The sequence below is a fragment of the Pseudomonas taeanensis MS-3 genome, assembly GCF_000498575.2.
Classification (GTDB): domain Bacteria; phylum Pseudomonadota; class Gammaproteobacteria; order Pseudomonadales; family Pseudomonadaceae; genus Aquipseudomonas; species Aquipseudomonas taeanensis.
Genome location: NZ_AWSQ01000002.1, coordinates 803,469 through 861,139, shown reverse-complemented (window position 1 = coordinate 861,139; position 57,671 = coordinate 803,469). Strand labels below are relative to the sequence as shown.

Sequence of the window (57,671 nt, the reverse complement as noted above, 5' to 3'; positions counted from 1 at the left end):
TCTTGGACTTGCGTCCGTTGAACTCTTGCTTACGCTGGCAAAACCAACCAACCAGGCTGTTTCTACCTCATGCCAAGAATTAACCTGACATGGAAAATATGGCGCAGCGGACGGGACNNCCAACTGAACTACCGCTGCGCATTTATCGGACTTACGCCCGACTTCGTAAAGTAATGGTGGGTGATGACGGGATCGAACCGCCGACCCTCTGCTTGTAAGGCAGATGCTCTCCCAGCTGAGCTAATCACCCATTGCTTTGCGAAGGCGCGCAATTTACGTCGAGGCCTTACCTAAGTCAATACTCTGCTTAAGTTTTTTCTCAAAACAGAACAAATACCTGGATGCGCAACGAGCAACAATAAACAGACGCTTGCCTTACTCCATCAATCCCCTCAACACAGACATTGAGGGCAAGAGCAGCATTGCAAAAAACCAACTGGGCATTTCCAGGTTCGCCCAGTACTTGAGTCCTAGATTAAAACGCCACACGCAAGCTCAGGCGCGCCGCCACCCGACTCTCCTCGTCGCGGTCCAAGCCGGCTTCGACAATCTGCACACCCTGCTGCTCGAGCACGGCAAACCAACGTAACAACTGGGCGAAGGGCGCCGACTGCACGCTGACCTGCAACGAGCCATCGCTGTCGCTGTCCAGTCGCTCGATCGCCAAACCCTGCTCGGCTGCGCTAGCGGTGACCATGCCTTGTAAACGCGCAGGATCAAGACTGACCTGCGGTTTAGCCGCCAGACTACGGGCCAACGGTGCCTGCGCCTGCATATAGGTATACAAGGCACGCTGCTGCTCGAAGGCACTCCGTGCTGCTAACACTCCTTGTTGAGCCGGCTGCCAGAGCAAGATGTAGAGCACTACCAGCAGCAGAAACGCAGCCAGCAGGCTCAAGGCCAGCCGCTCGCGCAGCGCCAAGCCGCGCCAACGCTGCAACAAGACAGAGTTCTGCCACTGCGCCGCGAACGGATGCCCTGGTTCACTCAAACTGCTCATGCACCACCCCCGATCACTAAACGCGCACTCACCCCATCCGCTTCACGACTGGCCGACCCCAGCTGCACCGCTAAACCAGCCTCCTGCAGGCGTTCACGCAACCGCTCCAACTCGCTAAAACCCGGCGCCTGCACCTGCATCGACAAGTCGCCGCGAATGTCGCTGAAATCCAGTTGCTCAACCTGCACCGACGCACCCTCCGCCACCATCGCCTGACTCACCTGAGCGAGCATCCCGAGCAGACGACTCTGGCCACTGGCACCACTGGCCGCCAGGTGTTGGTCGAATTGGGCACGCAGATTGATCAGCTTGCGGTCATCAGGAAACAGTTCCTGATAGAGCGCCGTGCTGGCCTCTGCGTAGGTATCGGCCTGGCGCTGAAAATACCAGCCCTGAGCCAGATTGAAGCCCCACTGCAATATCAGCCACAAACCGATCAACCCCAGCAACGGCCGCCAGCGCTGCCAGTTGCCATTGGATTGACGCGAGGCGAATACGCCCTGAGCCAGATTATTCATGACGGTCTGCTGCGCCAGCCAGCGATGGGGATCGTCGATCGTTACGAACTCGCCCACCGGCTCCGGCGCGCTCCGCTGTTCCGTGCGGTAGGCGACATGCGGCGGCGGGCAAGCGCTGGCCAGGCTCGGCCACTCCTCCTCCCCCAGGGCTAGACGCGCTACCTGCGCGCCGCCGAGCAACCAGCGCGAGTCCAACCACAGCAGCTGGGTACCGCCCCGAGGCAATAAATCGGCATCCAGCGCAATCGTCTGTGGCGGGGTCGGGCACAGGGCCAGCCAACTGGCCAGCCACTCGCGGCGCATGGCGAACACCCTATGACGACCATCTGGCAGGCGTTCGCCCAATGCCAGATGCAACTGTTCGACATCTTCGGCCAGCAGCTCTTCCACCGCGAACGGCAGGGCCTGGCGCAACCAACGCGCCTTCTGCGTCGGCAGCTCCACCGCACAGGCCGTCACCGCCTCCACTGGCAAAACCAGGGTCCAGGCACCGCTCAATTCAGCGACCGCCTCGGCAAAAGGTAGGCATTGACTGTTTTCACCCTGCACACGCTGCACCGGTAAATCCGCAAAGGCACCGGCGCAGGCCGCTGGCGGCAGAAACACACATAACTGACTCATGGCTCGACTTCCTTGACGGGCGCTGGCGGTAAGCCGCTTTGCCCCAAATCACGGGCTAGAACATACACCTGACCATCGCTGGCGCGCTGCAAGGTGCTGCGTAAAATCTGACGTCGCTCACCCACGCTGACCTCGCTGATCACCTGAAAATACTGACTGCCGACTGCCAACCCTTGGCTCTCCACACTCAACCCTGGCAGTTGCGCGAGAAAACTGGGTACATCACGGTATCCCTGACTGCCTCGCGCCGCGACCAACCCCTGCGCAGTAGCCAGCGGCAATCCCTCGGCGAGGCTCGCCAACACCCAAGCGTTGGCGGTGTTGACGTTCAGCGTTGCATCCTCCGGCAAGGCACTGACAAACGGCAGCAGACGCTGGTAATCGGCCTCACTCATCTCCAGCAACAAACGCAATTCCGACACATCGGCCAAACCACGATTGGCCGCACGGTAGGCCGGCTGTGCCAGCAAGTATTGATTATCCTCGCCGCCGTAGCCGCCGCTTGGCTCCTGATCGGCATCCAGCCAGTCGAGCAAACGCTCGGCATAGGGCGTATCAATCTGCAAGCTGAGCAGTAAACGACGGAATTGGCCCAGCGCCACCTCATTCGCCTGCCCCTTACGCACCAGGCTGTTGAGATTGAAGCGCCCCGAGGGATCCTCGATGCGCACTCGCAATTCGCCCCCTTCATCCAAGGCAAAGGGGGACAACGGTCGTGCCCAAGGCTCATCCAGATGGTCCACCGGGGCGCGCGGATCGCCCTGCTGCAAATCCCGCCGCAGCACTGCCTTGGCCAGGGTTTCGCCACCCAGAGCGTAATGCCACGCCTGACGCACATGTAGCTGATTGGCACTGCTACGAATGGCCAGTTGTTGACGGGCAATCATGCCGGCGCTGACCACCGTCACTATGGCTACTACCAGCAGCACGGTGATCAGTGCCATGCCCCGTTGCGCACTCATTTGTCAGCGTCCGTCGCGGAGTCGGAGTCGGAGTCTGCAGCACTCTCGTCAACCTGATCAGGTTGAGCCACCTGCTGCACCCGCTCAGGCAGCACATCTGGCAATCGCAGCAGGCGGCGTAACTCGCCATAACGGCGATGCTCCACTATCAACTCGAGCGCGTACGGCAACTCCTCCAATGCGTCTGTGCCACTGGTACCGGGGGGCGGCCAACTGCCATGCCAAGAGCCAGCACCGTCCAGATAGCGCAAGCGCATCCGCGTCACTCCATCCAACGCCTGCTGCACCTGGGGTTGGCTGTCCTGGGCCTGATCCAGCACATTCCAGTAGCGTCGCTGCCACTGCTCGCCACTTAACTGCCAACGCACACGCTGCACACTGGCACGCACTCGCCCCAGCGGATTGCGCCAGCCGACCCGGGTCAGTTCCAGGGCCGCGTTATCGGCTTCCTCACCGAGCAACGCCGGACGCGGATCGCCGAAGGGGTCACGCACGGGTCGCACCACCACCTGTAACACATCGCGTTCGAACGCGGCGATGGCACGCACCAGCTCGCGCAACTGCTGCTCATGGGCACGCGTTGCACTGTCGGTGCGCAGCACGCTGTCGAGCATGCGGTAAGTCGCCAGACCGAGCAGGGCAAAGATCGCAATGGCGATAAGCAATTCCAGCAAGGTGAAACCGCGCGCGCGGTTCATCGCGGAGCCTCGAGAAAACCACTCAGACTGACCACCGCGCGTTCGCGCAGATCGCCGCTCGAACCACGCTCTGGTCGTGGCGCCACCCACAGGGTTACCCGACGCATGCTCGGTTCGCTGGTGGCCTGGATTTCACTCTGCCACTGCCAGCGCCGCCCGGCGAACTCCAATTCGCCCTGGTCGCGGCCCTCACTTGCCGATGTCTCGGCCAACTGCAACTCGGTCAAACGATTGTCGGCGATCCACATCGCCAGGGTCTTGTCCTCAAGCCGAGCCGCGGTTTGCAGGCTGCGCGCACTCGCAGTCAAAACACTGGCGGCGACCATGGCGAAGATAGCCAGAGCAACCAGCACTTCGAGCAAGGTAAAACCCATCGAGCGCTTCATCCGGCATGGGCCTTAGGACTGTCGACCTCGACTTTGGGCAGGCGAAAACCATCACTGGACAACTGCAAGCGCAAGCCGTCCTTGCGCCGTTCGCCCAAACGCAGACGGAATGGACTGAGTTCGCCGCTGGAGAGGATCAGCAACTGCGGCGTACGGTTCTTCCGAGTTTTTTCACTCCCGACCGGCAGCGGCAGTTCGAGCGCCTCGCCTTCCAGTTCGACACTCAGTTCGGCCCAGACCGGCAAGCGATGCGGCTTGTCCGACAAAGCTTGCCAACGAGCGGAAACGGGATCGTATTGCAGCACCTGATAGGCCTCTCGACTCAGCTGTAAGCCGTACTCGCGATTATCCAGCACCGCCTCCTCTGCCAGCACGCCAATCAACCCGGCCAAGCGCTCGGCTTCGTTGCGCAGCTCACGGGCTGGACCGGCCAGCCCCGTGCTGAGCACGGCCAAACCGATCAGGCTGCCGAGAATCACCAGGACCACCAGCAACTCGATCAGGGTAAAACCCCGCGCCTCACGCATGGCTGGCTACAAGTCCCAGTTACCGATATCGGCTTCCAGGTCGCTACCGCCCTGCTTGCCATCGGCGCCAAACGAATAGAGGTCGAACGCACCTTTTGTACCGGGTGACAGGTACTGATAGACATTGCCCCAGGGATCGACTGGCAGACGCTTGAGGTAACCGTCCTTGCTCCAATTCTTCGCCGGTGGATTACCTGAGGGTTTTTCCACCAGCGCTTCGAGACCCTGCTGGGTGCTCGGGTAGCTGTGGTTATCCAGTTTGTACATATCCAAGGCGGCTGATACCGCCTTGATATCGCCCTTGGCAACAGTGACCTTGGCCTGATCCGGCCGGCTCATCACCTGCGGCACCACCAAGGCGGCGAGAATTCCAAGAATCACCACGACCACCATGATTTCGATCAGCGTAAAACCTGCCTGACGCTTGTTCACCTACTTACCCCACCAATTGATTGAGAGACAGAATCGGCAGCAGGATGGCCAGCACTATGACCAGCACCACTGCACCCATAAAGACCAACATGAATGGCTCGAACAAGCCGACCAACAACGCGACCTGAGCACTCAGGTCGCTTTCCTGATTGCGCGCCGTACGCGCAAGCATCTGATCCAACTCGCCAGAGCGCTCACCACTGGCGATCATGTGCAGCATCATCGGAGGAAACTGCCCACTGGCCTCCAACGCGCGAGTCAGGCTGCCGCCCTCACGGACTTTCTGCGCAGCCACCACCACCTCGGCACGAATGACCCGGTTGGCGATCACTTCGGCGCCGATACCCAACGCCTCCACCAGCGGCACCCCGCTCTGCGTGAGAATGGCCAGGGTCGAGGCAAAGCGTGCGCAATCTGTGGCGCGAATCAAACGCCCCACCATCGGCAACTGCAGCAAGAAGCCATGCCAACGCACTTTGAGCGACTCTTCACGCAGCGCCCAGCGCAAACCAATGAACCCGAGCATCAGCACAATCAGCGCCAACCACCCCCAACCCTTGACCCAGTCGCTCAGAGCGATCAGACCCCGGGTCAAGGCGGGCAAGGCTTGCCCGGAATCGACGAACACCCGCACTACATCCGGAACCACGTAACCGAGCAGAAAGCCGACGATCAGCAACGAGGCGCACATCAGGATCAGCGGATAGAGTAAGGCCAGTTGAATCTTCTGCCGCGATTGCTGACGCTGCTCGGTGTAGTCGGCCAACTGTTCCAGGACCGGGCCCAAGTGCCCGGCGTGCTCACCCGCTGCAACTGTGGCTCGGTACAGATCGGGAAAGGCCGCGGGAAATTCCTTCAGGCTGCTGGCCAGGCTCTGGCCTTCCAGCACTCGAGCGCGCACCGCCAACAGCATGCCCTGGATCCGCGGCGTGCTGGCCTGAGCGGCTGCGGCGCGTAAAGCTTCTTCGATCGGCAACGCGGCTTGCACCAAGGTTGCCAGCTGACGGGTCAGCAAGGCCAGATCACGCGCCGAAATCCCCCGGGCAAAACTGAAATGCCCACCGGTATCAGCCAGCTCCCGAGTGCGCGTGGCCTTGACGTCCAACGGCGCCAGTTGCTGCTCGCGCAGCAGTTGGCGTACCTGGCGCGCGCTATCGGCCTCAAGTACACCTTTCTGTTGGCGACCTTTGCGATCGAGGGCGAGGTATTCGAAAGCCGCCATGCTCTAGTTCACTCTTCTCGGGTCACGCGGAGCACTTCTTCCAGGGTGGTCACCCCTTCCAACACCTTGCGCCGTCCATCCTCTCGAATACTCGGGCCGAGCGTGCGTGCGTGACGGGTCATGTCCTGCTCAGAAGCGGCGTTGTGGATCAGCGTGCGCAGGTGATCGTCGAACACCACCAGCTCGTAAATGCCGGTACGACCCCGGTAGCCCTGTTGGTGACAATCGCTGCAACCGCGGGCGTGATACAGGGTCGGCGCCGACTCGGCCGCCACGCCGAGCAGTGCGCACTCGGCAGCATCGGCCTGGTAGGCTTCCCGACAGTGCGGACAGAGCACCCGTACCAGGCGCTGAGCCAGTACACCGAGCAACGACGACGACAGCAGGAAGGGTTCAACCCCCATATCCACCAGTCGGGTGATGGCGCCGACTGCACTGTTAGTGTGTAGCGTCGACAACACCAGGTGGCCAGTCAGTGAAGCCTGCACCGCGACCTCGGCAGTTTCCTTGTCGCGAATCTCACCGACCATCACCACGTCCGGGTCCTGTCGCAGGATTGCCCGCAGGCCGCGCGCGAAGGTCATATCGACCTTGGTGTTGACTTGGGTCTGACCGATGCCCTCGAGGTGGTATTCGATCGGGTCCTCCACCGTGAGGATATTGCGCGTACGGTCATTCAGACTGACCAGGCTGGCGTACAACGTGGTGGTCTTACCCGACCCCGTTGGACCGGTGACCAGCAGGATGCCGTGGGGCTTGCGCACGGCATCCTCCATCAGCTGGCGATCTCGCGCGCACATCCCCAGGTGCTGCAACGACAGGCGCCCGGCCTGCTTATCGAGCAAACGCAGCACCACCCGCTCACCATTGGCCGAAGGCAGAGTGGAGACCCGCACATCGACCTCGCGCCCGCCGACCCGCAGGGAAATCCGCCCATCCTGCGGCACGCGCTTTTCGGCAATATCCAGCCGCGCCATCACCTTGATTCGCGACACCAAGAGCGCCGCCAGCTCACGCTTGGGCTCGAGCACCTCACGCAGGATACCGTCAACGCGAAAGCGCACAACCAGGCGTTTCTCGAAGGTTTCCAGGTGGATATCGGAGGCGTTTTCCTTGATCGCCTCGCCGAGAATGGCGTTGATCAAACGAATGATTGGCGCGTCGTCTTCCTGCTCGAGCAGGTCTTCGGTTTCCGGAACCTGATCGGCCAGGGCTGCCAGATCGAGGCTGCCGCCAAGGTCTTCGGCGAGCTGCATCGACGCCGAATCATGTTGATAGGCCTTACCCAGAGCCTGCTCAAAGGCCTCTGCGGAAAGCTTCCGCAGCGGCATCCGGCCGCCAACGAAGCGCTGAGCCTCAGCCAAGGCCACCAAATCAACTTCCGGCCGATGAGCCAGGCAAGGTGGGTCGACCTCGGTCAATACGACCACTCCGTGCCGTTTAGCGAAACTGAACGGTAAACGACGCAGTACAGTTTCAGTAAGCAAAGCGTTCATCCTGGGTCGCCTTAAAACGGTAACGTAACACGGGTATCAGAGCAGCTCAGGCCGATCCAAGCCGATAGCTCCGTCCGTTACTAATTATCGACATGCCACAATACTAGAGCCAGTGCACTGGACTATCTTTAGCACATCACAGAACGCGACACACCACCTTGATAGGGGGCTGCCAAACGCCAGCTAACTGTCTATGATCGGGGCGCGACTCACACCACATAACAAAAAACTTTCGGAGTGACACCTTGCCTTTTTCGGCAACTCGACACTGGGTGCAACAGCACGCGACCACACTGGTGGGCGTCGCCGTGACTCTGGCCATGAGTGTCAGCCTGGCCTGGCAAACGGTTGATTGGCTGCGTTTAATGCGCACACCAGGCGCAGTCGACTCACTGAACACGAGCAATACACCAGCACCCACGCCCGACCAACGCCTGGACCAACTGTTCGGTGCTAGCGGTACAGACAGCAAGGCGCCGCCACCGGCCACCAACCTGCGCCTGACCTTGCTTGGCAGTTTCGTCCACCCCGACCCCAAACGATCCACTGCAATCATTCGCCTGGAAAGCAGTCCAGCACAACTACACGCTATAGACAGCGAAGTGGCCAGCGGTGTACGTCTGCATGCGGTCTACGCCGATCGCGTAGAACTGATGCGTAAAGGTCGCCTGGAGACCCTGGCCTTCCCACACAGCCAATCGGCCGATGACAGCGCGAGCTATTCGTCCAGCACAAGAACCCCGGACACGCTGAATCAACTCGACGACCTGGAAGTCGACAACCTTACTCAGCTGCGCGAACGCATGGACGCTCTGCGCCAACAGATGGAAGCGGCCGGCACCTTGCCGCCGGATACCGAACCCACCGAACAGCCCACGGAAAGCGACTGAACCGATGCCCCAGACCTTCTCGCGATTCACCCTCGCCCTGCTGGCCGCCGGCTTTGCCGTCACTGCGCTGCCACTCAGCGCCGCCGTCAGCACAGCCGCTCCTACCGCCAACCAGCAAGAAGAAAGCTGGACCATCAACCTGAAAGGCGCCGACATTCGAGAGTTTATCGACCAGGTCGCGCAGATTACCGGGGAAACCTTCATCGTCGACCCGCGAGTCAAAGGCCAAGTCAGCGTGGTGTCGAACACCCAATTGAACCTGAGTGAGGTCTACCAACTGTTTCTCTCGGTGATGGCCACCCATGGCTTCAGTGTTATCACTCAGGGCGAACAGGCTCGTATCGTGCCGAATGCCGAAGCCAAATCCGACGCAGGAACGGGTCGCGCCGCGCCAGACCGCCTGGAAACTCGCCTGATTCAAGTACAGCACGGCTCGGCGACTGAACTCATTCCGCTTATTCGTCCACTGGTACCGCAGTACGGCCATTTAGCTGCAGTGACCTCAGCCAATGCCATCATCATCAGCGACCGCAGCGCCAATATCGCTCGTATCGAAGACTTGCTGCGTCAGCTCGATCAGAAAGGTGACCGTGACTACAGCGTTCTCGACCTGCAATACGCCTGGGTCATGGATATTGCAGAAGTGCTCAATAACACCCTGGTTCGCGGCCAGGCCAAAGGCACCTCCAACACCCAAGTGATAGCCGATGCACGGACCAATCGCCTGATACTCCTCGGCCCGCCGGCAGCGCGAAGCAAATTGATGGCACTGGCCAAATCGCTGGACACCCCGACCAGTCGCTCGGCCAATACCCGCGTGATTCGCTTGCGGCATAACGATGCCAAAGCCCTGGCGGAAACCCTCGGTGAAATCTCCGAAGGCCTGAAAGCCCAGGACGGCAGCGAGACGCCCGGCAAACCGCAGAACATCCTGATCCGCGCCGACGAGAGCCTAAACGCGCTGGTGCTGCTGGCCGAACCCGACATGGTTGCGACCCTTGAGGACATCGTGCGCCAGCTCGATGTGCCACGCGCACAGGTGCTGGTAGAGGCTGCCATCGTCGAGGTCTCGGGCGACATCAGCGACGCCCTCGGTGTGCAGTGGGCGCTGGATGCCCGCGGCGGCACAGGCGGCCTCGGCGGAACCAGTTTCAGCAATACTGGCCTGGCTGTTGGCACAGTGCTGCAGGCTATCCAGGATCAGCGCAATAATGTCGACAACCCGATCCTCAACAACCTCCCGGATGGCGCTATCGTCGGTCTCGGCACCCGTAACTTTGGCCTGCTGGTCACTGCACTATCGGCAAACACCAAGAGCAACCTGCTGTCCACCCCCAGCCTGCTGACCCTGGATAATCAGAAAGCGGAGATCCTGGTCGGACAGAACGTACCGTTCCAGACTGGCTCCTTCACCACCAGCGCATCCGGTGCAGACAATCCCTTCACCACCATCGAGCGGCAAGATATAGGGGTAACCCTGAAGGTCACGCCACACATCAACGAAGGCGCCAGCCTGCGCCTGGAGATCGAGCAAGAGATATCCTCAATCGCTCCCACCAGCCAAGGAGTCAATGCGGTCGACCTAATCACCAACAAGCGCTCGATCAAGAGCACCATCCTCGCCGAAGACGGCCAAGTCATCGTGCTCGGCGGCCTGATTCAGGATGACGTGACTCACTCCGACTCGAAAATACCCTTGCTCGGCGACATACCCATTCTCGGCCGACTGTTTCGCTCATCCAAGGACACCCACATCAAACGTAACCTGATGGTCTTTCTGCGCCCCACGGTGATTCGCAATGCGACGGGACTGGCTGCCCTCTCCGGGAAGAAATACGGTGACATCCGGATACTTGGCAACCTGCGCGACGACTACCGTCCAGGTATCCTGCCGCGCGATCCAGCGCAGCTGTTCGACCTAAATTCGCCGTCAGACGCCATCGACTTACGTAAATAGCGTCCGCGCAAAGCAAAAAGGCCTCGGTTCTCACCGAGGCCTTCTCATTTACTGCAACGCAGTCGCCGGCTACTGTGGCTGAAGCGGCACTCGCGCTGATCCCAGGACAACGTCAAACCGATCAAAGCACGGCGAGACCACGCGCCAGATCCGCCTTCAGATCGACCAAGTCTTCCAGCCCCACAGCCACGCGAATCAAGCTGTCGCTGATGCCGGCACTGGCACGCTCCTGCGGCGAAAGACGACCATGGGAGGTGGTTGCCGGGTGGGCGATGGTGGTTTTGGTATCGCCCAGATTGGTGGTGATGGAAATCATCCGAGTTGCGTCGATAAAACGCCACGCAGCCTCCTTGCCACCCTTGACCTCAAAACTGACCACGGCACCGAATGCACTCTGCTGACGCTTGGCCAAGTCGTGCTGCGGATGGCTTGGTAAACCCGCGTAGTAGACATGCTCGATGCCCGGCTGCTGCTCCAACCATTCGGCCAGTTGCTGCGCACTGGCGCAATGCGCCTGCATCCGGACGCGCAGAGTTTCCAGACCTTTGAGGAAAATCCACGCATTAAACGGGCTGAGGGTCGGGCCTGCAGTGCGCAGGAAGCCAACAACCTCCTTCATCAACGCCGCCTTGCCGGCAACCACCCCGCCCATGCCACGACCTTGACCATCGATGTACTTGGTCGCCGAGTGCATGATGATATCCGCACCGAGCTTGATCGGCTGCTGCAGCGCCGGGGTACAGAAACAGTTATCAACAGCCAACAGCGCACCTTTGCTATGCGCTATCTCGGCCAAGGCAGCAATATCGACCAACTCGGCCAACGGATTGGACGGCGACTCGACGAACAGCAGCTTGGTGTTGGGCAGACAGGCAGCTTCCCAGGCCTGCAGATCCGCCAGCGCGACATAGTCCACCTGCACACCGAAGCGCTTAAGGTATTTCTCAAACAGGCTAATGGTAGAGCCGAACACGCTGCGCGAGACCAGCACATGATCACCGGCGCTGCACAGGCTCATGACGATAGACAGGATCGCCGACATGCCGGAGGCCGTAGCCACCGCCTGCTCGGCGCCTTCCAGCGCAGCGATACGCTCCTCGAAGGTGCGCACCGTCGGGTTGGTGTAACGCGAATAAACATTACCTGGAACCTCACCAGCAAAACGCGCGGCGGCATCGGCGGCCGTGCGGAATACGTAGCTCGACGTCGGAAATATCGCCTCGCTGTGCTCACCTTCCGGCGTACGACGCTGTCCAGCACGCACCGCCAAGGTATCGAAGCCGACCCCTTGCAGGTCGCTGTCCAGGCGCCCAGCATCCCACTCTTGCGTCATATCCCTTACCTCGGATGACAGCTTTAACGGCGCCACTCGGGACGCCGCTTAACGCTTAATTGTTATACAGATCGATAATCGCGCTGACGGCCTGAGACTTAACCTTGGACATATCGTTACGCGCCTGCTCGATCTTGTTCAGGTAATTCTCATCGACATCGCCGGTGACATATTGACCATCGAACACTGCACAGTCGAAATGCTCGATTTTCACCTTGCCGCCACCCACAGCATCAATCAGGTCGCTGAGATCCTGATACAGCAACCAATCGGCACCGATCAATTCGGCGACTTCCTCGGTGCTGCGGTTGTGCGCAATCAGCTCATGGGCACTCGGCATGTCGATACCATAAACGTTCGGGTAGCGCACCGCCGGTGCCGCCGAGCAGAAATAGACGTTCTTCGCCCCGGCTTCGCGGGCCATCTGGATGATCTGCTTGCAGGTCGTGCCGCGCACGATGGAGTCGTCCACCAGCATTACGTTCTTGCCGCGGAACTCCAGCTCGATGGCATTGAGCTTCTGCCGCACGGATTTCTTCCGCGCCGCCTGCCCCGGCATGATGAAGGTACGGCCGATATAGCGGTTCTTGACGAAGCCTTCGCGGAACTTCACACCCAGGTGGTTGGCCAGTTCCAGCGCCGCGGTGCGGCTGGTGTCGGGAATCGGGATGACCACGTCGATGTCATGCTCGGGACGCTCGCGCAAAATCTTCTCGGCCAGCTTCTCGCCCATGCGCAGGCGCGCCTTGTACACCGAGATGCCATCCATGATCGAATCCGGACGCGCCAGGTAGACGTGCTCGAAGATACAGGGAGAGTAATGCGGACTGGTCGAACACTGGCGAGTGTGGAGCTTGCCATCTTCGGTGATGTACACCGCCTCGCCCGGCGCCAGATCGCGGATCAGGCTGAAGCCGAGCACATCCAGCGACACGCTCTCGGAGGCAATCATGTACTCCACGCCTTCGTCGGTGTGACGCTGGCCGAAGACGATCGGGCGAATCCCGTTGGGGTCCCGGAAACCGACAATACCGTAGCCGGTGATCATTGCCACCACAGCATAGCCGCCACGGCAACGCTGGTGCACTTCACTGACCGCGGCGAACACGTCTTCTTCGGACGGCTGCAACTTGCCGCGCTGGGCCAGTTCATGGGCGAAGACGTTGAGCAGCACCTCCGAATCGGAGTTGGTGTTCACATGACGCAGATCGGACTCGTAGATTTCCTTGGCCAATTGCTCGACGTTGGTCAAGTTGCCGTTGTGCGCCAGAGTGATGCCATAGGGTGAGTTGACGTAGAACGGCTGCGCCTCGGCCGAGCTGGAGCTACCGGCGGTCGGATAGCGCACATGGCCAATGCCCATGTGACCAACCAGGCGCTGCATATGGCGCTGTTGAAACACGTCACGAACCAGGCCGTTGTCCTTACGCAGGAACAGACGACCCTCATGACTGGTAACAATACCGGCAGCATCCTGGCCGCGGTGCTGGAGGACGGTGAGCCCGTCATACAGCGCCTGATTGACGTTCGATTTACCGACGATACCGACAATGCCGCACATGTGACGCAACCCCTACTGAATGGAACAGGCTAATACTGAACGCTCTTGCAGCAGTTTAGGCTGCAACAGCGCTTATTTGAATGGCAGCTCAACGGGTGCACTGATGCCGCTGGCCAGCCACTGACTGGACATCCCCAAGATGAGATTTTTCGACCAGTCCGCGACCAATAAAAAATGCGGCAATAGCGTCGACTGTTGCCACCACGGATCTTGCTGTACAGGCGCCAGGCTAAGCAGCCCGATCAGTACCACGACCAACAAACCGCCACGGGCGGCACCGAAAACCATGCCCAGAAAACGATCGGTGCCGGATAAACCGGTGACGCGTATCAACTCACCGATCAGATAATTGACCAGTGCACCGACTAATAAAGTGACGATAAACAGAATGGCGCAAGCGGTGATCACGCGCGCCGAAGGGGTCTCGATAAATTCGCCAAGGTGCTGCGACAGTGCACCGCCAAACATCCAGGCGACGACCCCGGCAATGATCCAGGTGAGTAACGACAAGGCTTCCTTGACGAAACCACGACTCAAACTGATCAGACTCGAAATGGCGATGATGGCGATAATCGCCCAGTCGACCCAGGAAAATCCCACGATGATGGTTACCGACGGAAAAGGCGCTGCATTTTAACAGAGCCCACGCCGTGGGGTAAGCGAAGGATTAGCTGCGCTCCGGACGAAAACGCACTACGAAGCCATTGAGCTTTTGCTGGCGGTTCAGCTGGTCACGCAGTCGATCAGCTTCCGCACGTTCGATCAGCGGACCGACAAACACCCGATTCATCCCGTCCACACTGCGAATATAGGCATTGTAGCCTTGGCTACGCAGGGTCTTCTGCAGGGTTTCCGCCCCGCTTCGGCTGGACAGGCTAGCCAACTGCACCGACCAACTGACCGGCAAGCTGTTGGCATCCAGACGACTTGCCGGCGGCTTCACTGCAGCCTCGACCTGCGCAGGCGCTGCAGCAACCGGCTCAGCCGGCAGCGCAGCGAGCTGCTCGGGCTCGCTCAAGCTGCTCACCGCTTCGCTATCGAACTCATCCGGCACGGGCTCTTCAGGCAGGAGCTGCGGCTCCGGCACGCTGACCGGCTGCATTTCAATCTGCGGCATAACCGGCGCCTGTGGCATGCCAGGCGCATCCACTACCACCCGGCGCAGCTCGTCTTCACGCGACAACAGCATGGGCAGAAAAATCACTGCCAGCGCCAGCAATACCAAGGCACCGACCATACGCTGCATCAATCCTTTATCCAGCAAAGCCATCCCGCACTTCCCCCTTGGCATGGCCAGCCAGCCAGTCCAGGGCCTCGGCCACGCAATAAAAAGATCCGAACAGCAGAATTTCATCCCCTGCCGCCGCCCGCGCACACTGCGCCAGCAGCGCCGACTTCACGTCAACATAGGCCGTGACATGCGCACCGAGATTATACAAATGCGCCTGCAACTCGGCGGCTGGCCGCGTACGACTGGTCGGTAACGGCGCCACAGCCCATTCCGCCACTTCGCTCAACAAGGGCGTTACCACCCCAGCCAAGTCCTTGTCAGCCAGCAGACCGAACACCGCCAAACGCTTGCCCGCCAGCGGCCTGGCAGCCAGACGCTGCGCCAAGTATGCGGCGGCATGCGGATTATGCCCAACATCAAGTAATAAGGTGAGTGGCTTACCCTGCCAATTCAACGTCCGGCGATCCAGGCGACCAGCTACCCGCGTACTCAATAGAGCACTGGCAATCTGCTCAGCATGCCAAGGCAGCTCAAGCAAGGCATAGGCCTGCAACGCCAAAGCAGCGTTTTCCATGGGTAAATCGAGCAGCGGAAGCCGATCCAGGCGCAGAACCTCACCCTTGGCGTCCAAACCTCGCCAACTCCAATGCTGCGCCTCGAGCGCCAAATCGTAATCACGCCCTCGCAGAAACAACGGCGCATTTAGTTGGACAACTTGCTCCAGCAAGGGCTGTGGCGGGTCAGTATCTCCGCACAAGGCAGGCTTTCCGGCGCGAAAGATCCCAGCCTTTTCGAAAGCAACCGACTCACGGGTGTCACCCAACCAGTCGGCATGGTCGAGACCGATACTGGTGACCAAGGCAAGATCGGCGTCGATCAGGTTTACCGCATCAAGACGTCCGCCTAGCCCCACTTCGAGCACCACGGCATCCAGGGCCGCACGCTGAAACAGCCAGAAGGCAGCCAAAGTACCCATTTCGAAATACGTCAGGGAGATGGCGCCACGCGCCGCTTCAACTTCGACAAAAGCCTCGCAGAGCGCAGCATCGTCGGCTTCGCCGCCATTGATCTGCACTCGCTCGTTGTAACGCAGCAGATGGGGCGAGCTATACACCCCCACCTTGAGCCCCTGCTCTTGCAATAAGGCGGCGAGAAAGGCGCAGGTCGAGCCCTTGCCATTGGTACCGGTAACGGTGATGACCCGTGGCGCCGGCCTGGTCAAACCCAAGCGCTGCGCCACCGCCCTGGAACGCTCCAACCCCATGTCGATGGCGGATGGGTGCAGCTGCTCCAGATAAGCCAACCAATCGGCGAGGGAGCGCTGGCTCATGCAGTGACCGGAAGCGCTGCAGGCGATGGCAGACGCATAAACTGCGCGAGTAACTTAGCCAACCGAGGACGCAATTCCGCGCGCGGAATAATCATGTCGATGGCGCCATGATCAAGCAGGAACTCGCTACGCTGAAAACCTTCCGGCAGCTTCTCGCGTACCGTCTGCTCGATCACTCGCGGCCCTGCGAAACCGATGAGTGCACGCGGCTCTGCGACGATCACATCACCCAACATCGCCAGGCTGGCAGAAACGCCACCGTATACCGGATCGGTCAGCACCGAGATAAACGGAATTCCTTCTTCGCGCAGGCGCGCCAGCACGGCGGAGGTTTTGGCCATCTGCATCAAGGAAATCAGCGCTTCCTGCATACGGGCGCCGCCCGATGCAGAGAAACACACCAGCGGACAACGCTGCTCCAGCGCCACATTAGCGGCACGCACGAAGCGTTCGCCGACAATCGCACCCATCGAGCCACCCATGAAGGAGAACTCGAAAGCGCAGGCCACCACCGGCATTGTTTCCAGAGTCCCCTGCATAGCGATCAGTGCATCTTTCTCGCCGGTCTGCTTCTGCGCCGCGACCAGACGATCCTTGTACTTTTTACTGTCGCGAAACTTCAGGCGATCGACAGGCTCCAGCTCGGTACCGAGTTCTTTACGGCCATCGGCGTCGAGGAAGATATCCAGACGCGCGCGCGCGCCGATGCGCATGTGGTGATTGCACTTGAGACAGACATCCAGAGTCTTTTCCAGCTCGGGCTTGTACAACACCGCATCGCAAGACGGGCATTTGTGCCAGAGCCCTTCCGGTACCGAACTTTTCTTGACCTCGGAACGCATGATCGAAGGGATCAGTTTGTCTACCAACCAGTTGCTCATGCTCTTATTTCTCCAAAGCTGTAGGCTCGAATAGGCTGTGCCGCACAGGGCCTTGGCAACCTATCCAAACGAATTCACGACTGCAGTTTCAATTGGGACCGGGACCTGCATTGATAGCTGCCAAGCGCGCAGACCCGTACCACTGATGCGACCATCTAAAACGGTCATAGCAACACCTGCGACAGGGTTATGGACGGCCAAGCGCACAGCGCCGTCACATCGCCACCCTCATGAAGTGCAAGCACCCCTGACCGCCCGCACGAATGCTCGAACCTTTCCTGCATCCTTGATGCCTTTGCCTGCCTCAACTCCGCCACTGACGTCCACCGCATAGGGTCGTACCTGCTCGATAGCGTTACGCACATTTTCCGACGTTAGCCCACCAGCCAGAATAATCGGCACGCTTAAGTCTTGCGGCACCAACGCCCAGTCAAAGGCCAGCCCCGTACCACCTGGCACACCGGGCACATAGGTATCCAGCAAGACCCCTGACGCCCGACCGTACGCCTCAATCCGCGCGGCCACATCTTCTCCCGATCTAACCCGAAGAGCCTTGATATAGGGGCGATTGAAGCCATCGCAAAAGCCGGGAGCTTCGTCACCGTGGAACTGCAGCAGATCCAGAGGAACCACCTCAAGAATGGCATTCAGCTCATCGCGACCGGCGTTAACAAACAACCCCACGCTGGTCACGAACGGCGGCAAGGCCGCAATAATCGCCTGCGCCTGTTGCACACTGACTGCTCGCGGGCTCTTCGCATAAAACACCAAACCAATAGCGTCCGCACCGGCCTCAGCGGCGATCAATGCATCTTCTATGCGGGTAATCCCACAGATTTTGCTGCGAACGACTGACAACGCGCGAGTACCTTTAGCAAAGCCCGGATGGTAGCAAATGCCGCTCTAGGCGTCAGCCGCCACATCAGGTAGACCGGAGAGGAAATGCGGACCCAGGTAGCGCCTGGGCAGATCGAACTCCTCAGGATAATCGACCTGCACCAGATACAAGCCATAGGGATGCGCGGTCACGCCACCAGTACGCCGCACCCCAGTCTCCAGCACCTCGCGCGCCCACTCAACAGGCCGCTCGCCTGCCCCAATGGTCATCAACACTCCGGCAATGTTACGCACCATATGATGCAGAAAAGCATTGGCACGAATATCCAGGACGATGAAGCGTCCATACTCAAGCAGACGCAAGTGGTGCACCGTCTTGATCGGCGATTTAGCCTGACATTGCCGAGCCCGAAACGCACTGAAGTCATGGGTACCAACCAAAGCTTCGGCCGCCTGACGCATGCGCTCGACATCCAGAGGTCGATGGTTCCAGGTGACTTCCTCTGCCATGTGCGCTGGGCGTATCTGATCGTTGTAGATCGCATAGCGATAACGCCGGGCCTGGGCACTGAAACGCGCATCGAAATGCGCCGGCATCAATTTAGCCCAGGTCACGCTGATGTCTTTGGGCAGATTCATGTTTGCCCCCATGACCCAGGCATGCATGCTGCGCTCTACAGACGTATCGAAATGCACCACCTGGGCACTGGCATGCACCAGGGCATCGGTACGACCGGCGCAACTCAGGGTGACGGGTGCACCACCGGCCACTTTGGATAAGGCTTTCTCCAGGGATTCCTGGATCGAGGCCACACCACTGCGCTGTCGCTGAAAGCCGTGGTAGCGCGAGCCCTTGTACTCAACTCCGAGAGCAACTCTGAAAAAGCCAACGGCAGCCGAGTCGGCTGCCGCTGTAGGTATTGCATCAGACATGAATCAAACCAGATTAGTGACCAGCTCGCGCGCTTCCTGCTGCTGATCATCGTTACCTTCGGCGATCACTTCGTCGAGGATGTCACGGGCACCTTCAGTATCGCCCATATCGATATAAGCACGCGCCAGGTCGAGCTTGGTCGCGGTTTCATCTGTACCCGACAGGAAGTCGAAATCATCGTCGGCTTCCATATCAATCGCTTGCGACAAGTCAGCAAGCGCATCATCCGGCTCGTTCACAGCCGGCGGTTGATCCAAGTTATTCGTCAGCTGATCCAACTCTGCAGTCACCTCATCAAGCTGTGCCGCAAAACCATCGGCAGTAGGCTCGGTGACAATCTCATCATCGCCCAGGGACAAATCGAAGTCCGCCGACAAGTCGAACCCGCTATCAGCGGTATTGCCTGGCAGGTCGAGAGTCATGCCGGCCAAGTCATCGGAGACATCAGCGGCAGCCGGCTCCTCATCCAAGCTGAGCAGAAACTCATCTTCCGCTTCATCAGCGACTGCCGGCTTGCCCTCATCCTCCAGACTCAGACTGAAATCTGCCAGCTCATCGCCCAGCTCCAGACTTTCATCGGAAACATCATCCAGGTTCAGATCGAAACTCAAATCATCGGCCTGCCCGACAGCCACATCAGCCGGAGTGCTCAGATCCAGATCACTTTCCAGATCCAGGGTATCGATATCCGCCAAGGATGCATCACCAGCCGCGGCAGCTTGCTGGTCATGATCCAGTTCGACTTCAAGCTCATCCAGACTCAAGTCGAATGCATTATCCAACCCGTCTACCTCTGCCGCTGGCTGGCTCGGCTGTTCCAGATGCAGATCCAGATCATCCAGATTGAATCCATCCAAATCCTCATCAGCGGCAGCAGCGGCGGCAGCCACTCCGGCGACGGCGAAAGCGGCCATAGCAGGATACTTCGCCTTCAACTGCTCAACCTCAGCTGTGGCGCCACCGATTTCGTGCAATTCATTTTCTTGACGAGCAAAACCTTCGCGATCACCCAGCTCGGCATAGACTTCCATCAGCTTCAAACGTAAATCACTACGTTGCGGCTCATTATTGATCGCGTTGTGCAACAGGTCGGCAGCCTGATTGAAGCGACCATAGGCGATATAGATATCCGCCTCACCCAAAGCATCACCAGTCTGCGCAGACACTCGCTCCTCGGTAGCCGTCGTATCGACCTCACTGCCAGCAAGGTGATCATCTTCAAAACTATCGAAGCTGTCAGCCGGCAATTGCATATCTGCATCGAAACCACTGGCGTTGCTCTCAGCCGCTAAAGCCTCTTGCAGCTCAGCCTCTTTCACCGCATTGCGTCGCGACAACATCATAAGACCGATCAACAGCACCAATAAACCGCCACCACCGGCAATACCCAAGAGCATGGGATTTGCGAGCAGATCATCGATCACATTGGGCTGTGCTTGCTCCTCTACAACCGGGGCGGTTACTTCCTGCACTGGAGCAGCAGCAGGCTCATCAGCGACCGGAGGCTTCGGCTCGGCGACGACAACCGGTTCAGTGACGGGCTGCTGGACATCTGCTGGCGGCGCCGCGTCGGCTGTGACTGCAGGTTCCTCGCTGTAGTTATAATCGGGCGCTTCGGCCGCTGACGGAGTAACAACTGCAGCGGGCTCGACAGGCTGTACCGGCTCGACTGCCGCTGGCTGCGCAATGGCCGTTTCAGCGGCAGGCGCCTGAACGGGTGCCTGGTTTGACGCGGCAAGGTCTGCTTGCAATTTGGCCAGTTGATCATCTTTCAACTGGATCAAACGCTGCAGCTTATCGAGCTGACCCTGCAAGTCACCCATGCGACCTTTTAGCTCGTCGTTCTCACGACGGGTCGAATCCAGGCTTTCCTGGGTCACTGCCAACTTATCCGTCAGCGCCTTGCTGTCCGCCGTCCCCTTATCACTACCATTGGTAGCCTTGCCGGTGTCGGCAGAAACCAGCTTGAGACTGTCCTGAGTTTTGACCTGAGCAGGAGCTGCACCAGCAACACTGCGCTTGGTCGCATCCAGCTGGCGAGCGGAGCTGGCTACATTGCGGCCTTCACGCCAAGCAGCATTCTGCTCGGCAACCTGCGCAACGGCCTCAGCCCGCGAACGACCACCGAGCTGCTGCTGATTTGGCAGACGCAAGACCTGGCCGCGCTTCAAACGATTGATATTGCCGCCAATAAAGGCATCGGGATTCAGATCCTGAATAGCCAGCATGGCCTGATGAACACTGCCGCCCCCGCGCACACGCTCCGCAATCTCCCAGAGTGTGTCATTGGCGGTGGTTTTGTATTCACTATCTTGCAAGGCGCTGGCAGTAGTAGCCACGGAGCGCGCAGCAGGGGCACTGACAGGCGCTATCGAGCGCGATACCGGAGTAGCCGCCTGTCGCGGGGCAACCACTGGCGGAGCAGCTGCAGCAGCGGTTTGCGGCGAGTACAAGGGCGGATCAAGCAGCAGGGTGTACTCACGCAACAAACGACCACTCGGCCACAGCACCTCAACCAGGAAGTTCAGATAAGGCTCACGCACCGACTTATTCGAGGTTACGCGAATGACACTCTTGCCATTCGGTTTGAGTATCGGTGTAAATTTCAGGTCGGTCAGAAAGTACTGGCGATCAACGCCAGCCTTGATGAATTCTTCAGGAGAAGCCAGGTTCGGCAGTACTTCATTGGAAGCCAGATCACGCACTTCCAACAACTCGATTTCAGCCACCAGAGGCTGATTCAGCGCCGACTGCAGGGTTACCTCACCCAGCCCCAGCGCATGCGCCATACCGGAGGACAGTGCTGAAGCAGCTGCGATTGCCAGCACCAGTTTGCGAACCCGAACCATAGCGTTATCCCTTTTTATCTTTTTTCTCGGCATGCGAGAGGGTCTTGATAATTGCTGCCTGTCTCCACTCGAAAGCGGCTCCCCATTCAGCAATCAACTCAGCCAGTATTGCCAAGCTCGAAAGATTCTTCAAATTTCTAGGTAAGTATCTTTTACAGATAGTGTTTTATCAATAACTCGGCCAATTGCACAGCATTCAAGGCGGCGCCTTTTCTTACGTTATCAGACGCAATCCACAAATTGAGCTCAGACGGATCGTCCAGCCCACCCCGAACCCGACCGATATATACCTCATCCTGGCCGACTGCATCAGCCACAGCCGTCGGATAATCGTCTGACTCAACGTATTCAAGGCCCGGAGCCGTACTTAAAGCCGCACAGATCGTTGCCAGTTCAACCGGCTCCTCCGCCTGCACCGACAGGCTGATGCTGTCGCCGAAGAATACCGGCGCCTGCACACAGGTTGCCGAGACCTTCAATGCCGGCGCATCGAGCAACTCCTTCAACTCAGAGGCCACACGCCGCTCCAGCACGCCATGGCCGTCGCTATCCGGCGTATCGACCTGAGCCAACAGATTGAAAGCTATTTGCCGGTCAAAAAAGCGCGGCTCGAGCGGACGCGCATTTAGCAGCTCGGCAGTCTGTCGAGCCAGCTCGGCCGCGCCTTGGCGCCCCCGACTGGTCACTGCCAGGCACGCCGTGACCGTCACACGTTGCAGCCTTATCTGTTCGCGCAACACCACCAATACGCTAGCCAGTGCAATGCTCACGGCACTTGGATTGCTCAGCTGGTAAGGCGCCGACAGCCTTGCCAGCACCTCGGGGTTCACCTCAGGCACGACGCGTGGCGCCTGCTGCGCCGGTAACGCTGCCGCCAGATCGATGATCGAGCAGCCAGCGGCGCGAGCCTTTTCGGCGTACTCAAGAGTCACCGCCGCGCCTGCCGCGAAGAAGGCCAAGCGCACGCGGGCAAAGTCGAAGGACTCCAACGCCGACACCCGCAGACTCTTGTTCTTGAAGGAAAGCGAGCGCCCTGCCGACTCGTCACTGGCGATCAGATGCAGATTGGCCACGGGAAACTCACGCTCGTCGAGCAGTTGCATCAACGTTTCGCCGACGCTGCCAGTGGCGCCGATAACGGCAATATCAAAGGTATGGGTCATGGAAGTGCTTCAGACGAAATAAGTCCCGCACTGTATAGATGGGGCTTACAAATGCATAGGAGCGAGCCTGCAGGCGGTCGGTTTGTGGGCCGACCGCGAACAAAGCTCGCTCCTATCTCACGACTCGAACGACCCGCTGAAGCGGGCCGGCGCCGAGCATCAACGCTCCAACAAAATCCGCAGCATACGACGCAAAGGCTCAGCAGCCCCCCACAGCAACTGATCACCCACCGTGAACGCGCCCAAATATTGCGACCCCATGTTCAGCTTGCGCAAACGACCAACCGGCACACTCAAGGTACCCGTCACCGCCGTTGGACTCAGTTCGCGGATGCTGACTTCGCGCTGATTCGGCACCAGTTTCACCCACGGGTTGTGCTGACTGATCAGACCTTCAATGTCGGACAGCGGCACGTCCTTGTTCAATTTGATGGTCAGTGCCTGACTGTGGCAGCGCATGGCGCCGATGCGCACACAGAGGCCGTCCACTGGAATCGGGCTCTTGAAGCGACCTAGAATCTTGTTGGTTTCCGCCTGGGCCTTCCACTCTTCACGGCTCTGCCCATTCGGCAACTCCTTGTCGATATAAGGAATCAGGCTACCGGCCAGGGGCACGCCGAAGTTATCCACCGGGAAGTTTTCGCCGCGCATGGCTTCGGCCACCTTGCGGTCGATATCCAGGATGGCGCTGGCCGGATCAGCCAGCTCATCGGCGACCGAGGCGTTGATCGAGCCCATCTGCTTGATCAGCTCTCGCATGTTCTGCGCGCCCGCGCCACTGGCTGCCTGGTAGGTCATGGCACTCATCCACTCGACCAGACCGGCTTCGTAGAGACCGCCCAAGCCCATCAACATCAGGCTGACGGTACAGTTGCCACCGATGTAGTTCTTGGTCCCGGCGTCCAACTGCTGATCAATTACCTTGCGGTTGACCGGGTCAAGAACAATCACTGCGTCATCGTTCATGCGCAACGAGGATGCCGCATCAATCCAGTAACCCTTCCAGCCCGCTTCGCGCAGCTTGGGGAAGACTTCACTGGTGTAGTCGCCGCCCTGACAGGTGAGAATCACGTCCAGGCCTTTCAGCTCTTCGATGCTGTAGGCGTCCTTCAGCGGGGCAATGTCCTTGCCAATCGCGGGACCCTGGCCACCCACGTTAGACGTGGTGAAGAACACAGGCTCGATTAAATCGAAATCCTGCTCCTCCAACATGCGCTGCATCAGCACGGAACCTACCATGCCACGCCATCCGATCAGACCTACACGCTTCATAACCACTACACCTATATAAACAGGGCGCCGGAACGTTCCCCGGCAAACCCAAAAAAGTTACAGACTACGCAGCGCTTCGACTACCGCGTCACCCATGGCCGCAGTGCCGACCCTGGTCATGCCAGCAGAGTGGATATCACCCGTACGCAAGCCCTGGTCCAGCACCTTGCTGACAGCCGTTTCGATAGCGTCGGCCGCCTGGCTCAGATTGAAGCTGTAACGCAGTAGCATCGACACCGAGAGGATGGTCGCCAACGGGTTGGCGATGCCCTGCCCGGCAATATCCGGAGCCGAACCATGACACGGCTCATACATGCCCTTGTTGTTGGCATCCAAGGAGGCCGAGGGCAGCATGCCAATGGAACCGGTCAGCATGGAAGCCTCATCCGACAGAATGTCGCCGAACATGTTGTCGGTGACCATCACATCGAACTGCTTGGGCGCGCGCACCAGCTGCATCGCCGCGTTGTCGACGTACATGTGGCTCACTGCGACGTCCGGGTAATCCTTGGCCACTTCTTCGACCACGGCGCGCCACAGCTGGCTGGAGGCCAGCACGTTGGCCTTGTCCACCGAGCACAGTTTCTTGTTGCGTACGCGAGCCATGTCGAAGCCGACCTGCGCGATGCGACGGATCTCGCTCTCGCTGTACGGCAGGGTGTCGTAGGCCATGCGCTCGCCATTCTCCAGCACCTTGCTTTCGCGCGGTTGGCCGAAATAGATGCCGCCGGTCAACTCGCGCACGATGAGGATATCCAGGCCGGCGACTACTTCCGGCTTCAGCGAGGACGCATCGGCCAACTGCGGATAGAGGATAGCCGGGCGCAAGTTGGCGAACAGCCCCAGCTGCGAGCGAATCTTCAGCAAGCCGCGCTCCGGTCTCAGGGCCGGCTCGATCGTATCCCACTTGGGCCCGCCGACCGCTCCGAGCAGGATCGCATCGGCAGCGCGGGCACGCTCGAGGGTCGCGTCGGCCAGCGGCACACCGTACTTGTCGTAGGCCGCTCCACCCAGTTCGTCGAACGACAGCTCGATGTCCAGGCTGTACTTGTCGTTGGCCAACTGCAGCACCTTGACTGCCTCGGCCATGATTTCCGGGCCAATACCGTCGCCAGGGAGAACCAGAATCTGCTTGCTCATGAAATGTCCTTAATTACTAGATCGCACCGAACAGCCAGGGGCTGCTCTGCTGGTAGCTGGCCTCGAAGGTCTTGATTGCCTCGGCATCCTGCAGTGTCAGGCCAATATCATCCAGGCCGTTGAGCAGGCAGTGCTTACGGAAGGCATCCACCTCGAAACTGTACTGCGTGCCGTCCGGACGGGTCACCGTTTGCGCCGCCAAATCGACGGTCAACTGATAGCCTTCACTGGCCTCGGCCTGCTGAAACAGCTGATCAACCTCGTTTTCCGCAAGAATGATCGGCAGTAGGCCGTTCTTGAAGCTGTTGTTATAGAAGATGTCGGCGAAGCTCGGCGCGATAATCGCCCGAAAACCATACTCTTCCAGCGCCCAGGGCGCATGCTCGCGACTGGAGCCACAGCCGAAGTTTTCCCGGGCCAGAAGCACACTGGCGCCCTGATAGCGCGGAAAATTCAGGACGAAGTCCTGGTTAAGCGGGCGCGTCGAGCAGTCCTGATTCGGCTGACCGACATCCAGGTAACGCCACTCGTCGAACAGGTTCGGGCCGAAGCCGGTACGCTTGATCGACTTCAGGAACTGCTTGGGAATGATCTGATCGGTATCGACGTTGGCGCGATCCAGCGGCGCGACCAACCCGGTGTGCTGGGTAAAGGCTTTCATCTTCGCTCTCCTTAAGGCCGGGTCAATTCACGCACGTCGATAAAGCGGCCTGTCACCGCCGCTGCCGCCGCCATCGCCGGGCTGACCAGATGGGTGCGCCCGCCAGCACCCTGACGGCCTTCGAAATTACGGTTAGAGGTGGAGGCGCAATGCTCGCCACTGCCCAATTTGTCTGGGTTCATCGCCAGACACATGGAGCAACCCGGCTCACGCCATTCAAATCCAGCCTCGATGAAGATTTTGTCCAGGCCTTCTTGTTCCGCCTGCTGTTTCACCAAACCCGAACCCGGCACTACCATGGCCTGTTTGACTGTCGCTGCCACCTTGCGACCCTTGGCCACCTCGGCGGCGGCGCGCAGGTCCTCGATGCGCGAGTTGGTGCAGGAACCGATAAACACGCGATCGAGCTGGATATCGGTGATTGGCTGATTGGCGGCCAAGCCCATGTACTTGAGTGCGCGAATGATCGAGTCGCGCTTGACCGGGTCGGCCTCAGCCGCAGGGTCCGGCACGTTCTGGTCGACCGCAAGGACCATTTCCGGCGAGGTGCCCCAGCTGACTTGCGGTTTGATATCTTCGGCGCGTAACTCGATCACGGTGTCAAAGTGGGCATCGGCATCGGAAACCAGGCCGCGCCACTGCGTTACCGCCTGCGGCCACTGCTCGCCTTTTGGTGCAAACGGACGACCCTTGACGTACTCGATGGTCTTCTCGTCAACAGCAACCAAGCCGACCCGGGCGCCCGCCTCGATCGACATGTTGCAGATGGTCATGCGCCCTTCCAGCGACAAATCGCGGATCGCGCTGCCGGCAAACTCCAGGGCGTGGCCATTACCACCGGCGGTACCAATCTTGCCGATTACCGCGAGCACGATGTCCTTGGCCGTCACGCCGAAGGGCAGCGTACCCTCGACCCGCACCTGCATGTTCTTCATCTTCTTGGCGACCAGGCACTGGGTGGCGAGCACATGCTCGACCTCGGAGGTGCCGATGCCGTGGGCAAGGGCGCCGAACGCGCCGTGGGTGGAAGTGTGCGAGTCGCCACAGACCACGGTCATGCCCGGCAGAGTGGCGCCCTGCTCCGGGCCGACCACATGAACGATGCCCTGGCGCAAATCATTCATCTTGAATTCGAGAATGCCAAATTCATCGCAGTTCTCATCCAGGGTCATCACCTGAATACGTGACACTTCATCGGCGATGGACTCCAGCCCACCCTGACGCTCGGCCTTGGTGGTCGGCACGTTGTGATCCGGCGTGGCGATATTCGCGTCGATCCGCCATGGCTTGCGCCCAGCCAGGCGCAAACCTTCAAACGCCTGGGGCGAGGTCACTTCGTGGAGGATATGGCGGTCGATATAGATCAGCGACGAACCATCGTCGCGACGCTTCACCTCATGCATATCCCAAAGCTTGTCGTACAGCGTTTTGCCGGCCATCAGCGGATCCCTCGTCAGCGTATTTCTATGCCCAGGCGAATAGCCCTTCGGCTTATGGGATGATCCTATGGGCTTGCATTAAATTACTCAAATTCATATTTTTCATCCATTGGATAACCCAAAGGAATACTAATGGACCTGGCTGCGCTCAATGCTTTTATTGCCATCGCCGAGACTGGCAGCTTCTCCGAGGCTGGCGAACGCCTGCACCTGACCCAGCCCGCGGTGAGCAAACGAATTGCCAGCCTGGAACACCAGCTAAGCGTGCGCCTGTTCGACCGTCTGGGGCGCGAAGTCAGCCTGACCGAAGCCGGTCGCGCCCTGCTACCACGGGCCTATCAGATACTCAATGTGCTGGAGGATACCCGGCGCGCCCTGACCAACCTAACCGGCGAAATCAGCGGCCGCCTGACGCTGGCCACCAGTCACCATATCGGCCTGCACCGACTCCCTCCTCTGCTCAGGGCCTTCACCCGCGCTCATCCGCAGGTAGCGCTGGACATCCAGTTCCTCGACTCGGAAGTGGCCTACGACGAAATCCTCCACGGCCGGGCCGAGCTGGCGGTGATCACCCTGGCCCCGGAAACCCGCGAGCCGGTCCGCGCGGTGCCGGTATGGGACGACCCGCTCGACTTCGTTGCCGCCCCCGAACACCCTCTGGCCAGCAATGGCGAGGTGAGCCTGGCCGATGTGGCGCACCATCCGGCGGTGTTTCCTGGCGGCAACACCTTTACCCATCACATCGTTCGGCGCCTGTTCGAAGCACAAGGGCTGGTGCCGAATATCGCCATGAGCACCAACTACCTGGAGACCATCAAGATGATGGTGTCGATTGGCCTGGCCTGGAGCGTACTGCCACGTACCATGCTCGACGAGCAGGTCGCGCGACTGCCACTGCCCGGCATTCAGCTGTCTCGACAGTTGGGCTATATCCTGCATACAGAACGCACCCTGTCGAATGCCGCGCGAGCTTTCATGCAGCTCCTCGACGCTCAACGCGACAGCCTTGCGCAGGCGCCTGCGCAAAGGCTAACGTGAGCCACATAACTATAAGAAAGGCTCCGCATGCCCCAGCACGCTCAAAACGCCGCAAACACCCACGCATCATCGCCCAGTAGAAGAGCCGCCCATGGCCAACCCCAGTGACCGGCAACCGCCACTGCCGCACGTTCCGGCACTTGATCCAGTCGAATTCGAAAAAGCCTGGGACGACGCCCCGCGCCTGCTGGCGGCGCTGAACGGAGCACACCTTGGCGCCTGGTACTGGGACGTCGAAAGCGGCCGGGTCAGCTGGTCACGGGGTGCGCAAGCGCTGTTCGGCCTCGACCCGAAACAGCCCCTGCACACCCGGATCGACTATATCGAGCTGATTCCGCAGGAGGAGCGTAGTGAAGTGCTGCGACTGTTCCAGCAGGTACTGGACGGCAACCCAAGCACACGCGCCTTTCGCCATCGCATTCGCTGGCCGGATGCCAGCCTGCACTGGATAGAAATCAGCGGCAGCCTGCAACAGGACGCCGACGGCAAGCGGCAGGTAATGGGGGTCATTCGCGACATCACCGCACAACAGGAGCGCGAGCAGGCGTTGCACAACTCTCAACAGCGCTTCACCAACCTGTTCCAGCTGAGCCCGGACGCGGTGTTGTTGGTACGCTTCGCCGACAGTGTCATCACCGAGGCCAACCAGCACTTCGAAAGCACTTTCGGTTGGTCGGCAGCCGAAGTCATCGGTCGCTCGACCCTCGAACTGGAACTCTGGGTAGATAACGGGCAACGCGACTTTCTGCGCCTCAATGCATCGACCAGCCACGATCCGGTAGTTCAGGAGGTGCAACTGCGCACACGCGACGGGCAGGTTCTCGACGGCATGCTGTCCAGCCAATACATCGATCTGGACGGAGAAGCCTTTCTGCTGACCACGTTTCTCGACACCAGTGAGCGCAAGCGCGCAGAAATGGCCTTGAGCAGCAGCGAAGACAAATTCTCCCAGGCCTTCCTGCACACGCCCGACGCAGTGGTGATCACCGACAAAGCCAGCGGACGCTTTATCGAGGTCAATCCCAGTTTCGTCCGCCAGTTCGGCTGGAGCAATGCCGAAACCCTGGGCCGCACCTCGCTGGAGATGGGCATCTGGGCTGACCAGGATGACCGTCAGCGCATGCTCGATGCGTTGCAGCACGACCGTTTGAACCAACTGGAAGTGCGCCTGCACAGCCGTGACGGCAGTGTCAGCAACAACCTGCTGTTTGGCGGCGAGATCGAACTGGACGGCCGCCCCTGCCTGGTCTTGACGGTGCGCAACATCACCCAGCAACGCATCCAGGAACAGGCCCTGAAGGAAAGCCAGGAACGCCTGACCCTGGCCCTGGACTCGGCCAACCTGGGCACCTGGGACTGGCACATTCCCAGCGACACACTCTATGGCTCGGAGCGCGCCGCGACCCTCCACGGCCTCCCGGCGGAGCCCTACCACGGCGATTTCGGCAAATTCTTCCACTACGTCCCCGAGGAAGATCAACGGCTCATGCGCAGGGCCTATCGAGAACTGCTCGAAGGTCGCCAGCAGGTTTACCAGGTCACCTACCGCTCGCGCTTCGCCAACGGCGAAATCCATTACCTGGAAAGCACCGCCAAACTCTACCGCGACGCTCAGGGTGAACTCCTGCGCATGACCGGCGTGCTCATGGACATCAGCGAGCGGGTTCAGCGCGAACAGCGCCTGGCAGCCTCGGAAGAGAAATTTTCGACCCTGTTTCAGGCCAGCCCCGAGCCGATTTGCGTCTCGCGCATCCGTGACGGCGTGTTCATTGAGATCAACCCCAGTTTCAGCAAAACCTTTGGCTGGCAACCACAGGACATCGTCGGCCGCAGCGGCCCGGATGTAGGGTTCTGGGTCGATAGCGAACAGCGTCGGCAGTTGTTCGACAAGCTCACCCGCGACCAGGGCCTGAATAATGAGGTCGTGCACTTTCTCACCCGCAGCGGCCAGGAGCTGACGTGCGTGGTGTCCAGCCGGTTTATCCGCGTCGACCGCCAGCTGTGCATCACCTCCACCTTTCGCGACATCACCGAGCACCAGCGGGCCGAGACCGCACTCAAGGCCAGCCAGGAGAAATTCGCCAAGGCCTTCCACTCCAGCCCCGACGCCATCACCATCACCGAACGCGACAGCGCCCGCTATATCGAAGTCAATGAAGGCTTCTGCCGCCTCACCGGCTACCGCCAGGAAGAGGTCATAGGCCGCACAGCCCTGGACATGAATGTCTGGGCCAATCCCGGGCAGCGTCAGGAAATGATCGAGCAGCTCCAGCGCGAAGGCCGCGTACTGCACCGGGAAATGCTCGGCAGGCACCGAGACGGCAGGCTCAAGACGGTTGAGGTTTCGGTCGAGCCAATCGACCTGGACGGCATCGACTGCCTGCTGCTGACCGCCCGTGACATCAGCCAGTTAAAGGAGGCCCAGGCGCAGATCCAACACCTGGCCTATCACGATTCGCTGACCAACCTGCCCAATCGCGCCCTGCTGATGGACCGCCTGACTCAGCAGATTGCCCTGCTGAAACGCCACGAACTGCGCGGCGCCCTGCTGTTCCTCGACCTCGACCATTTCAAGCACATCAACGACTCGCTGGGTCACCCGGTCGGTGACACCGTACTCAAGCTGGTGACCGCCCGCCTGGAGGCCAGCGTACGCCAGGAAGACACCGTCGCCCGCCTCGGCGGCGACGAGTTCGTGGTACTGCTCTCGGGCCTGGAAGGCAAACGCTCGGAAGTCACTCGCCAGGCCCGCAAGGTGGCGGAGAAACTGCGCCATCTGCTCGCCGAGCCGATGCTGCTGGACGGCCATCGCCTGCAAGTCACGCCGAGCATTGGCATCGCCTTGATTCCCGACCATGGCAGCACCCCCGCCGACCTGCTCAAGCGCGCCGATATTGCCCTGTACCGCGCCAAGGACTCGGGTCGCAATACCATTCAGTTATTTCGCAGCACCATGCAGGAAGCCGCCAGCGAGCGCCTGCGCCTGGAAAACGACCTGCGCCTGGCACTCGCTCGCGGCGAATTCGAGTTGTATTTCCAGCCACAAGTGGATGCCCGCACTGGCAAGATTATCGGTGCCGAAGCGCTGTTGCGCTGGCAACACCCGCTCCTCGGCGCCCAATCACCGGCGCTGTTCATCCACGTACTGGAAGAAAGCGGGCTGATTCTCGAAGTTGGCGGCTGGGTGCTTGCCGAGGCTTGCCACGTCTGCGCGCAGCTGCTCGATGAGAACCTGATCAACGAGCAGGACTTCAGTCTGTGCGTGAACATCAGCCCGCGACAGTTCCGCCAGAACGACCTTGCTGAACGCGTGGAAAGCAGCCTGCGCAATAGCAAAATGCCCAAGTCCATGCTCAAGCTGGAAATCACCGAAGGCATCGTGATTCAGAATATCGAAGACACCATCGCCAAGATGAATCGCCTCAAGCGCATCGGCGTCAGCTTCGCGATGGACGACTTCGGCACCGGCTACTCCTCGCTGACCTACCTCAAGCGCCTGCCGGTGGACGTGCTGAAAATCGACCAGTCGTTCGTCCGCGACGCCACCTGCGACCCTAACGATGCGGAGATCATTCGCGCCATCATCGCCATGGCGCGCAGCCTCGACCTGGAGATGATCGCCGAAGGGGTCGAGCAACAGGACCAACTGGATTTTCTCGAGCTACAAGGTTGCCACCAATATCAGGGCTACCTGTTCAGCAAACCCTTGCCACTCCCCGAGTTCCGCGCCCTGCTGGCGCATACTCGGCAGCGCCTGCTCAACGCATAAAGCATTCAGGGCGCCTTTTGGCGCCCTGAATGCTTAGCTATGCTCAACGCCCGCGCTTAGCTCACCGGCGCCGGCCGCAGCCCCGTGATCGGGATGCGCTTGGCCTTGGCCTCTTCTGGAACGATGCGTAGCAGATCGATATTAAGCAGGCCATTGACCAGACTGGCAGCCTTGACTTCAATATGGTCGGCCAAGCGGAATGACAGTTTGAATGCTCGCCGGGCAATGCCCTGATATAGGTAGGTCACGTTTTCTGCGCCGTTATCGTGCTTGCCTCCGCTGATGGTCAATACGCCGCGCTCCACATGAAGCTCCAGGTCGTCCTCCTGGAAGCCGGCAGCAGCGATGACAATACGGTACTGGTCATCGGCGTGCTTCTCGACGTTATACGGCGGGTAGCTGCTGCCGGACTCGTTGCGCATCGCCGACTCAAACAGGTCATTGAAGCGATCGAAGCCAACCGACTGGCGGAACAGCGGGGTCATGGAAAATGCAGTGCTCATGGGTAGTCTCCTGAATTGCAGCGAGTGGTTCATCGCGAGACCCGACTTCGGCGTCCCGCATGACTGAACATGTGGTTAGCCGAGAAGATTTCAAGCGCCTGAAAAACTTGCTTACAGGAAGAGGTCGATGGACAAAGTCATGCTGATCACCGGGGCCAGCCGCGGCATCGGTGCCGCCACCGCCAGGCTGGCCGCCGCCCAGGGCTACGCCCTGTGCCTTAACTACCGCCAGCAACGGCAAACAGCCGAGGCCCTGGCTGCGGAAATCGTCGACGCCGGCGGCCTCGCCATGGCGGTGCAGGCCGATGTGGCCGACGAACTTCAGGTGCAGCACCTATTCGCCACCCTCGACCAACACTTCGGCCGCCTCGATGTACTGGTCAACAACGCCGGTATGCTGGAACCACAGATGTGCCTGGAGCAAATGGACGGCGCGCGCCTGCAGCGAGTGTTCGGCGCCAATGTATTCGGCAGTTTCTTCTGCGCCCGCGAAGCGGTGAAACGCATGTCGACTCGGCATGGCGGACGCGGCGGGGTCATCGTCAACCTGTCGTCGGTTGCCGCTCGCCTGGGCGCCCCGCATGAATATATCGACTACGCGGCGGCCAAGGGCGCCATCGACAGCCTGACCCTGGGGCTGGCCAAGGAAGTTGCGGCAGAAGGGATTCGGGTCAATGCGGTACGCCCCGGTGTGATCGACACCGAGATCCACGCCAGTGGCGGTGAGCCCGCACGGGTGGCGCGGGTCAGCCAGAGCGTCCCCATGGGGCGCGGCGGGCGCGCCGAGGAAGTCGCTCAGGCGATTCTCTGGCTAGCCAGCGAGCACGCCTCCTACACCAGCGGCGCGCTGCTGGATGTCAGCGGCGGGCGCTGAACCTACTCACGGCCGCCGAGCGCGGCGCCAGTAGTTTGCGCATGCAACCTTGAAGGCCTGCAGCCTGCAACTAGAGCCGTATTTAGGCGATAGCCAACTGTTCTCGGCCCGGGCGAACCGGAACCTCGACGCCGAGCAGGGCATCGATACGGCTGCAATCGTTTTCTCGCCGTAGCAGGCCGAACAACTCGACCGCCTGCGGGTAACTGCGGGTCAGCATTGCCAGCCATTGCTTCAAGCGTCCCGGAGCATAACGCGGCGATATCTTGCGCCGGGCCTGCAACCAGAAATCGGCGAGCAAGGGCTGAAACTCGGCCCAGCCCATCTCGGCGACTGACTGCCCGGCCCGCGCCGCGGCAATCTGCCGGGCCAGATCCGGGCGTGCCACCAGGCCACGCCCAAGCATGATGTCCTCGACGCCACTGACTTCACGGCAGCGCCGCCAGTCGTCCAGACTCCATATCTCGCCATTGGCGAACACCGGCACCTTGACCGCGTCTTGCACCCGCGCCACCCACTCCCAGTGCGCCGGCGGCTTGTAGCCCTCGACTTTGGTCCGCGCGTGCACCACAAGTTGCCCGGCGCCGCCCTCGGCCAAGGCCTGCGCACACTCCAGGGCATAGTCCTTATGATCGAAGCCCAGACGCATCTTGGCGGTGACCGGAATGGCGGCCGGCACCGTGCGCCGCACTTCACGCACGATGGCATGCAGCAACTCCGGCTCTTTCAGCAGCACCGCGCCACCGCGTGACTTGTTCACAGTCTTGGCCGGGCAGCCGAAGTTGAGGTCGATCACCGGCGCGCCGAGGGTGCAGGCAAACGCCGCGTTATCCGCCAGGCATTGCGGGTCGGAACCGAGAAACTGCACGCGCAGTGGCGTCCCGGCCGCCGTCTGCGCTGAGCTGAACAGTTCCGGGGCGAGTTTCTGGTAGGTAGCAGCCGGCTGCACCCGCTCGGTCACCCGGATAAATTCGGTCACGCACCAGTCGATACCACCTACCCGCGTCAGCACATCACGGAGGATCTCGTCGACCAAACCCTCCATAGGTGCCAGGGCAATCTGCATAGCTAAACTCTCGAAAAAACGGCGCGTAGTGTACGCGGTGCAGCGCTGCGGATGAAATCCTCGGCACGAGCCTGGCGCACACTGCTGCGATCAAGGCGCACTCATGCACAGGCCGCTTAGCAGGCCACGGACACACCAAGGATAGCGGGAGGTATTCAACACCAACGCGCTGCTTCACCTCCTGCTGTCGGACTAGAGCTCCATCGGAAACGGCGGTTGCAGGGCGGGCCCGTAACCTTCGATGAACTCGGTCGGCATGCGCTTGGGCTTGCCGCTGGACAACTCGATGCAGACGAAGGTGGTCTTGGCGCGCAGCAAGGTCATGCCATCCTCCGGGCGCACCAGCTGGAACCGCCGATCCATTTTCAGGCGCTGATCGGACTCGACGATCCAGGTGGCCATTTGCAGCTCCTGATCCTCATAGGCACTGGCCAGATAGTCGATCTCATGCCGAAGCACCGCCATGGCGCGATCGAGCCGGCGATACTCAGCCAAGTCCAGCCCCAGGTATTGCGAATGCCGCCAGGCGCAGCGCTCCAGCCAACTGACATACACCGCGTTATTGGCGTGACCCAGACCATCGATGTCATCGGCACTGACACTGAGGTCGATGACGAATGGATTAGCAAGATCCCAACTCATTCCTGATTGCTCCAAACTGCATACCAACCCGCGGGATTGCACAACCGACAGGCAAATCCGAACCCAAGCTCGGACAGGCACTCATGCCGACCGGCCTAAGCGAATGCATCTATTGTACGCCTGCGTTGTCAGGCTCAGGCACGCGCCCCTGAAACCTCGAATAATCCGCGGCAAAGTACTGCGCGCGGACGATTCTAGGCCGTAACCACTGAGTAACTCCAGGCTGGCGTTGACGTGCAGATGCAGCAAGGTTTCATGTCGATATTGCCCTTGCCCGGTCGATACAGGAGCGCCGCAACCATGCGAGCAGAAGCGCCCCCAGGCAGCCCCCTGGACGATTAGCATCTCAGCCTGGGCCTTAGTAGCAGCATTGGCGCCGACCCGGACAGTACGAAACGGCTGCACCGGACACAATCAAGCGAACAGCTAGGAAGCCACCGCACTCAGTGGAGCATGACGCAGTTCTGCGAGCAGTTGCAGCACAGCCTGCTGCAGACTCGGGTCGGCCAGGATCTTTCGATGTCCACCAGTTTCTACCCGCAACAGCTGGCTATCGAACCAGGCCTCATGAATTGCCTCGGCCTCACTGAACGGCACTACCAGATCATCCACGGCATGCACGATCAACCCTGGGAAATCCAACTGATAACGCGCGACATCGAGTTGCCCGGCCGGCATCCCGGCCTTCTCCTCGACCAGGCGAATGAACTGTGCTCTCGCCTGTTCCGGCAACCCCATGTAGCGGGCAAAACGCCGCAACATGGTGAGTATCCGACTCGGCGCGGCAATGCTGACCACAGCCTCGGCGCGCAACCCCAACTGAGTGGCTAACAATGCACTGGCACCTCCCATCGAATGCCCGATCACTGCCTTGAGCGGCGGCAACTCAGCGGCAGCCTCGAGCAGAGCGCGAGCGAATAGCACCACATTCGCCTCACGCCCCGGCGAATGGCCATGCGCCGGGGCGTCCAGCGCGATCACCCCGTAACCGGCCTGCACCAGTGCATCGATCAGCCCGGCAAACTGCGTCGGCCGCCCCTCCCAACCATGCATCAGCAGCACGGTCGGGCCACTGCCCCAGCGTAAGGCCGAAAGCCCGAAGCGCAGCGTAACCCGCTCCGACCTGGCCAGCAGCGGCAGCTCCCAGTCACGCGGCGGCAACGTCCGCGGCGTCATAAACTCGCGGCGCATCTTGCTCGCCACCGCATGAGGGGCCACCCAGCCGACGGTGGCGTTGAATCCACGAACCCAGTTCAAGCTGCTCATTGCCATACTCCTCAAACGATTGCCGACTTGGCAGCACGCAGAACACGGTCAGACAACTCACCGGGCCCCAGCGCCCGCGCCAGCGCCAGACCACCGACCATCAATGCAATATCGGCGAGCACGCTGGGGGCCTCCTCCGGACTCGCTGCCAACTCCGCCACCATCAACTCCAGGTGCTCGGCCAAGGCCGTGCGAAACGCTTCGGGCAGCCGTACCAGCTCGCTCAATGAGCTGGGCAGCGGACAGCCCTGCTCGGTGGCATCACGGTGCTTGCGCGATAGATAGAACGCAGCCATCAGCGCCCGCCGCTCGCTTGCCGGCAAATCGCCATCCAACTGCTCCATCAACTCTCGGCGCCGACCGAGAAGCTGCCTGAACGCCTCCAGCATCAAGGCATCCTTGCTCTCGAAGTGCGCATAGAAGCCGCCCACCGTCAGCCCGGCAGCCCCCATCACCTCGCCGACGCTCGGCTCGGCCGGACCGCGCTGAACCAACGCCGAACTGGCCGCACTTAGAATCCGCGCACGGGTTTGCGCCTTCTTGTCGTTCATGCTCGCCTCCGGATAAATATTACGACTGAAATATTATGCTCGTAATAAATTTAAGCAAGCAGATATACCTACCACTGGTCGGCTGAACTCTTATCAGGAAATGGGGAAGCAGAAAAAACAAAAGGGCCATTCCGTTAAGAATGACCCTTCAAAAACCCGTAAACGGGTAAAAATGGCGTCCCCTAGGGGACTCGAACCCCTGTTACCGCCGTGAAAGGGCGGTGTCCTAGGCCACTAGACGAAGGGGACGAAACCTTCGAAAAACAAGGCCAGCTTTACGCTGGCCCGTGGCAGTTAGCAAATCATCAGATTGTGAACCGCTAAATTGGTGGAGATAAACGGGATCGAACCGTTGACCTCTTGCATGCCATGCAAGCGCTCTCCCAGCTGAGCTATACCCCCGGATTTATCGCCTCTCGGCTCACAGCCCATACCAGCACCGCTTTTTGAAACTGGCGTCCCCTAGGGGACTCGAACCCCTGTTACCGCCGTGAAAGGGCGGTGTCCTAGGCCACTAGACGAAGGGGACGTAACCCTTCTACAACTCAACCAGCTTCGAGAGCTGATTGTGGCAAGCCTTTCGGCTTTGAAGATGGTGGAGCTAGACGGGATCGAACCGTCGACCTCTTGCATGCCATGCAAGCGCTCTCCCAGCTGAGCTATAGCCCCATCTCAAGGACGGGGCGCATGTTAAAAGCGCGCCCCTCCCCTGTCAACATTATTTTTCGTTAGGCCTATATTTTTTATGCTGATAGAACAATCACTTACCCGCCCCGGCGGAACAGACCGGGCGCTAGCCGAGCAACGTCCGGCTCAGCCGATGCTCGCCAGCAGTTTTTCCCACTCTTTGTTTTCTTTCTTCGACACACCGCCGAGCAGCTCGATGGCCTGACGCAGGCGGAAACGGGTGAGGTCCGGGCCGATAATTTCCATAGCATCGAGCACCGACACCGAGCTGGCTTGCCCGGTCACGGCCGCGAACATCAGCGGCATGGCATCGCGCAGTTTCAGCTCAAGGTGCTCGACCACCACCTGGATACAGCCGGTGATCCGGTTCTTTTCCCACTGACGCAACGCCTCCAGCTTCCACAGGATCAGCTGCATCAACTGACGCACCTGATCAGCCGAGAGCTTCTTGTGCTCAAACAGCTTGGCATCCAGCGGCAGGCTGCCAGAGAAGAAAAAGCCGGCCAGCGGCGCGATCTGACTGAAGGTTTCGACCCGTCCCTGCACGTGCGGGGCGATCTTCATCATGTAGTCGGAGTTGAATGCCCACTGCTGCGCGCCTGCGGCAAACTCTTCGACACTCAATTCGCGCATCCACTGACCATTCAGCCAGGACAATTTTTCCAGGTCGAAGATCGGTCCACCGAGCGATACCCGCTGAATATCGAAGTGCTCGATCATCTCGTCGAGACTGAACTTCTCGCGCTCGTCGGGCATAGACCAGCCCATTCGTCCGAGGTAGTTGAGCATCGCCTGAGGCAGGTAGCCCATACGCTCGTAGAAGGTGATCGAGGTTGGATTCTTGCGCTTGGACAGCTTGCTCTTGTCCGGGTTGCGCAACAGCGGCATATAGCACAGCTGCGGCTTGTCCCAGCCAAAGTACTCGTAGAGCAGGATCAGTTTGGGCGCCGAGGGCAACCATTCCTCGCCGCGCAACACGTGAGTGATGCCCATCAGATGGTCATCGACCACGTTCGCCAGGAAGTAGGTCGGCAGGCCATCGGTCTTCATCAGCACCTGCATGTCCATCCGATCCCAAGGAATCTCGACCTCGCCACGCAGCATGTCAGGCACCACACACACACCCTCGGTCGGCACTTTCATGCGCACCACGTTGGGTTCGCCGGCGCTCAGCCGCTGTTCTACCTCGGCAGTCGGCAGGTGCATGCAATGACCGTCGTAGCGCGGGGTCTGCTTGGCTTCCATCTGCTCGGCACGCAGTTTATCCAGGCGTTCGGCACTGCAGAAGCAATGAAAGGCGTGACCTTTATCCACCAGCTCGGCACTGTACTGCTTGTAGATGTGACCGCGCTCACTCTGCCGATACGGACCGTGCGGACCACCGACATCCGGCCCCTCGCTCCACTCGATACCCAGCCAGCGCAAGGCATCGTAGATCTGCTGTTCCGACTCGCGGGTCGAGCGCAGCTGGTCGGTGTCTTCGATACGCAGGATGAATTCACCACCGTGCTGACGAGCAAAACACAAATTGAATAGAGCGATATAGGCAGTGCCTACGTGCGGATCACCGGTAGGCGACGGCGCGATACGAGTACGGACGGTGGTCATGGCAGCTCTCAAAAATCTAATCGAGGTGAAATCAAGGCGCCGATATTAACAGGCGCGCCGCTGTGGGCTCCAGCAGGCGCCCCTCTTCGACCGGCAGACTGCTCATCAGGAAATCGAGGAAGGTCTTCACCTTCATCGCCTGGAATCGCCGCGATGGATAGACCGCATACAACTCGCCAATCGGCAGACGCGCCTCGGGCAACAATTCGACCAGGCGCCCAGCCTGCACCGCGCGCTCGCTTATCATGATCGGCAGACCGGCGATCCCCGCTCCGGCCAGGGCCGCTTCACGGGCGAAAGTGATGTTGTTGCACGACAGTACCCGCTGACAGGCTATGTGCTCATCGAGCAACGGCCAGTAACGCGGCGAATCCTGCGGCAAGAGAATCGCCCTATGCCCAGCCAGCTCGGCGACCGTACGCGGGCAGCCATGCGCCTCCAGATAAGCCGGACTGGCGCACAGGTGTCGCCCCGTCTCGAACAGCTTGCGAGCGATCAAGGTGGAGTCTTGCGGCTGGCCGACCAGGATGACGATATCCACCCCCTCCTCGACCGGATCGACATGCCGCGAGGTCAGCTCCACTTCGGCGCTGATCTGCGGGTACTGGCGCATAAAGTCGCCCAGCACCCGGCCGAGAAACAGTTGGCCGAACTCGATCGGCGCGGTGATGCGCAACAAACCGGACGGCTCCTGCTGCAGTTGCATGACCGCCTGCTCGGCCTCGGCGAAATCGAGCATGATCTGCCGACAGCGCTCGTAATAAGCTTGACCGACTTCAGTCAGACGCAGCTTGCGCGTGGTGCGATTAAGCAAACGCACACCTAGACGCTCCTCCAGCAAGGCAATCCGTCGACTGACCGTGGACTTCTGCATACCCAGGCCCTGGGCTGCCTGGGTAAAACTGTGGCATTCGACCACACGGGTAAAGATCAGCGCATCATCCAGCCCCATAATTGTTCCCTATAAGCAACAAAGTTTCCGAAGTCTACTGGCTGCAGGTGCGAAAGGAACACTGCTAAATTCGCTGCCACTCTTGTCCGAGCCCTGAGCACATCCATGCCCGCCCAACTGAAACGCCGCCTGTTTGTCTTCTTAACCGTGCTCGGCCTGATCGCCGCAACGCTGTTCGCGCACTGGCTGATGGTTGGGCGTTTTCTCGAAAGTACCGACAACGCCTACGTTCAAGGCGAAATCACTCGAGTGTCCAGCCAGCTCAGCGCCCGCGTCGACAAGGTGCTGGTACAGGACAACCAGCACGTAGAACAAGGCGAATTGCTGGCCGTGCTGGAAGCCGCCGACTTTCAACTGGCACGCCAGCGCGCCCAGGCCATCCTGGCGACCCGCGAGGCCGAGCTGGCTCAGGCAAAGAGCAAACTGCATCAGCAGGGCAGCCTGATTGCTGCGAGCCAGGCTGACGTTTCCGCGACTCAGGCCAACCTGGGTCGCACGCAAATCGATCTGTCGCGCGCGCAAACCTTGCGCAAGCCCGGCTATGTCTCCGAGGAGCGGGTCACCACCCTCGCCGCCGACAGCCGCGTGGCCCGATCACAAGTGACCAAGGCACAAGCGGATTTGCAAGCCCAGCGCCAGCAAGTCAGCACCCTGGAAGCCGAAATCAAGCGCCTAGAAGCGCAGATCAGTAGCGCCCGCACCGACCTGGCGCAAGCCGACCTCAACCTTGCCCGCACCGAGATCCATGCGCCCATCAGTGGTTTTATCGGCCAGCGCGCCGCGCGCACGGGCCAATACGTGCAAAGCGGCGCCTACCTGCTGTCGCTGGTGCCGGACCAGGACATTTGGATCCAGGCCAACTTCAAGGAAACCCAGATCGGTCGCATGCAGGCCGGGCAAAAAGCCGAACTGACCTTCGACAGTTTCCCCGACACGCCGATAGAGGCGCAGGTCGACAGCCTGTTCGCCGCATCAGGCGCGCAATTCAGCCTGCTGCCACCGGACAACGCCACCGGCAACTTCACTAAGGTGGTGCAACGCATTCCGGTCAAGCTGACCTTTTCCGCAGACAACCCGCTCAAGGGACAGATCCGTCCTGGCATGTCGGTAGAGGTCAAGGTCGATATCACGGCTGATCAGCGTGGCAGCTGATGCCCTGATCCGTCCGACCGGCGAACCCAGCCGGCGCGACTGGATTGCGGTGATGAGCGCCATGCTCGGCGCCTTCATGGCGGTGCTGGATATCCAGATTACCAACTCTTCTCTGAAGGACATCCAGGGCGCGCTGGCCGCCACTCTGGAGGAAGGCTCGTGGATCTCCACCTCCTACCTGGTCGCGGAGATCATCATGATCCCGCTGACCGCCTGGCTGGTGCAGTTGCTCTCTGCGCGGCGCCTGGCGGTCTGGGTGTCGATCGGTTTTCTCGCCTCATCCTTGCTCTGCTCGCTGGCCTGGAGCCTGGAGAGCATGATCGTGTTCCGCGCCTTGCAGGGCTTTACCGGCGGCGCGCTGATTCCCCTGGCCTTCACCCTGACGCTGATCAAGCTGCCGGAGCAGCATCGGGCCAAAGGCATGGCCCTGTTCGCCCTGACCGCGACCTTCGCGCCCTCAATCGGCCCCACCCTGGGTGGCTGGCTGACCGAGAACTTCGGCTGGGAATACATCTTCTATATCAACGTGCCGCCCGGCCTGCTGATGATCGCCGGCCTGCTCTACGGCCTGGAAAAGAAGGCGCCGCACTGGGAGCTGCTGAAAAGCACCGATTATGCCGGCATCCTCACCCTCGGCCTCGGGCTCGGCTGCCTGCAGGTGTTCCTCGAAGAAGGTCACCGCAAAGATTGGCTGGAGTCCAGCCTGATCGCCGGACTCGGCAGCATCGCGGCGATCAGTCTGGTGCTGTTCGTGATCCTGCAGGTGTCTCGCCCCAATCCGCTGATCAACCTAGGCGTGCTGCGCGAACGCAACTTCGGCCTGTCGAGTATTTCCAGCGTCGGCCTGGGCATGGGCTTGTACGGTTCGATCTATGTGCTGCCGCTGTATCTGGCGCAGATCCAGGGTTACAACGCCCTGCAGATCGGCGAGGTGATCATGTGGATGGGGGTGCCGCAGCTGTTCCTGATTCCGCTGGTGCCGTTGATGATGAAGGTGGTGCCGCCCAAGCTGCTCTGCGCCCTGGGTTTCGGCCTGTTCGGCGCGGCCAGTTTCGCCTCCGGGGTGCTAAACCCGGATTTCGCCGGAGAACAGTTCAACCATATCCAAATCATCCGCGCCCTCGGCCAACCGCTGGTGATGGTGACCATCTCGCTGATCGCCACGGTTTACATCCAGCCGCAGGACGCCGGCTCGGCCTCCAGTCTGTTCAACATCCTGCGCAACCTGGGGGGCGCCATCGGCATCGCCCTCTTGGCCACCTTGCTCGACAGCCGGGCCAAGGTGTATTTCGACTACCTGCGCGAGTCGCTGGTACCGAGCAATCCGCAGGTCGCCGAACGCCTGACACTGCTGACCGAGCAACTCGGCAGCCAGCAGGCAGCACTGGGCAAACTCAGCGAGATCGCCCATCAGCAGGCGGCGATCATGGCCTACAACGACGCCTTCCACTGGATTGGCATCGCCCTCGGCATCAGCATGCTCGCCGTACTGCTGACCCGTCGCCTACCCCCTGGCGCCACGGGCGGCGCCGCGCACTAACAGTACTCGGCGCGCGGATTAAACCTGCAACAATCGTTCGCGCAGCTTGTGAATGTCGTCGCGCAGCTGCGCAGCCGCCTCGAACTCCAGGTCGCGGGCCAGCTGGTACATCTTTTCTTCCAACTGACGGATGCGCTTGCTGATTTCGCTCGGCGAGCGCAATTCGTTCTCGTAGCGCGCACTTTCTTCCGCAGCCTTGGCCATGCCTTTGCGCTTCTTGCTGCGTGAACCGGGCACCGTGGCCCCTTCAAGAATATCCTGCACATCCTTGAATACGCCCTTGGGCACGATGCCGTTAGCCTCGTTGAAGGCAATCTGCTTGTTGCGCCGCCGCTCGGTCTCGCCAATGGCGCGCTCCATCGAACCGGTCATGCGGTCGGCATAGAGGATCGCCCGGCCATTGAGGTTACGCGCGGCGCGACCGATGGTCTGGATCAACGAGCGCTCGGAACGCAGGAAGCCTTCCTTGTCCGCATCGAGAATCGCCACCAGCGACACCTCAGGCATGTCCAGGCCCTCGCGCAGCAGGTTGATGCCCACCAGCACGTCGAAGGCACCGATGCGCAGGTCACGAATGATCTCGACCCGCTCCACCGTGTCGATATCCGAGTGCAGGTAACGCACCCTGACCCCGTGGTCCGCCAGGTAATCGGTCAAGTCCTCGGCCATGCGTTTGGTCAGCGTAGTGACCAGCACCCGCTCCTCTATCGCTACGCGCTTGTGGATCTCCGAGAGCAGGTCATCGACCTGCGTCAGCGCTGGCCGCACTTCGATCTGTGGATCGACCAGCCCAGTAGGCCGCACCACCTGCTCAATGACTCGTCCGGCGTGCTCCGCCTCATAGTTACCCGGCGTGGCTGAGACGAAGATGGTCTGCGGGCTGGCATGCTCCCACTCATCGAAGCGCATCGGTCGATTGTCCAGGGCTGACGGCAGACGGAAGCCGTAATCGACCAGGGTTTCCTTGCGCGAACGGTCGCCTTTGTACATGGCGCCGACCTGCGGCACGCTGACGTGGGATTCGTCGATCACCAACAACGCCTTGTCCGGCAGGTAGTCGTACAGGGTCGGCGGCGCCTCGCCGGGGCCGCGACCGGACAGATAGCGCGAGTAGTTCTCGATGCCGTTGCAATAGCCCAGTTCGAGGATCATCTCCAGATCGAAGCGGGTACGTTGTTCCAGGCGCTGCGCCTCCACCAGACGACCATTGCCGCGCAGGTACTCCAGGCGCTCGGCCAGTTCCACCTTGATCTTGTCCACGGCCTCCAGCAGGGTCTCGCGCGGGGTAACGTAGTGACTCTTCGGATAGAAGGTGAAACGCGGCAGCTTGCGGATCACCTCGCCGGTCAACGGATCGAAGGCCGACAGGCTCTCCACCTCGTCATCGAACAGCTCGATGCGGATGGCCTCCAGGTCCGACTCGGCCGGGAAAATATCGATCACATCGCCGCGGACGCGGAAGGTCGCGCGGGCGAAATCCATGTCGTTACGGGTGTACTGCAGGTCGGCCAGGCGCCGCAGCAAGTCGCGCTGATCCATCTTGTCGCCACGATCAACGTGCAGCACCATCTTCAGGTAGGACTCGGGACTGCCCAGACCATAGATGCAGGACACCGTGGTGACGATGATCGCATCCGGCCGTTCCAACAGCGCCTTGGTCGCCGACAGACGCATCTGCTCGATGTGATCGTTGATCGAGGCGTCCTTCTCGATAAAGGTATCGGACGACGGCACATAGGCCTCGGGCTGATAGTAGTCGTAGTAGGAAACGAAATACTCCACCGCGTTGTTCGGGAAGAAACTCTTGAACTCGCCGTACAGCTGCGCGGCCAGGGTCTTGTTCGGCGCAAGCACCAGGGTTGGACGCTGGATCTGGGCGATCACGTTGGCAATGCTGAAGGTCTTGCCCGAGCCCGTCACGCCGAGCAAGGTCTGGTGCGACAAACCCGCTTCCAGACCCTCGACCATTTGCCGAATCGCCTCCGGTTGATCGCCGGCAGGCTGAAAACGGGTGACCAGTTGAAACTCGGACATGACTAACCTCGACAAGCGGTTGTGACGCAACCTGACAGCCTACGTCAAACCCGGTGAAAAGCGAGCCTACGTTGTCGCGACACGCGACCCGGCTGGTTATACTAACGACCCTTTTATGCAACCCCTAGCCCCTGTCGTAGCAAGGTGTTGCGTGCTCATCCACCGCTCTTCCTTCGAGACTGCCGCAACCATGAGTCTGTTCTCTGCCGTCGAAATGGCTCCGCGTGACCCCATCCTGGGCCTCAACGAAGCATTCAACGCTGATACCCGCCCCTCCAAGGTCAACCTCGGTGTTGGCGTGTACACCAACGAAGAGGGCCGAATTCCGCTGTTGCGTGCGGTGGCTGAAGCAGAAAATGCGCTCACAGCAAAACACGCGCCGCGCGGCTACCTGCCGATCGAGGGCATCGCCGCCTATGACCAGGCCGTGCAAACCCTGCTGTTCGGCGCCGACTCGGCCCTGATCCGCGAAGGCCGCGTGATCACCGCTCAGGCATTGGGCGGCACAGGCGCCCTGAAGGTCGGTGCGGACTTCCTCAAGCGCCTGCTGCCGGACGCTACGGTCGCCATCAGCGACCCCAGCTGGGAAAACCACCGAGCCCTGTTCGAGTCCGCCGGCTTTCCGGTGCGCAACTACCGCTACTACGATGCCTTCAGCAACGGCGTGAACCGGGGCGGCCTGCTGGAAGACCTGAAGAACCTCCCAGCCCGTTCGATCGTAGTACTGCACGCCTGCTGCCACAACCCGACCGGCGTCGACCTGAACATGGACGACTGGCAAGCCATCCTCGAGATCCTCCGCGAGCGTGAGCATGTGCCGTTCCTCGACATCGCCTACCAGGGTTTCGGCGACGGTATCGAAGAAGACGCAGCCGCCGTGCGCCTGTTCGCCCAGTCCGACCTGACCTTCTTCGTTTCCAGCTCCTTCTCCAAGTCGTTCTCGCTGTATGGCGAACGCGTCGGTGCACTGTCCATCGTCACCGGTTCGCAAGACGAAACCTCCCGCGTGCTGTCGCAGCTCAAGCGCGTCATCCGCACCAACTACTCCAACCCGCCGACCCACGGCGCCAGCGTCGTCGCCGCAGTGCTCAACAGCCCGGAGCTGCGCGCCATGTGGGAAGCCGAACTGGGTGAAATGCGCGGGCGCATTCGCGGTATGCGCCTGGCCATGGTCGAGCAACTGGCTGCCCTGGACGCCAAGCGCGACTTCGCCTTCGTCGCCCAGCAACGCGGCATGTTCTCCTACTCGGGGCTGACCACCGAGCAGGTCGAGCGCCTGAAGAGCGAGTTCGGTATCTACGCCGTCGGCACCGGACGCATCTGCGTCGCGGCGCTCAACCAGCGCAACCTACCGGCCGTGACCCAGGCCATCGCCCAGGTCCTCTAAGGTATTCAGGGGAAGCCTGCAGACACTTGACTTCCCCTTTTTAATCAGTAGGATACGCGTCGTTGTTCCGCGATAGCTCAGTCGGTAGAGCAAATGACTGTTAATCATTGGGTCCCAGGTTCGAGTCCTGGTCGCGGAGCCAAATTCGAAAGCCTCGGTTAATCCCGGGGCTTTTTTGTTTCTGCCGGACTCTCACCTGCGACTGCGTCCCAGGTTATTCGCCAAGGCTCACCCCTTCGGGGCCGCGCTGAAGCGCGTTCAGCTGCGCTGTCGAGTCCTGGTCGCGGAGCCAAATTTAAAAGCCTCGGTGAATCCCGGGGCTTTTTTGTTTCCGCCGGACTCTCACCTGCGACTGCCTCCCAGGTTATTCGCCAAGGCTCACCCCTTCGGGGCCGCGCTGAAGCGCGTTCAGCTGCGCTGTCGAGTCCTGGTCGCGGAGCCAAATTCAAAAGCCTCGGTTAATCCCGGGGCTTTTTTGTTTCCGCCGGACTCTCACCTGCGACTGCCTCCCAGGTTATTCGCCAAGGCTCACCCCTTCGGGGCCGCGCTAAAGCGCGTTCAGCTGCGCTGTCGAGTCCTGGTCGCGGAGCCAAATTCGAAAGCCTCGGTTAATCCCGGGGCTTTTTTGTTTCCGCCGGACTCTCACCTGCGACTGCGTACCAGGTTACTCGCCACTTCTGAGCATGAAAAAGGCCGGTCAGTGACCGGCCTTTTTCATGCTCAGTGCAGGTTAATTGACACTTAACTTATCGCGATTCTTCTCCAGAATAGCTACACCAATGCCCTTGACTTCCAGCAACTCATCGACCGAGGCAAAGGCACCATTGGCATCGCGATAAGCCACGATCGCCTTGGCCTTTGCCTCGCCAATACCACTCAACTCGCGCTGCAGGGTCGGCGCATCGGCATTGTTGAGATTGACCTTGGCGGCCTCAGCGACCTGTACAACTGCAGGTTTATCCGGCGTCATCTTTGCAGTTTCGGCGGCAGATACCGTCAAGGATGCAGCCGCCAGAACGCCAAAAAGCACAGAAGAGATATAACTTTTACGCATTGTAAACACTCCATGTAGTGAGCTCGAGTCACCATGTGACCGGCGCGGTACTTCCTTGCTCCGCGCATTTCACCTTAGCCGCCAGCATCGCCCTGTCAAATTAACCCACAGCTGCTCAGGCAGGCGGCCCGCACCACTGGTTGCACTCCCAGCTCCGACTCTCGCCTGGATGAACAACTTACACAGAGAGCACAATTCCGCCAATCCGCTAATATGCCAAGCTTTGCCATCACACGCAGATGACCATGCTTTCCACCGCTCGCCTTACTGCAGTTGCCTATCTTTTTTCCTGCTGCCTGGGCCTGCTGGCACTTGCCGGGCTGTGGTATGGCCTGGGTCAGCCGATACACCTCGCAGACAGCGCCACGCCTGCACACAAGCTGCAATGCGCCTCGTACACCCCCTTCGACAAGCATCAATCGCCTTTCGAACAACCCCTGGCATTGCGCCCGGAGCGCATGGATGCCGACTTGGCCCTCCTCGCCGAGCGTTTCGAGTGCCTGCGCACCTACTCCGTGACCGGCCTGGAAGCGCTGCCTGAACTGGCCCGCAAGCATGGCCTCAAATTGCTCATCGGGGCCTGGGTCAGCCGTGACCCACAGGCCACCGCGATTGAAATCGACAGCCTGATCAAGACCGCCAACGCTTACCCGGATGTCGTCGAGGCGGTGATCGTGGGCAACGAAGCCCTGTTGCGCAAGGAGGTCACCCCATCCCAGCTAGTAGAGCTGATCGAGCAGGTCAAAAACCGGATCGAGCAACCGGTGACCTATGCCGATGTCTGGGAGTTCTGGCTGAAACATCCGCAAGTCGCGCCAGCAGTGGACTTTCTAACCATTCACCTGCTGCCTTATTGGGAAGATGAGCCTGCGGGCATCGATGCCGCCCTGACTCAGGTTGCCCAGGTTCAACAACTGTTCGCCAAACGCTTCGCCCCTAAGGACATTCTCATTGGTGAAACCGGCTGGCCCAGCGAGGGCAGGCAACGGGAGACGTCACTACCGAGCCGCGTCAATCAGGCGAAGTTCATCCGCGGCTTCGTCGCGATGGCCGAACAGAAGGGCTGGCGCTACAACCTGATCGAGGCCTTCGATCAACCCTGGAAGCGCATCAGCGAAGGTGCCGTCGGCGGATACTGGGGCTTGTACGATTCAGACCGGAACGACAAGTCCATCCTTGCCGGATCGGTCTCCAATCTCCCGTACTGGCCGCTCTGGCTGGTGATCAGCGCGGGGATCTTCTTCGGCAGCTTGTTACTCGCCGGCCGGCCGGTGTCCAGCAGTGCGGCACTGCTACTACCACTGGTAGCCACCATCGGCGCCGCCTGTATGGGTCTATGGAGCGAACAGGCCTGGGTCACCAGCCGCTTTGCTGGCGAATGGTTGTGGGCCGCCGCCCTGCTTAGTTTGAACCTGCTGGTGTTGAGCCATGCCATCCTGGCCCTGGCCGACAAACCTGGCTGGCGCGCCCGGCTATTCGTCTGGCTTGACCAGCGTGGCGGCTGGTGGCTGCTCGCCGCCGGGTTTGCCGGGGCGGTGATGATGTTGGCCTTGGTAGTGGATGCACGCTACCGCAGCTTCCCCAGCGCGGCGCTCGTTCTGCCCGCAGTGGTGTACCTGTGTCGGCCAGCCCGCGGCCCGCGCCGTGAAATTGCCGTGCTTGGCCTATTGATCGGCGCAGGCATCGTGCCGCAGTTGTATCAGGAGACCTTGGGCAACTTGCAGGCGCTTGGCTGGGCGCTGGTCAGCAGCCTGCTGGTCGCTGCACTATGGCGCAGCATACGGACCCAGCAGTGCCCAGCGACACAGCCTACCGTCAGACATCCTCACTCACCAGCCGCGGTCGACGTACCAGACGTAATAACGCCAACACCACCGCAAACACCGCCAAGCTAGCGCTGTACAGCACCAACGCTGGCAAGCCCAACAGCAAGCCCAGCACCGCCAGCCACCAGCCCCAACGACCGGGAAACACCTGCGCCAACAGCGCAGTCAGCAATGCCGCCCAAGCCAACAAGCGGAAGTGGATCAGCCATCCCAGCCCGGCCCGCAGCTCACACACCCAACGCTGCGGCGCCTCGACACACAGGCCCAACCAGCGGTCGCTCTCGATCAGGGTAAAGCGTAACCCATAACTGCCAGCCACACAGAGCGCGGCCGCGACCAGCAGCATGATCAAGGGCAAGCGACGGGACATAGGTGACTCCGGAGAAAGGAACAGCGCCCGCGATTATCCTGCCCCTCCCGACAGAAAACCATGCCTATAAACATTGCCGAAAAGCACTGCAACCCGGCATGATCCCACTCTCTTAACCATCTCAAGGAGCGAGCATGTCCCGCCTACTGATCCGCCCGGCGCAGCGCGATGATGTTGCGCTGATCCTGGCCTTGATCGGCGAGCTAGCCGAGTATGAGAAGCTCAGCGATCAGGTAGTGGCCACGCCTGAACAACTGACTGCGCACTTGTTCGGCGAACGGCCTTACGCCGAGGTGCTGATTGGCGAGGTGGATGACCAGCCAGCCGGGTTTGCCCTGTTCTTCCACAACTATTCGACCTTTCTGAGCAAACCCGGCATCTACCTGGAAGACCTGTACGTGCGCCCCGACTCGCGCGGCACCGGGCTGGGCAAGGCCTTGCTCGGCCGCTTGGCGAGCCTGGCGGTGGAGCGCGGTTGTGGCCGCCTGGAGTGGGCGGTACTGAATTGGAATGAGCCGGCGATCGGCTTCTACCAGCGCCTAAACGCGCAACCACAGGATGGCTGGACGGTGTATCGTCTGACAGGCTCCGCGCTAGAGGATCTCGCGGCCCAGTCAGTTGACCGGCACTCACCTCGCTTGCCGTTGTCATAAAGCGGGTATCAACCCGCACGTTCTCTTCTTACGGGACTCAGTCATGCCGTTTTATCGTCGTCTTGCCGCTCTACTTAGCGGCCTAGTCCTCGCTGCGCCGCTATGGGCGGCCGACATCGATGCGCAAAGCTACGGGTATCCATTGACCAACCCGTTCGAGGCGACCATCGCCACAACGCCAGAGGGACTGCGTCCCACCCTGCCGGCCGACGAGGATATCGATCAGGATGACTATCAGGTCAAACTGCGTCCGGAGCGGGAGTTCGAAGTACCGGACAACTTCTGGTCGGTGACCAAGTTGCGTTACCGCCTGGCTCAGCAGAAAGGTGAAGCACCGCTGATCTTCATCATCGCCGGTACCGGTGCGCATTACGCCAGCAGCACGCCGGAATACTTGAAGAAACTGTTCTACGGCGCCGGTTACCACGTGGTGCAGCTGTCCTCGCCCACCAGTTACGACTTCATGACCTCCGCTTCGCGCTTCGCCACACCGGGCTTTTCTCCCGACGATGCCGATGACCTGTACCGCGTCATGCAAGCCGTGCGTGCGCAACACCCGCGCCTGGCGATCAGCGAGTACCACCTGACGGGTTATAGCCTCGGCGCCCTGCAGGCCGCCTTCGTCAGCAAGCTCGACGAAACTCGTCGCAGCTTCAACTTCAAACGCGTGCTGCTGCTCAATCCGCCGGTAAACCTCTATACCTCGATAAGCAACCTCAACAAGCTGGTACAAACCCAGGTCGAGGGCGTCAACAACAGCACGACGTTCTACGAGTTGATGCTGGCCAAGCTCACTCGCTACTTCCAGAAGAAGGGCTACATCGACGTCAACGACGCCTTCCTCGCCGACTTCCAGCAATCGAGGGAACATCTGACCGACGAGCAGATGGCCATGCTGATCGGCGCGATATTTCGCTTCTCTTCCGCCGATATCGCCTTCACCTCCGATCTGATCAACCGCCGCGGCTTGATTACCCCTGTGGGCTACCCGATCGGGGAAGGCACCAACCTCACGCCTTTTTTCAAGCGCGCCCTGCAGTGCGACTTCGATTGCTACATCACCGAGCAACTGATCCCGATGTGGCGCGCACGCTATGACGGCACCAGCCTGAACCAACTGATCAACCAGGTCAGTCTGTATGCCCTTGAGGACTACTTGAAAAGCAGCGACAAGATCGCGGTGATGCACAACGCCGACGACATCATCTTAGGTGCCGGCGACCTTGGCTTTCTACGCCGCACCCTGGGTGATCGCCTGACCGTTTACCCGCTGGGCGGGCACTGCGGCAACCTCAACTATCGCGTCAACAGCGACGCCATGCTGGAGTTCTTCCGTGGTTAAGCCTTTCAAGAAAACCCTCTTGCTGGCCCTCCTGCTCATCAGCGGCATGGCCCAGGCGCAACATGATCAGGTAGATGAAGACGGCTTCAAACAACCTCTGAAGCACTTGCAGTTCAATCCGGGGCTGGATCAGGAGGAGTTCGAGCGGGCAACGCTAACCGCACTGAACATCTATGATCCATTGGAGTCGTGGAACCGCCGCGTTTACCACTTCAACTACCGCTTCGACGAGTGGGTATTCCTGCCCATAGTGGACGGCTACCGTTACGTCACCCCGACGCTGGTGCAACGCGGCGTGACTAACTTCTTCAGCAACCTGGGCGATGTTCCGAGCCTGCTCAATAGTCTGCTGCAGTTCAAGGGCAAGCGCTCGATGAAGACAACCGCCCGCCTGCTGCTCAACACCACGCTCGGCGTAGCCGGGCTGTGGGACCCGGCGAGCAAGATGGGCCTGCCCAAACAAAAGGAAGATTTTGGCCAAACCCTCGGTTTTTACGGTCTGCCGGCCGGCCCTTACCTGATGCTACCGCTGCTCGGCCCCTCCAACCTGCGTGACACCGGCGGACTGGTGGTGGATTTTTCAGCCAAGAATCAGGTCAACTTCCTCAACGTCGCAGAAGCCAGTACCCACCACCCGGAAATCATCCTGTTGGAGGTTGTCGATCAACGCTCCACGGTCAACTTCCGCTACGGTCAGCTCAACTCGCCCTTCGAGTACGAGAAGCTGCGCTACTTCTATACCGAAGCCCGCAAGTTGCAGATCGCCGAATAAGCTACTCGCCTGACCACTGAGGGCCACCCAAGGCTTCGACCTGCGGCGGCCCTTGTCTTTCAGGACATGTACATCGACGAGACTCAACCGACTCTCCCAGCCTTGAGGGTAGAGCACTCACCTCCCCCAATCTTCACCCTGAGAGCGTTTTCAGTTTCCTGCCAGCTCTCTCTGGAACCATTCGATGACCGGCTGGACCAGACTGCTATTGCGATGCCTGCTGGCCAACAGATAACCGTGATCGCTCCGGGTTACCCGCGGCTGCAAAGCGATCAGGCGGCCTTCGGCTATCGACTGCTGCACCAGTGCGGACCAGCCCAAGGCTATGCCCTCCCCCTGCATCACGGAAGCGAGCAACAGCGGGTAGTTATTGAATTTGAATTTTGCCGCGCCCTGCAGAGGCGCAAGCCCCGCCAGCAAACACCAGCGAGACCAATCGAGCCAGCGCGGATTATTCTGGTCCATATGCAGAACCGGCACTCTCGCCAGCATGTCCTCGTTTATCCGCTCCGCCAAACCAAAACGCTGGGCGAACGCAGGGCTACAGATGGGAAAAACCTCTTCCTGGGCAAGCTGAATCTCGTTTTGTCGGGCGCCAGTCAGTTGCCCGAAACGAATGCTGATGTCCGCCTCGACCATATCCAGAGCGGAATCGGAGTCCACCGGTGTGATGTCGAAACTGTAACGAGGAAACGCCTGCTGCAGATCGCCCAAACGCGGGAGCAGCCAGGCATGGGCAAAGCCGAAATGGGTCGCGATCAATAGGTTCGGCTGCACATCGAGGGCCTCGTCGCGTAGCGTTTCCACGGCCGAGTTGATACTGGCAAGCGCACTGGACAGTTCGCCGTAGAGAAAGCGTCCCTGGTCAGTTGGCGACAGCCTGTTACCCGACCTGTCGAACAGCACTCGGCCGATACTCTCCTCCAGCACGCGAATGCGCTGCGAGATCACCGGTTGCGTGGTGCCCTGCTCCTGGGCAGCGGCGGTCATTGAACCCAGGCGAAAGGCTGCCTCAAACGCTATCAGCGCTTTCATTGAGGGGGGATGATGGCGAACGGATCCCATAATTTTTTTGCATGCCTCTGCATCAAGAGAAACGGCTGGGCGACCCAGACACGGGTTGTTTATGCTGAGCGGCGCATCCAATGCAGTCCGCAAAGCATCTCGCAGGGAGATCCTTACACACCCATTAGGCAGCGTCCAAGCACTGGGTAAGCCCACCACTGATATAGGCCAGCGTTCATGACCCTAAGCGTTGAAGAAATTGTCGAAAACGGGCTCTGTAGCGGCTGTGGGTTATGCCGAGCGGTGGCCGGAGCCGAGCGGATCAGCATCGTACTCACTCCCGAGGGTAGGGAACGGCCACTGGTACACGCCCCACTGGGGCTGCCAACCCTGAACAGGATTAACGCGGTTTGCCCAGGCACGCGTATCGAAGGCGCTCACCCGGCAAGCCACACAGCCGAAGTTGAACATGACCTCATCTGGGGGCCAGCCGAACAGCTTGCGATTGGCTACGCCGGCGACCCGCAAGTGCGATTTCGCGCGTCCACTGGCGGCGTGCTGACTGCACTGGGCCAGTTCCTGCTGAGCAGCGGCAGGGTCGACTTTATTCTGCACGTCGGCGCTTCGCGCGAAGAACCCATGCGCAGCAAACGCCGCCTCAGCTTTGACGCCGCCTCGGTCCTCGAGGCGGCCGGCTCGCGTTATGGTCCTGCCGCACCGCTGCTCGACTTCACCGCCGTTCTCGAGCGTCGTCAGCCCTTTGCCCTGATTGCCAAACCTTGCGATATCGCGGCGGTGCGCAACTTGGCAAAAGTCGACCCGCGTGTAGACCAGTACATGAAATATGCCCTCACCCTGGTCTGTGGCGGGACCTCGGACCTAACTAAATCAGAGGACGTGCTTGCTCAGTTTGGCATTCGGGAAGACCAGTTGAGCCTGTTCCGCTACCGGGGCCATGGCAATCCGGGACCGACTCGCCTGGAAACCCTTGGCGGTCAATCCTTCGAATTGAATTATCAAGCGATGTGGGAAAACGAAGACAAGTGGATGCTTCAGTCGCGCTGCAAGATCTGTCCGGACGCCATCGGTGAATGTGCCGACCTGGCCGCATCCGATGTCTGGCCGGGTGGCGGTCCCACAGGTGAAGATGAGGGCTTCAACGGCATCATCGTCCGCACCCGACGTGGGCTGGAGCTGTATCAAGCGGCGCTTGCGGCCGGCGCAATCAAGGTTGAACCCGCTGCAGTCAGTTTCCGCGACTTTGATGAATTCCAACCCCATCAGGTGCGCAAGAAGCGCGCGGTGTGGGCACGACTAGTAGGTATGAAAGCGGCCGGCAAGCCCACCCCTGATGCGCATAACCTGCGCCTGATCGAGTGCGCCCAGCTCAACTCGGTAACCGAAAATCTCGCCGAGGCCCGTGGCACAAGGCGGCGCGCAGCCATGGGACGACTGAGTGAACCCGGCCCCGACCCGCAGTGCACAGCCCGCACCGTCAACCCCGACCCGCACTAGCGGCCTGCAGGTTAATTGGTTAACTCAAGTTCGGATGCTTGAGGCCCCGAGACCAGGCGCTGCGACGAGTCATAGCGGACTATGGCAGGAACGGCAACGCAGTATCGGGCCCTCAAACGGCGAAATTGACTCATTGAACCTGCACACAGGCCGCTAAGTCCCAGACGGACGCATCGGCCGTAGCTGGGCACTTGCCTGTTCGACCTCTCCAGAACGCAGCGCCATGCCTGGGTCATCGGCGAGCCGTGGCTAGGCAATATCAACGCTGGACCAGCGATGAACACCAGCACGTGGCAACGGCAACCATTCGAATCCGCCACTATAAATTTTATGCATGACCCTGTATCAAGAACAGCTGCTGTGCTGCTAATCAGCCCCTTGAGTACCATGCGTGCAGAGGCGCTCACAGGAGTTAAGCGATGAATAAAATCGAAGTTATTTTTGAACAGACTCCACCCGCCGTAAAAATTCGCGCCAACAATGCAGTCACTGAACTTCCCGCATTGTGGCTGAGAGAGCGAACCCAAGACCCTCTGCAACTTGATAGCAACACGCAACAGCGGCTGTTCGACTCTCACGCCATTGATCCGGAAATCCTGTTGCTGACAGTTGAACCCGTGGTTTCGAATCAGGCCTGGCTCGAATTCAACGACGGCCATCGCGCGCTGTACGATTTCTCTTTCCTGCGTGATGAACTGGATGACGACAGCGCCTTCCCACACGTAGTTGGCTGGAATAGCCAGATCGATCAGGCATCGTTGCGCTTCGAATGGCCAGAGATGAGCGATAACGAGCACTTTCTAGCAGCCCTGGGCGCCTACCTTAAATACGGCATCATCATCCTGCGCAACGTGCCGACGGACTCCGAGAGAATTCTCGAAGTCGCACAGAAATTTGGCTACCTGAAAGAAACCAACTTCGGCCGTTACTTTGAAGTGTATTCAAAGCCCAATGCCAACGACCTGGCCTATACCGGCTTTCATCTGGGGCCGCACACGGATAATCCCTACCGTGACCCTGTCCCGGGAATACAACTGCTGCATTGTCTGATCAATGAAACCTCCGGGGGACTCTCGACCCTTGTCGACAGTGTCAGCGTGGTCAGTGAGCTCGCAGCGAAAGACCCTGAAGGCTACCAGCTGCTGAAAAACATTCCGGTCAAGTTTCGCTTTATCGACAAGGGCACCGAACTCGTCACCAATCGTCCGATGATTAACACAGACGCCCAAGGACGGACGCTGGGCGTGCAATACAGCCCTCGGCTCGATGGCCTGCCACTGCTGCCTGTCGAGCAGATGAAAGCATTCCACCGAGCCCGTAAACACCTGGGCGAGCTGTTCTGCGACCCCGCTTACGAGATTCGCTTCCCGCTGCGCGCAGGCGAACTGATGCTGATCAATAACAGCCGCGTGTTGCACGGCCGCACGAGTTTCGACCAGTCGCAAGGCAGGCGCCATCTTCAGGGCTGCTACCTGGATCTCGATGGCCCACGGGAGCGCTACGCCAGCACCCAATTCCAACTACAAAAGCTTGAGGAGCCAGCCTGATGAACAGTGTGAAATTTACCCAGATGAAAGATGGCACGCGTGAGGAATACCACTTCCTTGACCGTCTGGAATCGGAATTCAACCAGGCATTGCCAGAGCGAATTCTCAAGGCCCTGAGTGACCTGCAACATAGCCTGAGCGGTTATCAGCTAAGCCGACTGGAACACTCGCTACAGTCAGCTGCCCGAGCCGAGGCTGCTGGCGCGGACGAGGAAATGATCGTTGGGGCCTTGATTCACGATATAGGTGACGAACTCGCGCCCTATAACCACTCGCAATTGGCGGCCTCGGTCATCAGGCCCTATGTCCGCTCCGAAGTCACCTGGGTGCTGCATCACCACGGGCTATTCCAGAATTACTATTACGCGCATCATTTCGACGGCGATCGCAACGAGCGGGATCGTTACAAGGACCATCCTGCCTACCAGCTATGCGTGGATTTCTGCGAAAAGTGGGACCAGGCGTCATTCGATCCCGCCTACCCGACACCGAACCTGGAGCACTTCGCCCCCATGGTGCGGCGTATTTTCAGCAGAAAACCGTTCGATCCGGCCGTGATAGGTGAGGAATACTCACTGACCTGAGCACCTCGTCAGACTGACCCGACCCCGCATCCAATACGTGGCCTCTGAGAGGTTCGCGGCGGGGAGCTCCCCACAGCACCCACGCAGCCCTTATATCTGCCAACAACTGTCAGCGCGCGAGCCACAGGTAGGACGAAAGGAATTATCGAGGCACGACAGAAACCGTAGCCCAGATGAAATCCGGGCCCGGATTTCATCTGGGCTACTCGCTGAGAACCTTTACCGGCATTAGCCGGTTGTAGGGCTCTGCATTTACTGCGCGTAGCGGCGATACAGGCCCGGCGGCACACCGCCGCTGTCGGTCGATTGCCAGGGGCCTTGCGCACTGGTCGCCCAGTTCCAGCCGTTGCTCCAGCGATAGTAGGTGCGCTCGCGGTAATACAGGTCACGCGAGCCTTCCACCACATACACCCCCAGGCTGCCGTCCCAGTGGCTTTGCACGCCGGGTGGCGGCGCATAGCGCGGGTGGGACTTGCTCACCGATGGCTGACTGATCGGCGCCGTGCTCTGCACCGCGCACCCTGCGAGACCGAGCAGGGCAATGGCCGCGGCGATTGGCAGCAACTTGTTCAGTGCATTCATTGCGCAGGCCCG

General features: G+C 60.1%; 51 protein-coding genes and 6 tRNA genes (1 of these 57 only partly in view). 16 read left to right on the top strand and 41 right to left on the bottom strand.

Annotated features, from left to right (window positions below):
* Positions 1-174: 174 nt before the first annotated feature.
* The 10 genes from TMS3_RS12100 to gspE all read right to left on the bottom strand — a co-directional run bounded on the left by TMS3_RS12100 (position 175) and on the right by gspE (position 7,862).
* Positions 175-250, bottom strand: a tRNA-Val gene (locus TMS3_RS12100).
* A gap of 225 nt (positions 251-475) precedes the next feature.
* Positions 476-1,000 carry a type II secretion system protein M gene (locus TMS3_RS12095; RefSeq protein WP_025165540.1) on the bottom strand — a complete coding sequence of 175 codons (525 nt, stop codon included), beginning with the start codon at positions 998-1,000 and terminating at the stop codon, positions 476-478.
* Positions 997-2,139 (bottom strand): type II secretion system protein GspL, encoded by a 1,143-nt coding sequence (gene gspL, locus TMS3_RS12090; RefSeq protein ID WP_025165539.1) that lies wholly within the window; start codon positions 2,137-2,139, stop codon positions 997-999. The genes TMS3_RS12095 and gspL overlap by 4 nt, the downstream gene beginning before the upstream one ends.
* Positions 2,136-3,101: a type II secretion system minor pseudopilin GspK gene (gene gspK / locus TMS3_RS12085; RefSeq protein ID WP_025165538.1), complete on the bottom strand. Its 966-nt coding sequence runs from the start codon at positions 3,099-3,101 to the stop codon at positions 2,136-2,138. The genes gspL and gspK overlap by 4 nt, the downstream gene beginning before the upstream one ends.
* Entirely contained in the window at positions 3,098-3,799 is a 702-nt protein-coding gene (gspJ, locus tag TMS3_RS12080) for a type II secretion system minor pseudopilin GspJ (protein ID WP_025165537.1), read from the bottom strand. Before gspJ ends, gspK begins: the two co-directional genes overlap by 4 nt.
* On the bottom strand, positions 3,796-4,185 hold the full coding sequence (gene gspI / locus TMS3_RS12075; RefSeq protein WP_025165536.1) for a type II secretion system minor pseudopilin GspI: 390 nt from the start codon (positions 4,183-4,185) through the stop codon (positions 3,796-3,798). Before gspI ends, gspJ begins: the two co-directional genes overlap by 4 nt.
* Positions 4,182-4,712, bottom strand: a complete 531-nt coding sequence (gene gspH, locus TMS3_RS12070) for a type II secretion system minor pseudopilin GspH (RefSeq protein WP_025165535.1) — start codon at positions 4,710-4,712, stop codon at positions 4,182-4,184. Before gspH ends, gspI begins: the two co-directional genes overlap by 4 nt.
* A gap of 6 nt (positions 4,713-4,718) precedes the next feature.
* Positions 4,719-5,144, bottom strand: a complete 426-nt coding sequence (gene gspG, locus TMS3_RS12065) for a type II secretion system major pseudopilin GspG (protein WP_025165534.1) — start codon at positions 5,142-5,144, stop codon at positions 4,719-4,721.
* 4 nt (positions 5,145-5,148) lie between these two features.
* Positions 5,149-6,366 (bottom strand): GspF family T2SS innner membrane protein variant XcpS, encoded by a 1,218-nt coding sequence (gene xcpS, locus TMS3_RS12060; RefSeq protein ID WP_025165533.1) that lies wholly within the window; start codon positions 6,364-6,366, stop codon positions 5,149-5,151.
* 8 nt (positions 6,367-6,374) lie between these two features.
* The gene (gspE, locus tag TMS3_RS12055; RefSeq protein ID WP_025165532.1) at positions 6,375-7,862 is read right to left on the bottom strand and encodes a type II secretion system ATPase GspE; all 1,488 of its coding nucleotides are present in this window, start codon (positions 7,860-7,862) and stop codon (positions 6,375-6,377) included.
* A 245-nt stretch (positions 7,863-8,107) separates the two neighbouring features.
* On the opposite strand from gspE, the gene TMS3_RS12050 reads away from it, so the two are divergent.
* Both TMS3_RS12050 and gspD read left to right on the top strand, forming a co-directional pair.
* Positions 8,108-8,752 (top strand): type II secretion system protein N, encoded by a 645-nt coding sequence (locus tag TMS3_RS12050; RefSeq protein WP_025165531.1) that lies wholly within the window; start codon positions 8,108-8,110, stop codon positions 8,750-8,752.
* A 4-nt stretch (positions 8,753-8,756) separates the two neighbouring features.
* Complete coding sequence (gspD, locus tag TMS3_RS12045) at positions 8,757-10,709, top strand: type II secretion system secretin GspD (RefSeq protein WP_025165530.1); 1,953 nt, start codon at positions 8,757-8,759, stop codon at positions 10,707-10,709.
* Between the two features lie 121 nt (positions 10,710-10,830).
* Here gspD and TMS3_RS12040 read toward each other — a convergent pair whose 3' ends face one another.
* The 14 genes from TMS3_RS12040 to leuC form a co-directional block, all read right to left on the bottom strand.
* Positions 10,831-12,042, bottom strand: coding sequence for an O-succinylhomoserine sulfhydrylase (locus TMS3_RS12040; RefSeq protein WP_025165529.1), 1,212 nt, complete (start codon positions 12,040-12,042; stop codon positions 10,831-10,833).
* 55 nt (positions 12,043-12,097) lie between these two features.
* Positions 12,098-13,603, bottom strand: a complete 1,506-nt coding sequence (gene purF / locus TMS3_RS12035; RefSeq protein WP_025165528.1) for an amidophosphoribosyltransferase — start codon at positions 13,601-13,603, stop codon at positions 12,098-12,100.
* A 72-nt stretch (positions 13,604-13,675) separates the two neighbouring features.
* Positions 13,676-14,203, bottom strand: a complete 528-nt coding sequence (locus TMS3_RS12030; protein WP_025165527.1) for a CvpA family protein — start codon at positions 14,201-14,203, stop codon at positions 13,676-13,678.
* Positions 14,204-14,270: 67 nt separating this feature from the next.
* On the bottom strand, positions 14,271-14,873 hold the full coding sequence (locus TMS3_RS12025) for an SPOR domain-containing protein (RefSeq protein ID WP_025165526.1): 603 nt from the start codon (positions 14,871-14,873) through the stop codon (positions 14,271-14,273).
* Complete coding sequence (gene folC, locus TMS3_RS12020) at positions 14,857-16,164, bottom strand: bifunctional tetrahydrofolate synthase/dihydrofolate synthase (RefSeq protein WP_025165525.1); 1,308 nt, start codon at positions 16,162-16,164, stop codon at positions 14,857-14,859. The genes TMS3_RS12025 and folC overlap by 17 nt, the downstream gene beginning before the upstream one ends.
* Positions 16,161-17,045: an acetyl-CoA carboxylase, carboxyltransferase subunit beta gene (gene accD / locus TMS3_RS12015; RefSeq protein ID WP_025165524.1), complete on the bottom strand. Its 885-nt coding sequence runs from the start codon at positions 17,043-17,045 to the stop codon at positions 16,161-16,163. Before accD ends, folC begins: the two co-directional genes overlap by 4 nt.
* 228 nt (positions 17,046-17,273) lie before the next feature.
* Positions 17,274-17,903 carry a phosphoribosylanthranilate isomerase gene (locus TMS3_RS12010; protein ID WP_025165523.1) on the bottom strand — a complete coding sequence of 210 codons (630 nt, stop codon included), beginning with the start codon at positions 17,901-17,903 and terminating at the stop codon, positions 17,274-17,276.
* A gap of 45 nt (positions 17,904-17,948) precedes the next feature.
* On the bottom strand, positions 17,949-18,815 hold the full coding sequence (truA, locus tag TMS3_RS12005) for a tRNA pseudouridine(38-40) synthase TruA (RefSeq protein ID WP_025165522.1): 867 nt from the start codon (positions 18,813-18,815) through the stop codon (positions 17,949-17,951).
* A gap of 3 nt (positions 18,816-18,818) precedes the next feature.
* Entirely contained in the window at positions 18,819-21,665 is a 2,847-nt protein-coding gene (locus TMS3_RS12000; protein ID WP_025165521.1) for a FimV/HubP family polar landmark protein, read from the bottom strand.
* Between the two features lie 152 nt (positions 21,666-21,817).
* Entirely contained in the window at positions 21,818-22,828 is a 1,011-nt protein-coding gene (locus tag TMS3_RS11995) for an aspartate-semialdehyde dehydrogenase (protein WP_025165520.1), read from the bottom strand.
* Between the two features lie 159 nt (positions 22,829-22,987).
* Positions 22,988-24,100 carry an aspartate-semialdehyde dehydrogenase gene (gene asd, locus TMS3_RS11990; protein WP_025165519.1) on the bottom strand — a complete coding sequence of 371 codons (1,113 nt, stop codon included), beginning with the start codon at positions 24,098-24,100 and terminating at the stop codon, positions 22,988-22,990.
* 57 nt (positions 24,101-24,157) lie between these two features.
* Positions 24,158-25,240: a 3-isopropylmalate dehydrogenase gene (gene leuB / locus TMS3_RS11985; protein ID WP_025165518.1), complete on the bottom strand. Its 1,083-nt coding sequence runs from the start codon at positions 25,238-25,240 to the stop codon at positions 24,158-24,160.
* Between the two features lie 16 nt (positions 25,241-25,256).
* Positions 25,257-25,901: a 3-isopropylmalate dehydratase small subunit gene (leuD, locus tag TMS3_RS11980; RefSeq protein WP_025165517.1), complete on the bottom strand. Its 645-nt coding sequence runs from the start codon at positions 25,899-25,901 to the stop codon at positions 25,257-25,259.
* Positions 25,902-25,912: 11 nt separating this feature from the next.
* Positions 25,913-27,340 carry a 3-isopropylmalate dehydratase large subunit gene (gene leuC, locus TMS3_RS11975; RefSeq protein ID WP_025165516.1) on the bottom strand — a complete coding sequence of 476 codons (1,428 nt, stop codon included), beginning with the start codon at positions 27,338-27,340 and terminating at the stop codon, positions 25,913-25,915.
* A 132-nt stretch (positions 27,341-27,472) separates the two neighbouring features.
* On the opposite strand from leuC, the gene TMS3_RS11970 reads away from it, so the two are divergent.
* Complete coding sequence (locus TMS3_RS11970) at positions 27,473-28,378, top strand: LysR family transcriptional regulator (protein WP_025165515.1); 906 nt, start codon at positions 27,473-27,475, stop codon at positions 28,376-28,378.
* A 91-nt stretch (positions 28,379-28,469) separates the two neighbouring features.
* A complete protein-coding gene (locus TMS3_RS11965; RefSeq protein ID WP_025165514.1) occupies positions 28,470-32,147 on the top strand; it encodes a PAS domain S-box protein in 3,678 nt (1,225 codons plus the stop codon).
* A 56-nt stretch (positions 32,148-32,203) separates the two neighbouring features.
* Here TMS3_RS11965 and TMS3_RS11960 read toward each other — a convergent pair whose 3' ends face one another.
* Entirely contained in the window at positions 32,204-32,650 is a 447-nt protein-coding gene (locus tag TMS3_RS11960; RefSeq protein WP_025165513.1) for an Hsp20 family protein, read from the bottom strand.
* A 127-nt stretch (positions 32,651-32,777) separates the two neighbouring features.
* Between TMS3_RS11960 and TMS3_RS11955 the strand changes: the two genes are divergently transcribed.
* Complete coding sequence (locus TMS3_RS11955; RefSeq protein ID WP_025165512.1) at positions 32,778-33,524, top strand: SDR family oxidoreductase; 747 nt, start codon at positions 32,778-32,780, stop codon at positions 33,522-33,524.
* Between the two features lie 82 nt (positions 33,525-33,606).
* Here TMS3_RS11955 and TMS3_RS11950 read toward each other — a convergent pair whose 3' ends face one another.
* From TMS3_RS11950 to TMS3_RS11905, 10 genes are all read right to left on the bottom strand, one after another.
* Positions 33,607-34,590: a tRNA dihydrouridine synthase gene (locus TMS3_RS11950; protein ID WP_025165511.1), complete on the bottom strand. Its 984-nt coding sequence runs from the start codon at positions 34,588-34,590 to the stop codon at positions 33,607-33,609.
* Positions 34,591-34,782: 192 nt separating this feature from the next.
* Complete coding sequence (locus TMS3_RS11945; RefSeq protein ID WP_025165510.1) at positions 34,783-35,232, bottom strand: acyl-CoA thioesterase; 450 nt, start codon at positions 35,230-35,232, stop codon at positions 34,783-34,785.
* Positions 35,233-35,658: 426 nt separating this feature from the next.
* Entirely contained in the window at positions 35,659-36,498 is an 840-nt protein-coding gene (locus TMS3_RS11940; RefSeq protein ID WP_025165509.1) for an alpha/beta fold hydrolase, read from the bottom strand.
* Between the two features lie 11 nt (positions 36,499-36,509).
* Complete coding sequence (locus tag TMS3_RS11935; protein WP_025165508.1) at positions 36,510-37,049, bottom strand: TetR/AcrR family transcriptional regulator; 540 nt, start codon at positions 37,047-37,049, stop codon at positions 36,510-36,512.
* A gap of 173 nt (positions 37,050-37,222) precedes the next feature.
* Positions 37,223-37,298: transfer RNA gene (locus tag TMS3_RS11930), tRNA-Glu, on the bottom strand.
* 77 nt (positions 37,299-37,375) lie between these two features.
* A tRNA-Ala gene (locus TMS3_RS11925) sits at positions 37,376-37,451 on the bottom strand.
* Between the two features lie 51 nt (positions 37,452-37,502).
* A tRNA-Glu gene (locus TMS3_RS11920) sits at positions 37,503-37,578 on the bottom strand.
* 64 nt (positions 37,579-37,642) lie between these two features.
* Positions 37,643-37,718 (bottom strand) — tRNA-Ala (locus TMS3_RS11915).
* Positions 37,719-37,862: 144 nt separating this feature from the next.
* Positions 37,863-39,344, bottom strand: coding sequence for a glutamate--tRNA ligase (gltX, locus tag TMS3_RS11910; RefSeq protein ID WP_025165507.1), 1,482 nt, complete (start codon positions 39,342-39,344; stop codon positions 37,863-37,865).
* A 31-nt stretch (positions 39,345-39,375) separates the two neighbouring features.
* Positions 39,376-40,296, bottom strand: coding sequence for a LysR family transcriptional regulator (locus TMS3_RS11905; RefSeq protein WP_025165506.1), 921 nt, complete (start codon positions 40,294-40,296; stop codon positions 39,376-39,378).
* Positions 40,297-40,401: 105 nt separating this feature from the next.
* On the opposite strand from TMS3_RS11905, the gene TMS3_RS11900 reads away from it, so the two are divergent.
* A complete protein-coding gene (locus TMS3_RS11900; protein WP_025165505.1) occupies positions 40,402-41,448 on the top strand; it encodes an HlyD family secretion protein in 1,047 nt (348 codons plus the stop codon).
* Between the two features lie 49 nt (positions 41,449-41,497).
* Complete coding sequence (locus TMS3_RS11895) at positions 41,498-42,988, top strand: MDR family MFS transporter (protein WP_200929658.1); 1,491 nt, start codon at positions 41,498-41,500, stop codon at positions 42,986-42,988.
* A gap of 18 nt (positions 42,989-43,006) precedes the next feature.
* Here TMS3_RS11895 and uvrB read toward each other — a convergent pair whose 3' ends face one another.
* Positions 43,007-45,022, bottom strand: coding sequence for an excinuclease ABC subunit UvrB (uvrB, locus tag TMS3_RS11890; RefSeq protein ID WP_025165503.1), 2,016 nt, complete (start codon positions 45,020-45,022; stop codon positions 43,007-43,009).
* A 190-nt stretch (positions 45,023-45,212) separates the two neighbouring features.
* Here uvrB and TMS3_RS11885 point away from each other — a divergent pair, with 190 nt between their 5' ends.
* Both TMS3_RS11885 and TMS3_RS11880 read left to right on the top strand, forming a co-directional pair.
* Positions 45,213-46,409: an amino acid aminotransferase gene (locus TMS3_RS11885; protein WP_025165502.1), complete on the top strand. Its 1,197-nt coding sequence runs from the start codon at positions 45,213-45,215 to the stop codon at positions 46,407-46,409.
* Between the two features lie 66 nt (positions 46,410-46,475).
* Positions 46,476-46,551 (top strand) — tRNA-Asn (locus TMS3_RS11880).
* 588 nt (positions 46,552-47,139) lie between these two features.
* Here the strand turns inward: TMS3_RS11880 and TMS3_RS11875 are convergent.
* Entirely contained in the window at positions 47,140-47,463 is a 324-nt protein-coding gene (locus TMS3_RS11875) for a ComEA family DNA-binding protein (RefSeq protein WP_025165501.1), read from the bottom strand.
* 245 nt (positions 47,464-47,708) lie between these two features.
* On the opposite strand from TMS3_RS11875, the gene TMS3_RS11870 reads away from it, so the two are divergent.
* The gene (locus TMS3_RS11870) at positions 47,709-49,358 is read left to right on the top strand and encodes a glycoside hydrolase family 17 protein (RefSeq protein ID WP_025165500.1); all 1,650 of its coding nucleotides are present in this window, start codon (positions 47,709-47,711) and stop codon (positions 49,356-49,358) included.
* On the opposite strand, the gene TMS3_RS11865 is transcribed toward TMS3_RS11870, so the two are convergent.
* Positions 49,279-49,659, bottom strand: coding sequence for a hypothetical protein (locus TMS3_RS11865; protein ID WP_025165499.1), 381 nt, complete (start codon positions 49,657-49,659; stop codon positions 49,279-49,281). The two genes, TMS3_RS11870 and TMS3_RS11865, sit on opposite strands and share 80 nt — an antisense overlap.
* A gap of 134 nt (positions 49,660-49,793) precedes the next feature.
* On the opposite strand from TMS3_RS11865, the gene TMS3_RS11860 reads away from it, so the two are divergent.
* Genes TMS3_RS11860 through TMS3_RS11850 form a run of 3 tightly spaced genes read left to right on the top strand, consistent with a single transcriptional unit; the run spans position 49,794 to position 52,426 of the window.
* Complete coding sequence (locus TMS3_RS11860) at positions 49,794-50,312, top strand: GNAT family N-acetyltransferase (protein WP_025165498.1); 519 nt, start codon at positions 49,794-49,796, stop codon at positions 50,310-50,312.
* A gap of 43 nt (positions 50,313-50,355) precedes the next feature.
* Positions 50,356-51,654, top strand: a complete 1,299-nt coding sequence (locus TMS3_RS11855) for an alpha/beta fold hydrolase (protein ID WP_025165497.1) — start codon at positions 50,356-50,358, stop codon at positions 51,652-51,654.
* A gap of 46 nt (positions 51,655-51,700) precedes the next feature.
* Positions 51,701-52,426, top strand: a complete 726-nt coding sequence (locus tag TMS3_RS11850) for an MlaA family lipoprotein (RefSeq protein WP_051394235.1) — start codon at positions 51,701-51,703, stop codon at positions 52,424-52,426.
* A 150-nt stretch (positions 52,427-52,576) separates the two neighbouring features.
* Here the strand turns inward: TMS3_RS11850 and TMS3_RS11845 are convergent, their stop codons facing one another.
* Entirely contained in the window at positions 52,577-53,572 is a 996-nt protein-coding gene (locus TMS3_RS11845; RefSeq protein ID WP_152985494.1) for a LysR substrate-binding domain-containing protein, read from the bottom strand.
* 96 nt (positions 53,573-53,668) lie between these two features.
* Between TMS3_RS11845 and TMS3_RS11840 the strand changes: the two genes are divergently transcribed.
* The 3 genes from TMS3_RS11840 (at position 53,669) to TMS3_RS11830 (ending at position 57,077) form a co-directional block, all read left to right on the top strand.
* A complete protein-coding gene (locus TMS3_RS11840; protein ID WP_025165494.1) occupies positions 53,669-54,946 on the top strand; it encodes a Coenzyme F420 hydrogenase/dehydrogenase, beta subunit C-terminal domain in 1,278 nt (425 codons plus the stop codon).
* Positions 54,947-55,365: 419 nt separating this feature from the next.
* Entirely contained in the window at positions 55,366-56,493 is a 1,128-nt protein-coding gene (locus tag TMS3_RS11835) for a TauD/TfdA family dioxygenase (protein ID WP_025165493.1), read from the top strand.
* A complete protein-coding gene (locus tag TMS3_RS11830) occupies positions 56,493-57,077 on the top strand; it encodes an HD domain-containing protein (protein ID WP_025165492.1) in 585 nt (194 codons plus the stop codon). Before TMS3_RS11835 ends, TMS3_RS11830 begins: the two co-directional genes overlap by 1 nt.
* A 252-nt stretch (positions 57,078-57,329) precedes the next feature.
* Here TMS3_RS11830 and TMS3_RS11825 read toward each other — a convergent pair whose 3' ends face one another.
* Positions 57,330-57,659, bottom strand: a complete 330-nt coding sequence (locus TMS3_RS11825; RefSeq protein ID WP_029866303.1) for a hypothetical protein — start codon at positions 57,657-57,659, stop codon at positions 57,330-57,332.
* Positions 57,656-57,671 carry the end of a c-type cytochrome biogenesis protein CcmI gene (gene ccmI / locus TMS3_RS11820; RefSeq protein ID WP_025165490.1) on the bottom strand. Its footprint extends 1,196 nt past the window's final position, so the window shows 16 of its 1,212 coding nt (coding positions 1,197-1,212); its start codon lies beyond the right edge, outside the window; its stop codon occupies positions 57,656-57,658. Before ccmI ends, TMS3_RS11825 begins: the two co-directional genes overlap by 4 nt.

Excerpts from the sequence above, each read along its gene's own strand:
- TMS3_RS12095 (WP_025165540.1), bottom strand. The coding sequence starts at position 1,000 with ATGAGCAGTTTGAGTGAACCAGGGCATCCGTTCGCGGCGCAGTGGCAG.
- gspL (WP_025165539.1), bottom strand. The coding sequence starts at position 2,139 with ATGAGTCAGTTATGTGTGTTTCTGCCGCCAGCGGCCTGCGCCGGTGCC.
- gspK (WP_025165538.1), bottom strand. The coding sequence starts at position 3,101 with ATGAGTGCGCAACGGGGCATGGCACTGATCACCGTGCTGCTGGTAGTA.
- gspJ (WP_025165537.1), bottom strand. The coding sequence starts at position 3,799 with ATGAACCGCGCGCGCGGTTTCACCTTGCTGGAATTGCTTATCGCCATT.
- gspI (WP_025165536.1), bottom strand. The coding sequence starts at position 4,185 with ATGAAGCGCTCGATGGGTTTTACCTTGCTCGAAGTGCTGGTTGCTCTG.
- gspH (WP_025165535.1), bottom strand. The coding sequence starts at position 4,712 with ATGCGTGAGGCGCGGGGTTTTACCCTGATCGAGTTGCTGGTGGTCCTG.
- xcpS (WP_025165533.1), bottom strand. The coding sequence starts at position 6,366 with ATGGCGGCTTTCGAATACCTCGCCCTCGATCGCAAAGGTCGCCAACAG.
- gspE (WP_025165532.1), bottom strand. The coding sequence starts at position 7,862 with ATGAACGCTTTGCTTACTGAAACTGTACTGCGTCGTTTACCGTTCAGT.
- gspD (WP_025165530.1), top strand. The coding sequence starts at position 8,757 with ATGCCCCAGACCTTCTCGCGATTCACCCTCGCCCTGCTGGCCGCCGGC.
- TMS3_RS12040 (WP_025165529.1), bottom strand. The coding sequence starts at position 12,042 with ATGACGCAAGAGTGGGATGCTGGGCGCCTGGACAGCGACCTGCAAGGG.
- purF (WP_025165528.1), bottom strand. The coding sequence starts at position 13,603 with ATGTGCGGCATTGTCGGTATCGTCGGTAAATCGAACGTCAATCAGGCG.
- TMS3_RS12025 (WP_025165526.1), bottom strand. The coding sequence starts at position 14,873 with ATGGCTTTGCTGGATAAAGGATTGATGCAGCGTATGGTCGGTGCCTTG.
- folC (WP_025165525.1), bottom strand. The coding sequence starts at position 16,164 with ATGAGCCAGCGCTCCCTCGCCGATTGGTTGGCTTATCTGGAGCAGCTG.
- accD (WP_025165524.1), bottom strand. The coding sequence starts at position 17,045 with ATGAGCAACTGGTTGGTAGACAAACTGATCCCTTCGATCATGCGTTCC.
- truA (WP_025165522.1), bottom strand. The coding sequence starts at position 18,815 with ATGTCTGATGCAATACCTACAGCGGCAGCCGACTCGGCTGCCGTTGGC.
- TMS3_RS12000 (WP_025165521.1), bottom strand. The coding sequence starts at position 21,665 with ATGGTTCGGGTTCGCAAACTGGTGCTGGCAATCGCAGCTGCTTCAGCA.
- TMS3_RS11995 (WP_025165520.1), bottom strand. The coding sequence starts at position 22,828 with ATGACCCATACCTTTGATATTGCCGTTATCGGCGCCACTGGCAGCGTC.
- asd (WP_025165519.1), bottom strand. The coding sequence starts at position 24,100 with ATGAAGCGTGTAGGTCTGATCGGATGGCGTGGCATGGTAGGTTCCGTG.
- leuB (WP_025165518.1), bottom strand. The coding sequence starts at position 25,240 with ATGAGCAAGCAGATTCTGGTTCTCCCTGGCGACGGTATTGGCCCGGAA.
- leuD (WP_025165517.1), bottom strand. The coding sequence starts at position 25,901 with ATGAAAGCCTTTACCCAGCACACCGGGTTGGTCGCGCCGCTGGATCGC.
- leuC (WP_025165516.1), bottom strand. The coding sequence starts at position 27,340 with ATGGCCGGCAAAACGCTGTACGACAAGCTTTGGGATATGCATGAGGTG.
- TMS3_RS11970 (WP_025165515.1), top strand. The coding sequence starts at position 27,473 with ATGGACCTGGCTGCGCTCAATGCTTTTATTGCCATCGCCGAGACTGGC.
- TMS3_RS11965 (WP_025165514.1), top strand. The coding sequence starts at position 28,470 with ATGGCCAACCCCAGTGACCGGCAACCGCCACTGCCGCACGTTCCGGCA.
- TMS3_RS11960 (WP_025165513.1), bottom strand. The coding sequence starts at position 32,650 with ATGAGCACTGCATTTTCCATGACCCCGCTGTTCCGCCAGTCGGTTGGC.
- TMS3_RS11955 (WP_025165512.1), top strand. The coding sequence starts at position 32,778 with ATGGACAAAGTCATGCTGATCACCGGGGCCAGCCGCGGCATCGGTGCC.
- TMS3_RS11950 (WP_025165511.1), bottom strand. The coding sequence starts at position 34,590 with ATGCAGATTGCCCTGGCACCTATGGAGGGTTTGGTCGACGAGATCCTC.
- TMS3_RS11945 (WP_025165510.1), bottom strand. The coding sequence starts at position 35,232 with ATGAGTTGGGATCTTGCTAATCCATTCGTCATCGACCTCAGTGTCAGT.
- TMS3_RS11940 (WP_025165509.1), bottom strand. The coding sequence starts at position 36,498 with ATGAGCAGCTTGAACTGGGTTCGTGGATTCAACGCCACCGTCGGCTGG.
- TMS3_RS11935 (WP_025165508.1), bottom strand. The coding sequence starts at position 37,049 with ATGAACGACAAGAAGGCGCAAACCCGTGCGCGGATTCTAAGTGCGGCC.
- gltX (WP_025165507.1), bottom strand. The coding sequence starts at position 39,344 with ATGACCACCGTCCGTACTCGTATCGCGCCGTCGCCTACCGGTGATCCG.
- TMS3_RS11905 (WP_025165506.1), bottom strand. The coding sequence starts at position 40,296 with ATGGGGCTGGATGATGCGCTGATCTTTACCCGTGTGGTCGAATGCCAC.
- TMS3_RS11900 (WP_025165505.1), top strand. The coding sequence starts at position 40,402 with ATGCCCGCCCAACTGAAACGCCGCCTGTTTGTCTTCTTAACCGTGCTC.
- uvrB (WP_025165503.1), bottom strand. The coding sequence starts at position 45,022 with ATGTCCGAGTTTCAACTGGTCACCCGTTTTCAGCCTGCCGGCGATCAA.
- TMS3_RS11885 (WP_025165502.1), top strand. The coding sequence starts at position 45,213 with ATGAGTCTGTTCTCTGCCGTCGAAATGGCTCCGCGTGACCCCATCCTG.
- TMS3_RS11875 (WP_025165501.1), bottom strand. The coding sequence starts at position 47,463 with ATGCGTAAAAGTTATATCTCTTCTGTGCTTTTTGGCGTTCTGGCGGCT.
- TMS3_RS11870 (WP_025165500.1), top strand. The coding sequence starts at position 47,709 with ATGCTTTCCACCGCTCGCCTTACTGCAGTTGCCTATCTTTTTTCCTGC.
- TMS3_RS11865 (WP_025165499.1), bottom strand. The coding sequence starts at position 49,659 with ATGTCCCGTCGCTTGCCCTTGATCATGCTGCTGGTCGCGGCCGCGCTC.
- TMS3_RS11860 (WP_025165498.1), top strand. The coding sequence starts at position 49,794 with ATGTCCCGCCTACTGATCCGCCCGGCGCAGCGCGATGATGTTGCGCTG.
- TMS3_RS11855 (WP_025165497.1), top strand. The coding sequence starts at position 50,356 with ATGCCGTTTTATCGTCGTCTTGCCGCTCTACTTAGCGGCCTAGTCCTC.
- TMS3_RS11850 (WP_051394235.1), top strand. The coding sequence starts at position 51,701 with ATGGCCCAGGCGCAACATGATCAGGTAGATGAAGACGGCTTCAAACAA.
- TMS3_RS11840 (WP_025165494.1), top strand. The coding sequence starts at position 53,669 with ATGACCCTAAGCGTTGAAGAAATTGTCGAAAACGGGCTCTGTAGCGGC.
- TMS3_RS11835 (WP_025165493.1), top strand. The coding sequence starts at position 55,366 with ATGAATAAAATCGAAGTTATTTTTGAACAGACTCCACCCGCCGTAAAA.
- TMS3_RS11830 (WP_025165492.1), top strand. The coding sequence starts at position 56,493 with ATGAACAGTGTGAAATTTACCCAGATGAAAGATGGCACGCGTGAGGAA.
- TMS3_RS11825 (WP_029866303.1), bottom strand. The coding sequence starts at position 57,659 with ATGAATGCACTGAACAAGTTGCTGCCAATCGCCGCGGCCATTGCCCTG.